The sequence below is a fragment of the Denitratimonas organivorans genome (assembly GCF_037478135.1).
Classification (GTDB): Bacteria; Pseudomonadota; Gammaproteobacteria; order Xanthomonadales; family Xanthomonadaceae; genus Denitratimonas.
The window spans coordinates 229,804-287,474 of sequence record NZ_JBBHDV010000001.1 but is presented as its reverse complement, the minus strand read 5'-3'; the positions used below and the strand labels follow the sequence as shown (position 1 = coordinate 287,474).

Genomic DNA, 57,671 nt, shown 5'->3' with positions numbered 1-57,671 from the left:
GAAACTCTCGTTGTTAGCAATCACCGCCCTGCCGGCGAAGAGCGCCTGTGGTCGCTCAATGGCGCGCAATCTGTTCGCCCCACCACGTGCACGCCGCAACAGACGGGAGCGAGCAACCATTCCCAACAATTCCACCTGCTCAAAATGCAGTGCATCGTTCCATTGCGCAGCGAACCACTGTTGATAAACCTGAGCCCTTGGCGGCGCGTCGCTACCCAGCCGGTCGAGTGCACGCAAGTAGATATCCTTTTCCTCGTCGCCCTTACGCGACACCGGACAGGTGAGTACCTCCACACGCAGTCGTTGACCCGTTCTCCAGACAGACGGCATAGGTTTACTAGCTATGCCTGCGACGTCCATTACTGCCCAAGCCTGGGGGGATGCAAGTGCCTGAGCGTGGTCCAGCAATGTGACAGCGTCGGACTCGGCGTAGGCCAGCACCTCATTGCGCCGGCTCATGTGACGGAACGGTTTGGGTGCCATGTCACCGAACAATGCGGCGAACCAGGCGTGCAGGGTGTAGCCCAGAGTTTCGTCTTCTTGGGTGATGCCGTGCTCTGCGGCAAAGCGCAGCAAGCGCGGGGCATGGATGGGAATACGCAGCATGTGCAAGCCACTCATGCCGTGATCTCCAGCAGTCCAACGGCATAGTGCCGTGCTCCGCGATGGATGTTGTTGTACCAGTCACGCTGATCGAAGCGCTCCTCCGTGCTTATGCCGGCGCCTTCATCCAGAGGCCACAAGGCTTCGATCCGCGTCGGACGCTTTCGTACTCCGATGTTGGCCAAGGGTTCGGCTGACAAGGCATCCCGGACGCCATCAGCGCTGCGGCGACCTATGAAAATAGGGCTGGCAGGCAGGGCTTACGACCAAGGAAGAGCGGCCTGGCCGGACGGGTCAATGCCGTTTCCAGATCATCGAGACTTGGCGTGCCTTCACCATCGAGCGCCAATGCAACGGTCACCACGCCATTGGCCCAGTGATCACGCCAGCGCTGGTGTGTGCCAGTTGCAGCGGATCCGCCCTTGCGATCCTCACGTTTGCCACGAGTAGTCCAGCCGGTATGCACCATGGATGGTTGCCCAAGATCGACTGTCTGGTACTCGGTCAGAGGCTCCGGCTCGGAATCCCAGCGTGCAGCAAAACGCACCCGCTCCTGCAAGCTTTGAAGACAGTCCGTGTCGCGATGATCCCAACCCATAGCGTTGGCGATCAGTCCCGTAAGCATGGCCGCGCCAGGGAAACGCCATATGGGATTTTTCTGGTCAACAACAACGGCGCCGAAGCTCATCAAGGGCGCATCGAAACGCAACATGAGTACGTTCATGTCCCAACCCTCAGGCTTTCAGGCCAAACAGGCTGTCGAGTGCTGCTGCAATAGTCTGTGGGACCGGCTGCCTGGAGGGCAGGTGCTGGGGCTGCTCCAACGTGGTGGAAAGGAAGCGGTTCTCACCATTGCCGGGTGTACCGTACATGGCATCAATCTGTTGGACATAGTTGTCCAGTCGAGTAAGGGCAGCCACACGTAGATCGGTTTTTCCATCGGGTCGCAACGCGTCCAGAAAAGCGTTTGACAGTGCGCGAGGCTGGCTACTCCCCGTTTCAACGAAAAGCACATCAGACCACGCGTACGGAGCCGTGCTGCCCTTTTTAGCGCCAGGGCTTTGACGCAGGATGCTGTCGATCAGGGCCTCCAGCACACGCCGAGCGGTGGTGTGGTCCTGGGTGCGCCAGTCCTTCGCGTCCGAGCTGGTGAGGTTGGAGACCAACAGCGGCACGTCCACCACGACGTAGCCATAGTAGAGGCCAGCGCCAAGTTCGGTCTGGTTGGCATGAGCTGCGCCCGTCTCGTCATCGCGATTCAAGTCGTCGACGACGGTGAAGTAGTCCATCTCGGTATGGGCGGCATGCACGGTGAGTGAGTGCGCTACATGCACGGGGGCATCCACGCGAGCCAACAGATCCGATGTAACCATTCGACCGAAAATGGATGCCGTCAGTCCAGCAGCGGACTTGCTCAACGCCTTGAAGTTGTCTTTCTCCGCTTTCGATTTCAGCCGCTCGGCGAGAGCTTTGACAGGATCGGGGCCCTGACTGACGGCTTGGAGAATCTGCGCAAAATAATCAGCCTCCCGCAGTCCGAACAGCACGGGCTGACTGAGATCACCGTCTTCTTTAACGCCGCCGTCGATCAACGCTTTGGCCAGCGGCTCGATCAGCTGGGACGCCACGCTCTCGGGTACGCCGGCAGCAATGGCCTTGGGCAGCACCGTACGTGTGAAAAAAGAGCGGGTACGCTGCCCATCGGGAAGTTCAGGGAGGCGCGGCGTGAAATCCTCCCGCCAGTGGCGCTTTAGGCATTGGGAAGATACACGCAAGCGCACCGCGTTGCCGAAGGGAATACGTTTGGCGAGTCCAGCATCGTCACGATTCAAAAGGCTGGCCGGATAAGCGGTAAGAGTGTGGATCTGCAGGAACATGGACGTACTCCTTGAGTGAATCAGTCTTTATTGGGCAGGTGGCGATAGAAGGTTTCGGCGACACGTCGATTGATGCCGTCGCGCTGGGCTCCATCCGTCGTGAGGAGGAATCGGGCGGCTTCCACAAGGTCGAAACGTTCCCCTTTGGCAGCGAGAAAGCGCACGGCACTCATGAACAGCTCTGGGCGTACGGCGTCAGGCGCAGACAGCAGTCTTTCCAGTCGACCCTCGGAGAAACCGCTTTCAGCCAGAGCCTGGCCAATGCGGCGCGTCGGCGTGTGGGTGTCATGGCCCAAGGTCGCCATGCACCACGTAAGAAGCAGCCAGGCCTCGGTGCGGCTTTCTGGTGGCAGTTCTTCGTTGGCGTGGCGCAGCCACAGCCGATAAAAAGCCAGAGGAGCAGGCTGATTCATCGACCAGCGGCGCAATGCGGCACGATCTCCGGCTGGATAGTGGGGGTTCCCAATGACGGCGGCCAAGCGCGCGACGGTGGAGGCCAAGGTGGAGTCCTGTGATGGAACGAAGGGTTGTGCGCTCATACAACTTTCTCCAGAGGTTCAACACGTCCGGCGGCCACTCGGCCCGGTAGTGGCAGTGGCAGGCCGCCCTTGCGCAACATGCCGCGCCAGGCGCTCTGCGATTGGGTAAGTGCCCGCCAGCGACGATTCGTAGGCAGCGGCAGGTGCGTGCTGCCCTCGTCCAGCAGGGCCTGGCCTGCATCAACGAGACGTTGCTGCCAGTCCACTCGAACAGTGTCATGTGACTCCTCGACACCGCGCCAAAGCGTGGAGAAGTAGAGCAGATCCCATTGCTTGCCAAATTGACTCCGCACGGCCTTGACCCAGCTTGCAACGCGCTTGAAATCCAGCCTATCCGGGGCTGCTTCCGTCAGCACCGTCAGCGCGATTCCCAAGGCACCCTGCACGTCCTTCGCATCGCTCAGGAGCTTCTGGGCCAAGTGCGCCAGCGTGTCGCGCTTCTCGCGATTAAACAGGGCCATGCGGGCTTGCGGAGGAACAGGGAGTTCGACACGATGGAACCCGTCGGTCTTGCAGTTCCCCCCGGACAAGACGCTAGCCACCAACCAGCCATAGGAGTCGGAGGATCCCGGATCAAGAAGCCCTGTGGATCGTTGAATGCCTTGCTTGAATATCAACTTGCAAAGGCGTTCGGGCGTGAAGCCAGGGCTCGTAATCGTTAATGCCGTCCCTTCCGTGGTGATCGGTATCCATGGGTCGCCAACATCGCCTTTATGAGACTCCTTGGGACCGATTTGCCGGGCCTTGGTCCCCGCTTGTAGAGCCACGATTCCGTCTGTCAGCTCCTCATACCGCAAGCGAACCAGCCGAGGGGCTTCGACAAACCATGGATCAAGATCACTCAAGAAGAATTGGTGCTTGCGATGATCCCACGGACGGAGCCATGTCAAGACAACGCCTGTCGCGTTGTAGCCATAACGTGCTTCAAGAATACTTCCACGTATCCGCCGAAGCTCACTGACCTCATCGAGAAACCGCTGAGAAGGATGCAGGTCCCGAACCCAAGAGACGATTGGCCGACTGCCGGATCCGCTATTCATCCTTGCAATTCCGTTCAGCGTGCCACCACCGCCTCCATAGGGGGAAATGGTTTGGCGAGTCGTTATTGCATAGATCCAAGCCTCTGGTTCGTCAGCTCTAATCCTTGCTGATTTGACGTCGTGGTTCTTAGATGTGAAGAGCACGTCGAACTCGTCAGGAGCATCGGCGCAGGGTTTGAAGTTCGCTCCGTGGCAGTCCGGGTGCTGCAAAAATGCTGGTTTGGTGACGTCCTCCACCACCAAGTGCCATGCCTCGGCCACACCCTCGGCGAGATCCAGCAAGCCATCACGCCAGTAAGCTGCATCCGTAGGGAGCGCCTCGGTCGGTCGGCGCGCTTGGATGCTGGCCGCTAGTTGCACCAGGAACACATGCCAAGGATCGGCCTGATGGGCACGAAGGCCTGTGTAGTTCTCAACCTGGCCCGCACTCAAGGAAGCCAAGAGTTCGGGCAGGCTCACGTGCCGCACGCCTTGTGCTGTGCGTACGCCGATCAGAGGGTCTTTCAATAGGTCATGCATCATCTTTCTCCAGACCGATACGGGTATATCTGAAGCTCGTCTCACCAGCTGAGAATCGAAAACCTTCGTTGATCTCATCGGCGTGGATGGAGTCGGGCAGATCTTTGTCGTGCAGCCAACGTGCGGGAATGGAGACGCGTTCGATCAACGCACCGAATGGTGAACGTATGGCTCTCGCCAGAGGCAAGTCATAGGTGGGGCTGCCCAGCCGGGTGAGGATGCGTTCGCTCTTGTCCGCGTAGTGCAGTTCACCAAAGGGCTGATCATCAAGGACCGAACGAAGGGCTTGTCGCACTTCGCCAAGTTCCTTCCCTTCGATGAAATGGCCATGGCTGAGCCAAGGCTCCGGTAATTCTGCGAAACACTCGGGGTGTGTCGTGCGCTCGATCAGATCGCGGGCCTGCTGGGGTAGGTGAAGGTCCGAGTTCTTACGGAGAGCCTGCCAAGTCAAGGCCAACACGCGCCCATCGGCGTACACACTGCCCAGTCCAGCAGGCCCACGGAGCGTGCCGTCCTTCATGAGATAGGCAGTGAGCTCTTGCTCCGGGGTGCGAATCAGCACGCGTGGTATTTCGAAGCCGAAGGGGCGTTGCGAGCGCTCGTGGCGATGCAGTCGACCAAGGCGCTGGATCAGCACATCCATGGGGACCAAGTCTGTCACCAGCCAATCGGCATCGATGTCCAGACTTTGCTCCAGCGTCTGCGTGCCGATGAGCATGCAGGGCCCGTCGGGCGACCCTTTGCCTAATCGTTTGGTAACCGCCACGTCCATCAGTTCACGATCCTCCCGCGCAAAACGGCCATGGTGAGGACATCGCGCGCCATCGAGCGCAAATAGCGCCGGAAGCAGTTCTGGATGGCCTTGATTCAGGACGTGTTCAATGCCCTGAAACAGCGTATTGGCGCGCGCCACGGTGTTGCACACCACGAGGATTCGCGCACTTTTCTGTAGTGCATCGATCAAACGAGGTATCAGTGCCTCGTCGCTTGTGAGTGTGGGGGATAACTCCACTTCGATGCTGCGGTTCCGCATCGAGGGCATCGGCCAAGCATGCTTGCTTGCCGACAACAGCGGGTAAGGACGCTGCAAGGCTTGATGCAGCGGCACGACAGGCCGCTCAAAGTAAGTAGAGGCTGCTGACTCACCCAAGGTCGCGGACAACAGCAACGCCCAGCCACCACGCGCGAGGTGCCCACGCAGCAGCGCCTGCAACACCTCGCGCATGTATGGGTCGGACGCGTGCACTTCGTCCACTACGAGCAGGTGGCGATCCAGACATACTGATCGCAAGAGACTGTGCTTGACCTGCAGGACCGACAGCAGCGCTTGGTCGATGGTCCCCACCGCGACTGGTGCAGCCAGAAAGCGTTTTGGACGCTCGGCAGACCACAGCCGCTCGCGACGTCGATCTCGCGCGTTGTCGTCCCAAAGCGTACCCGTCGGGTTGGCGAGTAAAGGAGCAGCAACGTGACCGTCGACTTTCACGTAACCTGGGGCGGCAAGCAGCACTGGCCCCGGCCGATGGTCGGCCTCGAAGGCTGTCGCAATGGCACGCAACACCCGGTCGTAAATCTCGCGTGCAGCAACACGGGTGGGCAAAGCGAAGTAGAGCCCGTCTACGCAGCAATCGGCATAGAGTCGAAAGAACCAGGCCAGCGCTGCCTCTGTTTTCCCCGAACCCGTATCGGACTCCGCGAGCAGCAGCCGGTTGTCTGCGTCTGGAGCGATTCGCTCGGCCAAAGCGGACTGAAGCGGGGTAGGAGTGAACGGGAAAACAAGCTCGAACGACTTTGAATGACGCGATTCGGGCATCGAAAGACCGATGGCACGCAAGGCCCTTAAAGCTTCATTGGCGGCGAATGCGAAACGGTCTTCCGAGATGGCTTGGCGATAGGGAAAAAACTGCGTGTCCGAACCGACCCAGTCAGCCAACATCACGAGCCCAGCAAATCGTTGCTGCAGCGCAGGTGTGGCGTCAATCACGGGGCCGCCCACCTCGAAGGCGCCGGGGAAGTACCGGCGTGCCGCCTCCGCCAGTTCGTCGAGGGCCTCCATCGGATCGTAGCCATTGGCGGCCGCCCACCACTTCGCAGAAGAGCGTTCAACGCTGGATGCATGATAATCATCCAACGATACTGGACGACCATGATGCGAGATGCTCGCCACCAGCATTTGGAATGCCTGCTCCTCAGTCGCAAACCAACCGCAGACGTCTTTCATCAAATCGGCCCATGCCGGACGCCAGCGATCTTGCTGGTCCATAAGCACAGCCAGCGCCTCCAAGACGTGGCCAGCGGTATCTCTTGCATGCGGCTCGGACTTCGCTTGAAACCCCCGGTTGCACTTGCCGAAGTCGTGAAGAAAGGCGATCACGGCCAGACGCCTTAGCAACCGTGGCTCCTTTGGCATCAATCCCAGATCAGTGCGCGAGGCCTCTATCAATGCTTGGAAAACTATGGCGACATCGACACAGTGATCCACAAGCGGATGCTTTTGTCCCGCAGAAGAGCATTTCCCCCATGGTGCTGAGCCTGACATTCCGTGCCTCCCTTTTGGCCTGAAGGTCACCTTCTACAGTACCCGGATCTCAAATCCTGAGACACGAGCTAACGGAATCCATCGACTGAAAGTATGGGCGCGACAAAACAGAGGGGGAGCCACCCTCCGGACTCCCAAGCAGTGTGCCGCCCGAGATTCACCAAACTTTGACAAGTAGCTTATCCATGGACACTGGCGCAACCCGCACCCATGGCCAGCCGTTGAATCAAACCATGCAGATCGGTCGAAACATCAGCGTCTTATGGGGCATGGCGTGTGAGTGTGGCTCCGATGATGGACTCAACTTGTTGCAATTGTTTTCCTTTGGAAACAGGAAGATAGCCATTGGGAGCCGCCCAGTGGAGCACTACTGGACCAGGCCGAAGCAGCATCAACCCGGCTGGCGCAAAAGGAGAGTGGCCAAACGTTGGCGCAATCCAGGTGCGGTGGCCCGGAGGTCTGGCTTGCTGCAACGGCAGGCGGGGCTTGCGCGGGAGCGCGCGGATGAGTCTTCTGCTTCACTTGAGACGCGTGCTTCAGGTTGACGCAATGCAGGCTGGCTGCCGCAAAACGCGGCAACCGGCTGGCTCATCTTCGGCCAGCCGGCTGCCCTGCTACCGCGATCAATCATCGATTGCGGGCTTGCTCGCGGTAACTGCCGACATAGTGCGAAACCACATCCTCCCGGCTGTGGCCCAGAAGCTCGGCCACTTCCAGCCTGGCGAAGCGCAGCTTCTCCGGGTCCGCCGGAAGTTTTCCACCGCGCACGGGTGATGGCGTCTGGGCGAGCTTTTCGAATACATCATTCGCAAGCTCGTGTCGCAGACCATGGGGCGTGATGCCGTGGGCACGGGTGATCCCTGCTTTCCTCATAACCCGGTAAAAGTGCGCCCGTGCCTCTTCCAGACCGCGCGCAGGATCGAACAGCGATTCGTTGAGGCCGACGCGCAGCTTGGCCCGCTCCAGCACTTCTCGCTTGGCCTCACTGTCAATGGGAAGATTGCGAAGACGGCCATTCTTGGCACCGCGCTCCACCTCGAGCCAGAGCTTCTTGTCATCGTGATGCGGTCGCATCATGCCCGCCTCGTTCACTCGCAAACCAAAGCGCCAGGCCAGCTCCAGGATCAGCGCCACACGATCATCGATCCTGTGCACTTCCTCCAGCTTGGCCGCGATGTCTACGCCCTTCGCCGTCCAGCTTTTGTCCTGCTTATTGATCGTCGTTCGCCGAACCGACTCCTCGGATTTCACGTACTTGGAGCTGGTTTCGATCATTCCAGGCTTGGCGATCCAGCCGCAAAAAATCCGAAAGATCGAGATGCGATTCTGGAGCGTCGCGGGTGCGATTCCCTGCTCTTCCCAGTGCTGCGCCAGAACACTCATATGAGTGCTGCGGAAGCTGCGTACGCTATCCAGGCGGTAGCCCAACTGCCTCAGCTCGGCGAAACCAAGATAGAGGACAGCCTGGCGCTTGCGCTGTGTTGCCAGGCTAGCCTTGGTCCCGATCTGCTTTGCGCGACAGTTCTTCGCGATGATCTCAGCCAATGATGCTTTCCATCCTTTCGACATGATCCTCTCCTCAGTCCTGGGTTCGTATTTGTCGTGGTGCGCGGTCCGGGCCAAAGCCCTGGCAATACCTCAGCGATGATGTGCAACCGTCACCGTGATTTCTCACAAGTGCCGGCTCCTCCATTGGTCGGAGGCTCCGTCAGGAGGCGGGGTTTCGGCTGCCCCAATTTCGTCACGAATCCGACTGGCCGTAGCGCTGTCCACCTGCCATCAGTGGATACGGCCATCGTGTCCCGACGGTGCGGCGACTGTCTTTCTCAGCCCACCGCACCGGGCCTTGCGGCATGACACAGGTGTCGGTTCGTGGCCGGCTCAGCTGTAGAAGTCGTGCCCGTATTCCTTCGCGAATACGTCGATTTCCGGAATCCTGCTTGCCGCAATCAGCATGGCGCTGGCGACAATCATCAGTTCCGGCCTGCCCTTGGTGATTTCCGCAACCTGCTTGCGGACTGCCTTGAGCGAATCAAACGCCTCGGTCGTCACCGGCACTTTCGCCACGTCGCTCGGTTCAACGGGCACCAACTCCCTTCCGTTGTATTGGTACAACTGGCCGCGCTGCAGGCGAGATTTGGGCCTGCTTCCGTCCATTTCCTGGTCACTTGCCTGGATCGGTTCGTTGCTCATTTCGTTCTCCTTTCGCGGTGGTTTTTCGTTGCATGTGATGTGGTTCGCTTGCGTTTTCGTTTACCCACGTTCGCCTGCAAATACGGCAGGCACGGCGTTGGTTGCCGCTGGCAAGACACGACTTGAGAGCGATGACCGGGACGGCCACCGAATGGAGACAAGAGCGCGGGCAATCAGCGCGCGATGGCGCAAAATGCCTGGCTTTGGGGCGGGAATGACAACGCATCGCGGCCGAACAGCGTTCGACACAGGAGTTGTCCAAGGGAAGAAAAGCCTATTGCGGCATGGCCGCTTCAGCTTCGTCGGCATGACTGCCGTGGGGAGAGTGCCACCACCTTGCGGTGTCGTCCGGGGAGGGGTGTGGCGTGCCCGGACTGGAGCCGCATTCGCGGCGAAAACTTTTTGCGTCACTCCATGATTCTGTGCGCACGGGAATCTGGAGCCGGTTTGGACCCTACCTCATCCGCGCGCTCCCGCGCAAGCCCCGCCTGCCGTTGCAGCAAGCCAGACCTCCGGGCCACCGCACCTGGATTGCGCCAACTTTTGGCCACTCTCCTTTTGCGCCAGCCGGGTTGATGCTGCTTCGGCCTGGTCCAGTAGTGCTCCACTGGGCGGCTCCCAATGGCTATCTTCCTGTTTCCAAAGGAAAACAATTGCAACAAGTTGAGTCCATCATCGGAGCCACACTCACACGCCATGCCCCATAAGACGCTGATGTTTCGACCTTTTCTTCTTTCATTGCGACAGGAATCATGGTGCTACGGGAAAACAATGGAGTTCATGAATATCAATCATTTGTGATCCGCACCGGCTAGCCGGTGCGACAAAAGTGCTACGCGACCGCGTGCCGCACCACAAGCATGACAGCGCCCGCCGGGACCGCAGCATAACGGACGAAGCGGCAACCCGACCCGTTTCATCACGACCGCTGACAGCGAAAAAATCCGATCCGGCACAGGTGCGCGCAGGTCGGTGCGGTGCGCGAATCCGGGCGAGCAGCGTCTGTACCGAATTTGCATCGACGTCCTGCATGCACTTTCATGGGCGCGGGGAAGCTACGGGGAACGAAGATGAAACTCTTGCCATCGGTGCGCCTGCACCTCGCGTGTATTGCCGTGTTTCTGGTGTTGGCGCTGCCTGCACCAGCCGCTGCGGAGCAGTTGCTGCGCGCCAATAATGCCGGCCTGCATTGGGTCGACAACGTCCGCACTGCGGATCGGGAAGCCTCAACCGTGCTGCGACTGAACACGCCTGATGGCCGGGCGCTGGACATGTCGCTGGAAGTGCAACTGCGGCTGACGCGTGATGCAACGCCCCATGTGGCGGCGGTGCGTGATGGCAGGACGCAGGTTTTCACCGGGGAAGTCGCCGGACGGCCCGGCAGTTGGGTGCGGCTGACGCGCATCGGCGCGGCGTGGCTGGGCGCGGTGCACGATGGCGAACAGGTCTGGTTCCTCGATCCGGCCAGCCACCATCCAGGGCTGGCCTCGCGCCTCGGTGTGGATGACGCCGCCACGCTGGTCTACACCTTGGCCGATCTGGCGCAGCCGCTGGATTTCCATGGAGACACGGCGCCCGAAGATTTCCACGACGATACGGTGGCCGGGCATTCGGCGCACCTCGCGGTTCCAAACACATGGATGCCATCGGTGCCGCAGGGCAGCACTGGTCGGGAACTGCGCATCACGCTGGTGCTGGATACCGAGTTCCAGCAGCTTTACCCCGACGCCGCCAGCGTGGCGGTGGCCGCGCTCAATGTCGCGGACGGGTTCTACGCCGAGCCGGGGCCGCATGCCCACCCGAATACGCGCTTGCGCCTGCATCATCTGGTGGCGCTGGCCGACAACGGGCCGCTGACGATGACGGCGTACTCTCAACTGCTTGATGCCTTCACAGCTTTTGTCCCGGACCAGAACATCCCGTTCCACGGCGTCGCGCACCTGTTCAGTGGCAAGAATTTCGATGGCAGCGTGGCGGGTTTTGCATGGCTCAACGCGCTATGCAGTGCGACACATGGCTACGCGATCAACCAGATGACCTTTGCCGGCGGCGGCAGGGCCACCCTTTTTGCACACGAGCTGGGGCACAACTTCGGCGTCAGGCACGACAATGAGATCAACCTCTCCATCGGCATTACGTCGGCGTACGTCAACCAATACTGCAACTTCCCGCAATTCATCATGTATCCCAGTATTTCCGGGAGCAATCCGGCCACGGAGTTCTCCCCGTGCAGCGATATCTGGTTCGACCACTTCATCCCGCAAGGCCAAAACCAGCAATGCCTGACGCCGCTGGGTCTGCCGTTTGGCGACGGGTTTGAATTGAACGTGCTGATGCCGCAGTGAGGCGGGTGCGCGAACGCGGTGCGGCCCACCGCGTCGTATCCCGCCTGCGGTCATGCTTCCTCCGCCGGATGCCATGTGTCGGGGTTCGCATGCGCTCACCGCCGACCTATGTGGCAAATGACGGCTTGTCCGGGGGTTTCCTAGGTGCCGGTGAAGTGGTCGCCTTCCTGCTGGGCACGGCCGAGGGCGACGAGCATGTCGAGCAGTGTCGGCAGGCGCTTTTTCCAGGCGCCGCGTGCGGTGAAGCGGGCGGCGATGTCATCCAGCGACAGCGGCACGGGGCTGGCGCTCAGCAGGTCGGCGACGGCGCGCACCTGATCCACGGTGTCCCTGGGCCAGGGTTGCGCCTTGACTGCGGCGGGTGCCGCCGGTGTGTCCTGCGCATCGGCTGATTCCTCGTCCCCGCCCACCGCGATGCCCTGTTGTTCGGGCGCGGGCGAATCCGGGTTCTGGAATGCCGGGCGCAGCCAACGCACCACGCCGCGCGCTTCCTCGGCGGCGCGTTCGGCGTTGAGCGCGACGAGGCGTTCGAGCACGGCTTCGTCGAAGGCGCGCTTGGCGTCTTCGCGGGACTGGCCTTCGAGTGGTGCATCGTTGCCGTGGGCCACGCGCAGCAGCGGCAGCAGGTCGCCCCAGCCGTAGGCGTGGAGCACGGCTTCGTCGAGTTCGTCGTGCAGTTGGCGCAGAACGGAGACCAGGCCCTGTTCGTGGAGGGTGCGCTCCTTGGCGGTCAGCACCTCGCCGCTGCGCAGCTTGTCGAGCACGTTGTACATGCCGGTCAGGGTCAGGCCGGGATGCGCGGCCTGCTGGCGCTTGCGGTGGGCGTCGAGCTGTTCGGCGAGGTTGCAGATGCGGTCGGAGGGGTATTCGCCGATCGTGCTGTATTCACCGGGGCGGCCGTTCTCGTCTTCCAGCGCGTAGGTGATCGGGCCGCCGAATTTGTCGGCGGAATGAAGATCCGGAAAGGGAAACGCATCGAAGCACGCGGACTTGTTGTAAACGGGGTCGTTGCCAACGCCCAGCCGCGCGCCCGCCGCAAGGGCCCACACCGTATGAGGCGATGAGGAAAGGACGCCAAGCGTCGCTGCGTCATCCGACGCAATGGCGATCAACTTGTCGTCGGGAAGTATTTCTTCGTCGAGAAAAGTAAACGTGCGGTGCTTGCTCGTTTGAACCGTCGCGATGTAACGACGCAGTCCGGCAATTGCTTCCCGCATCTTGGGCTGGTTCTCACCGAACAGCCACCAATTCTCTCGGCGGCTCGCTCGCGGGTTGTGGTCGCGCTCTGGCTTCACACGTTCAAGCAGCCATTGATAGACGGCTGGAAACTGATTTCGAACCTGTTCCGCAGTAAGCCCGTACATGTCGATGACACGCACTCCCCGCGGGTTCTGCATGAGATCGCGACCGTTACGGTACGGGCGAAGACGTCGATCCAAGCTTGGAACCGAATTCAGCCCCAATGCGATCGCCTGATTCTCATCCACCGTCATTCCTTCGCCGTGCGGAATCACGCCACGATTGCTGATACCGAGATTTGCTCGCAACTGAATAGCAGCCGCCACATTTGCGCCCACCTTGAGGTCCGCATACATGCGGCCACGCCTGGCATGCAGGACCACGGCAACTTCGCCATCCCCCTGCTCGCGTTCGGATACCACTTCTTTCAGCAGGGCCTCGGCAGTTCCACCCTTAGCCACCGTCATCGCAATCCGCACCGCCGCCCCATCCGCCGTATCCACCCACGGATGGTCTGGAATCGCGAACACCAGCGACAGCGGCTGTTTCTTGTCGGCCAGGTGCGGCTCGATCACGCGGCGGTTGAACGACTGCCGGATCGAGTTGGTGGTGATGAATCCGAACCGCTCCGCTGCACCGCGACGGGTGAGTTGCGCCGCGTGGTGCCACCAGAACATCACGAAATCCGCCGATTCCGGAACCTCCGGCCATGCGCCGCGCAACGCTTCCACGTATCCATCGCCGAGCGCGGTGCGCATTCGCTTGTTGCCAATAAATGGCGGATTGCCGACGATGAAATCCGCCTCCGGCCACGCCGCCTTGCGCGGGTTCAGATACTTCTCCACGGGCTTGCGCGCCGCTTCGTCCGGCACCTTCTCCCTGGTCACCGGCGAGACCTTCATCGTCTCCCCGTCCCAGCGCGTCACCGGCACGCCGCGTTCGTCGGTGACGTATTCCACGCCGTCATGCGCCAGCACCGCGTCGCGGTTCTCGATATTGCGGAAATCGCGGATCACCGGCTGCGGCGGGTGCACGTCGCCACGGGTGCGGAAGTGCCATTGCAGGTAGCCGATCCACAGCACCACTTCGGCAATGGCGGCGGCGCGCGGGTTGAGTTCGATGCCCAGCAGGTTGTGCGGGTCCACGGTCTCGCCGGCCATGGCGTCGGCGCGTTCGCCGTCCAGGGCCAGGCCGGTCTGGCGGTATCCGAGTTCGTCCAGCGCGTTGAGCACTTCGCCTTCCAGGCGCTTGAGGTGTTCCAGCGTGACGTACAGGAAGTTGCCCGAGCCGCAGGCGGGGTCGAGCACGCGCACGGTGCACAGGCGGTGGTGGAAGCGCTTGAGTTCGGCGATGGCGGCGTCCGCCTTGCCCTCGTCGGCCAGGGTGCCGGCGGCGGCCTGGGCGTCGCTCCATTCGCGCCGCAGCGGTTCGATCACGGTCGGCAGCACCAGGCGTTCGACGTAGGCGCGCGGGGTGTAGTGGGCGCCGAGCTTGTGGCGATCCTTCGAACTCAGCGCACGCTCCAGCAGGGTGCCGAAGATGGCCGGCTCCACGTGCTGCCAGTCGGCGCGGGCGGCGTCGAGCAGCAGCGCGATCTGGGCGGCGTCCAGCGGCAGGGTCTCGGGCTGCTTGAACAGCTTGCCGTTGAAGCGCAGCACGTCGCCGGCCAGCACGGCGGAGAAGCCGCCTTCGTCCATGTCGCGCCAGAGCTGGGCGAGCATGCGCATGGCCACGTCGGGCTGTTCGGCGTGGCGCGCCAGCAGGTCGCGGAAGCTGTGCGCCGGCAGCAGCTTCACGTCCTCGGCAAACATGGTGAACAGGCAGCGCATCAGGAACTGCGCGACCAATTCGGGCGCGTGGTCGGCCTGTTCGAGGCTCTTGGCGAGCTTCGCGAGGCGGTCGGCGATCTCGCGAGTGACGCGGGCGGATTCGCGGCTGGGGTCCAGGCCCAGCGGGTCGGTCCAGACCCGGCGCAGGCGCTCGCGCAGTTCGGGGCGGCGCAGCTCGGCCAGCGCGATGCGATGGCTGCGCGGGTCCGGGAACGGCACGTAGGTGCCGCCGGAGCGGCTGAATTCGGAATACAGCTCGATCCGCTGGCCCACGTCCACCACCACCACGAACGGCGGCCGGCCTTCTTCGGCGGGCAGCGCGCGGGCATAGGCCTCGGCCTGGCTGCGGGCGCGCAGCAGGGCGTCGTCGAAACCCTTGGTATGCGCGCCCAGGCGCAGCTTCTTCGACTCCAGCACGAAGGCGCCGCGGCGGTACAGGTCGATGCGGCCGGCGCTGGTGCTGCCATCGCCGTGGCGGAAGGTGATCGGGCGCTCGAACATGTAGTCCTGTTCGGGCGTGGGGTGCGGCACGTCCACGCCGAGCAGGCGGCACAGGTCGATCAGGAAGCTCTGCGAGGTCGAGAGTTCCGAGGCCGCAACACCCTGCCAGCGGGCGATGAATTCCTCGGCGCGTTGCTGCCCGCTGTCGGGCGCGGCTGCGGCGATGTCTGCTTGCTCCACGTAGGCCCCCTGCCCGCGAATGCCAATGCTCGGGAAAGGATACGCCAAGCGCCGGCTGAACCGCTGGCCGCCAGCGCTGATCCACACCGCCCCTCCGCCTTGCCGTCACGGCACCGCAGCGGGAACAATCCCTGCACATTGCGTGAAAGGAGCGGTGGATGGATCGGATCGAGTGCATGCGGGCGTTCATCGAGGCGGTGCGGGCCGAGAGCTTCGCCGGAGCGGCGCGCACGCTGGATGTGCCGCGTTCCAAGATCAGCAAGCTGGTGAAGGATCTGGAGCAGTCGCTCGGGGTGAAGTTGCTGATGCGCACGACGCGCAGCCTGCACCTGACCGAGGCCGGCACCGCGTTCTACGAGGACGCGCAGGAAGTGCTGGCCGCGCTGGAAGAGGCCGAGGAACGCGCGCGCGGCACCCTGGGCATCCGTGGCATCGTGCGCTGCAATGTGCCGGTGTCCTTCGGCATGCGGGTGCTGGCCGGGCTGGTGCCGCGCTTCCTGGAACGCTACCCGGATATCGAATTGCAGGTGTCGCTGACCGATCATCTGATCGATCCGGTGCGCGGCGGTTTCGATGTGACGATCCGCATCGCCGACCTGGCCGATTCCTCGTTCGCCGCGCGCCGCATCATGCCGGCGCCGCGCAGCCTGGTGGCCTCCCCCGCCTATCTGGCACAGCGCGGAACACCGCAGGCGCCGGACGATCTGGCCGATCACGCCTTCATCAACTATGGCTGCCTGCAAAGCGGCATCACGATCCAGCTCACGCGCGGCAAGGAGGTGCGGCGGGTGCGCACTCGCGGCCCGGTGATGGCCGACAACGGCGATTTCCTTGTCCAGATGGCCGACGCCGGGCTCGGCATCGCGCTGGTGCCGGACTTCATCGCCGCCGATGCGATCACGGCCGGAACACTGGTGCGGGTGCTGGAGGACTGGAGCGCGCCGCCGATCGCGGTGCATGCGCTGTTCCAGCAGACCCGCAGCATGTCCTTGCGGCTGCGGCGTTTCATCGATTTTCTGGTCGAAGAGCTGGGCGAGGAACTGGGCGAGGACTGCGACGACCCCGCGATTTCGTCCTGATTGGTGTCATTCTGGAAACAATGAATGAAGGATTTGCCGGTATTTGTAAAAAATCCGGCCACATAGACTGCCGGGCAACTTCTTCATTGCAGGCAGGAAACGCCATGATCGAACACCGCTCTTTTGCAGACCTTGGTGGAGCCAACCACGGCTGGCTCGATGCCAAACACCATTTTTCCTTCGCCGGATACCACGATCCCGAACGTATGCACTGGGGTGCGCTGCGGGTCTGGAATGACGACACCATCCAGCCCGGCACCGGCTTCCCGCCGCATCCGCATGCCGACATGGAAATCATCACCTATGTGCGCGAAGGCGCGATCACGCACCAGGACAGCCTGGGCAACACCGGCCGCACCGGGGCCGGTGATGTGCAGGTGATGAGCGCCGGCAGCGGCGTGCGCCATTCCGAATACAACCAGGAGCCGGGCGTCACCCGGATCTTCCAGATCTGGATCTTCCCCGACCAGAAGGGCGGCGCGCCCTCGTGGGGCGCCAGGCCCTTCCCCAAGGGCGAGCGATCGGGCCGCTTCGTCACCCTGGCCAGCGGTATCGCAGGCGATGAGGACGCGCTGCCGATCCGCACCGACGCGCGCGTGCTGGGTGCCACACTGAAAGCCGGCGAAAGCACCGAATACCGTTTCGCCGGCCCCGGCCGCTACGGCTACCTGGTGCCGGCCAAGGGCAAGGTGGAGGTTGACGGCGTGACGCTGGAAGCGCGCGATGGCGCCGCGATCAGCCAGCTCGACAGCTTCCGTATCACCGCGCTGGAGGATGCCGAACTGGTGCTGGTGGATACGGCGGGTTGAGGCCGCGGCCATTCACGTCGTATTGCACGCGTTATCCCGTTGGCGGGTTCCTGTTCACACAAAAAGCGCGTGAACCACTCACCCCCGCTCGCCTCCTGTTTCTTGATTGTTGCTGAACCGGAAACACTGAGTATCGCGGGACTGCCTTTGTACCGCTATATTCGGCCCCATCTTTCTCGCGAGCGATATCTGCTTTGTTCAAAGGATAAGGAAACCATGAAAAATAACACCCCACTGACCGCTTTCCTCCTCGCTGCCGCCCTGGGCACGCTTTCCATCGGCGCGCACGCCGCCAATCCGACCGGTTTCTATGCCGGCGCCGGCGTGGGCCAGTCCATGGTCGATGAATATTTCATCGATGACGAGGACACCGCGTTCCAGGTCTTCGGTGGCTACCAGTTCAACCCGCACTTCGGGCTGGAAGCGGCGTACAGCGATTTCGGCGATATCGATCTGCGTGGCGCTTCCGGCCGTATGAAAGCCGACACCCTGTCACTGGTTGCGGTCGGCACGCTGCCCTTCACCGACAACTTTTCCGGCTATGCCAAGGCCGGCGTGCACAGCTGGGATGCCGACTACCGCAACCACAGCATCGTGAGGCCCGCCAGCGCGGATGGCACCGATCCCACCTACGGCCTGGGCCTGCAATACCGCTTCAGTGACACCATCGCGCTGCGTGGCGAGTACAGCCGTTTCGAGATGGATGACCTGGACATGGATCTGGCACAGATCCAGATCCGCTTCGATTTCTGAGCTGCGCGAGCATTGATCCAAACAGGGCCGGCCCGGCATGGGTCGGCCCTTTGCGTTGGGCGCAGCGAAATTCGTGTCGATCCGCAATCACACCCGCGGCTGTGGATCGCAATACACGTCTTGAACAGAAAAACCGTCCGCCCGTACCGCGTCAGGCTTCCTGCTCAAAGCAGCCATTCGATCGGCAGCAGCGCGAAGAACGCGACCATCGCGCGGCGCCAGCGCGTGGTGCCCGGTTCGGTCTCGTGCACGGTTTCGGTGCCGTCGCCATGGCGTTCGATCCAGCGCAGTTTCCCTGCGTCGGAAAGGCGCAGCTCGTAGGCGATCAGCGGCGTGGCGGCATCCAACCGCGCCGCCATGCGTTGCGCCAGTTCCGGGCTGTCGATGACGAAACCCAGCTCGGTGTTCAGATGTGCCGAGCGCGGATCGAAATTGAACGAGCCGATGAACACGCGCCGCCCGTCGGCGGTGAAGGTCTTGGCATGCAACGACGCGCCAGAGCTGCCGATCACCGAGCCGGCGCGCTCGTCGCCGCTGGCCTCGCGCCAGGACAGGCTGCCGGACTGATGGCGCAGTTCCCACAGCCGGATGCCAGCGCGCAGCATCGGCTTGCGGTGATCGGCGTAGCCGGCGTGCACGATCGGCACATCGGTGGCCTCCAGCGCATTGGTGATGATGTCCAGTTCCACGCCGCGCTGCGCCATCGCGATGAAACCATCCACGCCCTTGCTGGTCGGCACGAAGTAGCCGGACACCAGATGCAGGCTGTGCTGCGGGTGCTGCAGCAGCCGGTCGATGCGGCTGATCAGCAGTCCTTCGCGCGGCGCCTTGCCCAGCGCCTTGGCCGGATCGTCGCTGACCATGCGCACCGGCGCCCAGTGGAACGGCAATTGTGCGCGCGCCAGTTGGGTCACAAATGGCAGGCGCTGCAAGGCCTGCACATAGCGCTGTGCCTCGGCGCGCTGCTGCAATGCCAGCGCTTCGGCTCGCAACGTATCCAGCCGTTCCGCGGGGACCGGCGCCAGGATTCGTTCGGCCGGATACGACGACGCACTCTCCCAGTAGCGGTCGAAATCGCGTGACACCTCGTCCACCACGTCACCGACCGCAAGCACGTCCAGATCGAAGAACAGGCTGCCATCACCGGCACCGAAATATTCGTCACCTATATTGCGCCCGCCGATGATCGTGGCCTGATTGTCAACCGTGAACGATTTGTTGTGCATGCGCCGGTTGAGGCGGAAGAAGTCGGTGACATAGCCGACCCAGCGCGGCCAGCGCAGCACGAATGGATTGAACAGGCGCACCTCGATATTCGGGTGTGCATCCAATGCCGCCAGGGTGTCATCCAGCCCGAGCGTGGTGTTGTCATCCTGCAGCAGCCGCACCCGCACCCCGCGATCGGCGGCCGTGCGCAGTTCGTTGAAGAGCAGTGTCCCGGTGATGTCGCCGTGCCAGATGTAGTACTGCGCGTCGATGCTGCGCTCGGCGCCGCGTGCCAGCAGCACACGCGCGGCGAAGGCGTCCTGACCGTCATCGAGCAGATGCAGTCCGGACAACTCCGGATGCCGGGCTCGGCTGTCGGCCAGCGCCCGCCCAATCGCGGTATCGGCGGTATCCGGCAACGCCTGTGACACCGTTCGCCCCTCCAGCGAGGGCAACGGCGCCCACAGACGCAGCGCGAGAACCAGAGCCAGCAGCACCAGCAACAGGACAACAAAGATCTTCAGCCACCTCACCCCGCCACCTCGTTACCGTCCTGAGCACGCCGGACCGATGATCAAAGGTTACCGCCGCAAGGTGGCATCGTCGCGGCATAGTCCACCCAGACACCGGCAATCGCGCAGGAGCACACCCGCAGAGGGCGCGAAACGATGCGCAATCGTCAGCCCCCATCACGCCCCCTGCGAACGCGCATCTGCAACCACAACGCGAAGCCACAACGCGGCGAAGAACGCGCCCTGGCTCAGCGCCCGAAGCGGACAGCCAGATTGAGCGAGGTCACACCGACATCGAAACGGCCATTGGTGTCTTCGGCATCGAACCCGAAGCGCTTGCCGATGCCCTGATAGCGATCATGATCCAGGCGCAGATCAACCGATGGCGTGACCCGCCAGTTCAGGCCCAAGCCGAACCCCGGAACGGTATCGTCACTGCTGTGGGAGAAATCCGGGTACTCGTAGATCGTGGTGTTGAGCTGGAAATAATCCTGACTCGCGTTGAACATCCCGGCACGCACGCTGGCGGAAAATGTCGGCGAAAACTCCCACTCGTAGAACGCAGAAATCCCCCAGGCCTCAAGGTCGTAATGACCATCGACCAGGAAATCCGGCGAAGGCTGCATGATGGAAATCACCCTCATGTGGTACCGGCTCACCACCGAACCCAGATCCACGTATGAGGCCTCCAGCCCGAAACCGTTGCCGAAACGGTAACCGGCAAACAGCTTCCAGGCCGTATCCGAATCATCCACCAGGTCGGCTGAAAGCAGCTCATACCCGGTGCTGCGCGCCAGAGCGTTCTCGATCTGGCCGACGAGCCCACCGGAATGGCGGGCATGGCCGCCACCGCCACCCACGTAGAATCCCGGATCAGCGGCGAATGCGCCCGATGAGAATCCGAGGGTCACTATCAACATCGCTTGCTTCATGTTCATTTCGACCTCCATCCATCCGTGGATACAGCGCTGGACTGGAATCATTCCTGCCAGCAGCCTGCATCAGTGCGGCGAACCTACCCCACCGCGCCGCCCCCCCCCGCAACCCTGAGGGACGCGCGCTGTTTTTCCGGCAATTTTAATAACTTCCTGACCTGTGACTCGGCTACAAGAACCCTTCTCCCGCCGGGAGAGGGAAAAGTCAGCTGAGCGATGGGGCCAATCAGGAGAACCTTTGCCACCACAGACTTTTCTGCAACCCCAACCCGCCATCGCGGCAATGCCCAGCCGTCAAGCGGAAATCAGGAACACAGCTGGAAAATGACCACCAGCGACATTTTGCGGATTGCTGGAAGCGTGTTTGACGGCAATCAATCCGGATCAGGCCCCGGCCAGCCACCAGGCGCTGGCCTGCACGCAGATCAGCGCGTAGATTCCGGCCAGGGCATCGTCGAGCATCGTGCCGAAGCCGCCGCCGACACGGCGGTCGGCCCAGCCCACCGGCCAGGGTTTGAGGATGTCAAACAGGCGGAACAGCACGAAGGCCGCCAGCAACCAGACCCAGCCGGCCGGCACCGCGATCAGCGCGATCCACAGGCCGATGAATTCATCCCAGACGATCAGGCCGGGGTCGTGCACGCCCAGACGCCGGATCGTCCAGTTCGCCGCCCAGGTGCCGAGCGCGAAGGCCAGCAACAGTGCCAGTAGATACGCCGGCAACGGCAGTTCGCGCAGCACCAGCCACGGCACGAAAGCCGCCAGCGTGCCGAACGTGCCCGGCGCGACCGGCACCAGCCCCGAGCCAAAACCGGTGGCGATCCAGCCGGCCGGATGCGACAGCACGCGGCGCGCGGCGCAGGGAATCTTCGAGCTCATGCAGTCGGCTCCACGAAATGCTGCCAGCCGGCGCCACCCAGTTCGATGACACCGCCATCCGCATCATGCAGGCGGACGCCACCGTTTTCGACCACACGACCGATGCGGGTCAGTGTCACGTCGCTGCCTGCCAGCGCGGTGCGCACTGCGTCGATACGGGATTCCGGCAGCGTGAAGGCCAGTTCGTAGTCGTCGCCGCCACTGGCCTGGCAGCGCAATCGGAAGGCGGGATCGGCGACTGAACGCAGCGCTTCGGAAGCCGGCAGCGCGGCCGCATCCAGCACGATGCCGACGCCACTGGCGTGGGCGACATGGCCCAGATCGGCCAGCAAACCATCCGAAACATCGATCACCGCATGCGCCTGTCCGCACAACGCCAGACCCAGCGCGGTACGCGGCACGGGCCGGTGCAGTCGTTGTTGCATCCTTTGCAGCTGCGCTGGGGCGGTGTCTCCCGAACCTAGACGCAGGGCCGCAGCGGCATCGCCCAGCGTGCCACTGACGAATACCGCATCGCCGACCTGCGCGCCGCTACGTGTCAACGCTCGGCCCACCGGCACGAAACCCAGCGCGGTGATGCCGACCGCAAGCGGGCCACGTGTCGTATCGCCGCCGACCAAGGCGATGCCGCTGGCCGCTGCCAACTGGCCAAATCCCTGCATCAATCCCGCGACGAAATCCGCATCGGCCTGCGGCAGCGACAGCGACATCAGCGCCCAGGCCGGCGTCGCGCCCATCGCGGCCAGATCGGACAGGTTCACCGCCAGCGCCTTCCAGCCGATATCTGCCGCATCGGCATCGGCCGCAAAATGCACCCCGACATTGAGCGTGTCGCAGACCGCGACCAGTTGCTGCCCGGCCGGCACGTCGAGCACCGCGCCATCGTCGCCGATGCCCAACGCGACATCGGCGCGACGGCCACTTTGCGCTGCGATGCGGGCGATCAGATCGAATTCGGCCATGAGCATCCGGAACCGGAAAACAGGATGGGCGGCGTTCGCGTCAGCCAGCACGCGCGTGTACGTGAATCACACCCTTCGCGCCGCCGCACGGCACTCAACGCCGCGCGGCGCTGACTTCCGGCTCGCGCCACTGCGCCGCAGCGCGATCCAGCACGCCGTTGACGTAGCTGTGGCCGTGATCGGCGCCGAAACGTTTGGTGGTTTCAATCGCCTCATTCAGCACCACGCGGTACGGCACATCAATGCGGAACAGCAGTTCATAGGCGGCCAGACGCAGCACTCCGCGCTCGATCGGATCGATCTGGGCGATATCGCGGTCGACGAAGCGGCGCAGTTCCTCGTCGATCTTCGCCAGATTCCCATCGACCCCGCGCAGCAGATCCTCGAAATACTCCAGATCGGCGATTTCCATGTCCTGCTCGGTGCGGAACTGGGCGATGACCTCCGCGATGTTCTGGCCCGACAACTGCCAGGCGTAGATCGCCTGCAAGGCACGCCGCCGCGCGCGCGAACGGGCGGCGGGATCGACACCATCAGGTCGGACCGAACGCGAACCGTGCCCGCTCATGCCAGCTGCTCCAGCAGATCCACCATCTCGATCGCGGCCAATGCCGCCTCCTCGCCCTTGTTGCCGTGCACACCACCGGCACGCGCCTGCGCATCCTCGTGCCGTTCCACCGCCAGCACGCCGTTCAACACCGGCAGCCGGTGCCGCAGCGACACCTGCATCAGACCTTCGGCACAGCCATCGGCAACCTGTTCGTAATGGCGGGTTTCACCGCGCACCACGCAGCCCAGCGCAATCAGCGCCGCATAGCGGCCATCGGCCGCGACGCAACCGGCCGCCTGCGGGATTTCCCAGGCGCCGGGCACGCGGATCACGTCGATGGTCTCGGCGTCGACGCCGTGATCCTGCAGCGTGGTGCGCGCCGCTTCGACCAGCGCATCGACGATGCGGGGATTCCAGCGGCTGGCAAGGATGGCGAAACGCGCGCCGGCGCGGGCACGGATCTGCCCTTCGTAGTGGCTCATGGACGGACCGGAAGTACTAAAACACGCAGTTTACCCGCCACGCGACACCTCCGCGTAGCCCACGACCTCCAGACCGAAGCCGCCCAGCGCCACCTGGCGGCGTGGCGTGCCGAGCACGCGCAGCCGGCGCGCACCCAGATCAGCCAGGATCTGGGCGCCGACGCCGTTGCGGCGCCATTCGGCCGGGCCGTCAGGCGTGGTGCTTGCGGTGCTCTGGCCCTGAAGCCGCGACAACAGGTTTTCCGCCGGTGCCGCACCGCACAAGATCACCACGATGCCGCACTCGGCGGCGGCCGCTTCGGCCAGCGCGCGCGACAGCGAGATGCCCAGATCCTCGCGTTCGATGTGAAGAAGATCGGTCAGCACGTTCTCCACATGCACCCGCACCAGCACTTCATCGCTGGCTGCCGGATCACCACGCAGCAGCGCGAAATGCAGCGCGCCATCGACCAGATCGCGGTAGCTGACCAGACGGAACGGGCCGGCATCGGTCTGCACCTCGCGTTCATCGACACGCTCGATGCCGCGTTCGGTGCGCAGCCGGTACTGGATCAGATCGGCGATGGAACCGATCTTCAGGCCGTGCTCTCGCGCGAACACTTCAAGCTGCGGGCGACGTGCCATGGTGCCGTCCGGATTCAGGATTTCCACAATCACGCCAGCCGGTTCCAGCCCCGCCAGCCGCGCCAGATCGACCGCCGCCTCGGTATGTCCGGCGCGGCGCAGCACACCGCCGGGCTGGGCGATCAACGGGAAGATGTGGCCGGGCTGGTGCAGATCATCGGGCGCTGCATCGGCCTTCACTGCGGTCTGGATGGTATGGGCGCGGTCGGCAGCGGAAATGCCGGTGGTGACGCCCTGCGCGGCCTCGATCGAGACCGTGAACGCGGTGCGGAACTGCGAGCGGTTGTCGCGCGCCATCAGCGGCAGACCGAGGCGTTCGCAGCGCTCGGTGGTCATCGGCAGGCACACCAGTCCGCGCCCATGCGTGACCATGAAATTGATGTCGTCCGGCCGCACCAGGCTGGCGGCCATCACCAGGTCGCCTTCGTTCTCGCGGTCTTCGTCATCGACCACGACGACCATGCGGCCGGCGCGGATGTCTTCGATCAGTTCGGGGATCGTCGCAAAGCTCATGCCTGCGTCTCCTTTTCAAACAGCCGCTCGGCATAGCGCGCCATCAGATCCACTTCGATATTGACCGCATCGCCGACCTGCCGCTGCGAGAACGTCGTGACCTGCTGCGTATGCGGGATCAGGTTGACTTCGAACTCGTCGCCGTCGACCGCGTTCACCGTGAGGCTGACGCCGTCGATGCAGACCGAACCCTTGCGCGCGATGTAGCGCGACAGCCCGGACGGCACCCGGAAGCACCAGCGCTGCGAACGCGCATCGATTTCGATGGCGGTCACTTCGGCCAGACCATCAACGTGGCCGGTGACCAGATGCCCACCGAGGCGGTCGGCCAGACGCAGCGCCTTTTCCAGATTCACCACGTCGCCTTCGGCGGCATCGCCGAGCGTGGTCAGGCCCAGGGTTTCATTCGAGACATCGGCGAAAAAGCCCTGCACGGACGGTTCCAGCGCAGTCAGGCACACGCCGGATACGGCGATGCTGTCGCCGGGCGCGACATCCGAAAGGTCAAGGGAGCCGGTTTCGATATGCAGTCGCACATCGCCGCCGCGTGGCTCGATGCGGATGATGCGGCCGAGGGCCTGGATGATGCCGGTAAACATGGTCGTTCTCCGCGAAAGGGATGCGAAAAACGCCGTCAAGGCTTGTGACCGTGGCGGCATGGCCGCTGCGGATCGTCTTCTTCACTCCGGACTGTGACCGTCGGCTCCGGCATCGGACCGGATCTGCTGACCTTGCGCTGCGCGCAAGCGCTCGCGGGCTTATCGCGGCAAACCGCGACCTACCGCCGGTGGGGACTTGCACCCCGCCCTGAAGACGTTGCCCGCCAGCGCGAGCCTGTCGGGCTCTTGCGGCGGACTGTTGATGATGGGGATCGGCCAAGGCCGGTTCAAGGCGCGCGGAGGGGACTTTTTCTGCTGTGGCCCGCATGGCCGTGAAACCGGATCGGACTCGCTCAGGTCGGCAACGACGCGTACTGCCTCGGCGCTGCCGCCAGCAGCACGTAGCGCATCAGCCATGCGGACAGCGACCGCGCCGCGGGTGGGTCATCGCCCCAGCCATAACAATGCGAACGCCAGCGCCGCCGGCAGCGCCTGGATGAACAGGATCTTGCGTCCCACCGTCAGCGCACCGAACACGCCGGCCACGATCACGCAGCCCAGGAAAAACAGTTTGATCGCGAACCCTTCCGCACCCAGCCACAGGCCCCACGCCAGTCCGGCCACCAGAAAACCGTTGTACAAGCCCTGATTGGCCGCCAGCACCCGGGTCTGCTGCGCGAACTCGGGCGTCAGCTTGAAGGCGCGGCGGCCGGCGGGCCGGGTCCACAGGAACATTTCCAGCACCAGGAACCACAGGTGCAGCAGCGCGACCAGCGCGGTCAGAAGGTTGGCGGCAAGGTTCATGGGCGATGGCCATAGCGGAAACCGGGCTGCCGATCTTCGCATGTCGGCGCTACCGGGTTTGCAGCAGCGCCCCGTCGCCCCCACACTTGCGCGCTTCGCGATCACCCTTGCTCCGATACCACCGCTGCCCAGCCTGATTCCGTCGCCCGTCTGTTTTCGACCTGAAACAACGCCGGTGGATGCTGCCGGGTTCGCGCGCCGGACCTTTTGCCGATGAATCACTCGTTGATGCCCCTGATCCTGCTGGTCCTCGGATTCCTGTGCCAATGGCTGGCCTGGCGGGTGCGCCTGCCGGCGATCCTGTTCCTGCTGCTGACCGGCATCGTGCTGGGCCCGGCCACCGGCCTGCTGGATCCAGATGCGATGTTCGGCGATGTGCTGTTCCCGCTGGTATCGCTGGGGGTGGCGGTGATCCTGTTCGAGGGCAGTCTCGGCCTGCGCTGGTCGGAAATACGCGGCGTGGCGCCGGTGGTGCTGAATCTGGTCACGGTCGGCGCGCTGGTCAGCCTCGTGGTACTGGCGGCGGCGGCGCGCTATCTGGTCGGGTTGTCGTGGGAACTGGCGTTGCTGTTCGGCGCGCTGACCTGCGTCACCGGGCCGACGGTGGTGGCGCCAATGCTGCGCGCGGTGCGGCCGAACGCGAAGATCGCGAACGTGCTGCGCTGGGAGGGCATCATCATCGACCCGATTGGTGCGCTGTTTGCGGTGCTGGTGTTCAACTGGATCTTGCTGGGCATGGCGCGCGACACCTTCAGCGGTGCGCTCGGCGAGTTCCTGCTGACCACGGCGGTGGGCACCGGCTTCGGTGTCGCCGGTGCGATCGGCCTGGGTTTCCTGCTGCGCCGCCACTGGATTCCCGAATACCTGCACAACTACGCCACCCTGGTCGCGGTGCTTTCGGTGTTCTGGCTGTCCAATGCCGGCGCCGCCGAATCAGGCCTGCTGGCGGTGACCATCATGGGCATGTGGCTGGGCAACCACCCGCATCTGCACATGGACGACATCCTCGATTTCAAGGAGCACCTGTCCACGCTGCTGATCTCGCTGCTGTTCATCGTGCTGGCGGCGAGGCTGGACTGGCCCAGCCCCGCAATCGCACTGGGCGGAGCAGCGGTACTCGCCGTGGCGATGCTGGTGGCGCGGCCGCTGTCAGTGCTGGTCTCGACGCTGGGCAGCAGCCTGGACTGGCGCGAGCGCGCGCTGATCGCATGGATCGCGCCGCGCGGCATCGTGGCGGCGGCGGTGTCGGCGCTGTTTGCGCTGAAGCTGGAAAAGGAAGGCGTGGCCGGTGCCGAACAACTGGTGCCGCTGACCTTCCTGCTGATCATCGGCACCGTGGTACTGCAAAGCGCCACTTCTCGCCGGCTGGCACGCCGCCTCGGGGTGTCGGAACCGGACCGGCGCGGCGTGCTGATCGTCGGTGCCAATCCAGTGGCACGCGCCCTGGCGCTGGCGTTGCAGCAGCAGAAGATCCCGGTGCTGCTGGCCGATGACGACTGGATGGCGATCCGTACCGCGCGTATGGCCGGGCTGCGCACCTTCTTCGGCAACCCGGTTTCCGAACATGCCGATGTGCATCTGGACCTGACCGGCATCGGCTCGCTGCTGGCGATATCCACGCGGCGCGAACTCAATTCGCTCTCCTGCGTGCGCTACGCGCCCGAGTTCGGCCGCGAACGCATCTTCCGCCTGCGCATCCTGCCGCCGGGCGAAGCGCCACGGCAGACGCTGTCCGGCGTGCAGTCGGGCACGCCGTTGTTCGGCAACTCGGTCACCCACCGGCAGCTCAATGAAAGCCTTGCCGCCGGCGCCGGCATCCGCAGCACCCGCCTGACCGACACCTTCGGCTGGAAGGAATACCGCGAGCGCCACGGCGAGGATGCGCTGCTGCTGTTCGCCATCGACGAACGCGGCATCCTGCGCCCTACCACCGGCAAACAGGATTGGCAGCCGAAGGCGGGCTGGACAGTGCTGGTGCTGGCCCAACCTTCAAACGGCAACGGGACAACATCCACCGATCCGGCGACGGGCTGAGCGGCGGCTGGCGTCTACTCTGCCGCGCGCAGCAGCAAGCGCCAGTCAGGGCCGAGCTTGCGTTCGTCCACGACATGCAGCTTCCAGCGTTCAGCCATGTCGGTCAGCGCCGGCAGCTGCAGCAACGGGCGCGCTTCGGAGCCGAGCAGCAGCGGCGCGATATAGAGCAGCAGCTCATCCGCCAAGCCTTGTGCGAACAGCGCACCGCAAAGCACCGGGCCGGCTTCGACCTGGATTTCGTTGATGCCGCGTTCGCCCAGACGCTGCAAGGCGGCTGGCAGCGAAAGGCCGTTTTCGTCCAGCGGCAATGGCTCGCATTCGACATTGCTGAAACGCGAATCCGGCACTTCGCCCGGCACATGGAAGAACAGCGTCGGGGCACTGCCATCGAGCAGATGCATGCCGGCGGCGGTGCGCAGATGGCGGTCCAGCACCACGCGCAGCACCGGCGCGATATCGGCTTCGGGTACGCGCGCGGTCAGGCGCGGATCGTCGGCCAGCACGGTGCCGCTGCCGGTCAGGATCGCGCCGGCACGCGCGCGCCAGTGCTGCACATCGTCGCGCGCGGCCTCGCCGGTGATCCACTTGGATTCGCCATTGCCCAGCGCGGTGCGCCCGTCCAGGCTCATCGCCAGCTTGATCCGCAGCCACGGCCGGCCGCGCTCGATGCGAGACAGGAAACCGCGATTGATCGCGCGCGCCTGCGTTTCCATCAGCCCCGACTCGACCACGATCCCGGCCTCGCGCAGTCGCTCGAAGCCGGTGCCGGCGACCTGCGGAAACGGATCGCGCAGCGCCGCGACCACGCGCGTGACGCCCGATTCGATCAAGGCGTCCACGCACGGCGGGGTACGGCCGTGATGGGCGCAGGGTTCCAGCGTCACATAGGCGGTGGCACCGCGCGCGCGCTCACCGGCATCGTGCAGCGCCAGCACTTCGGCATGCGCCCCGCCGGCACGCTGGTGCCAGCCTTCGCCGACGACCTCCTCGCCCTGCGCGATGACACAACCGACCATCGGATTGGGCCGCGTGGTGTACGCGCCGCGTTCGGCCAGGCGCAGCGCGCGGGCCATCATGGCGTGATCGGTAGATGAAAATGCGTGCTTCATCGGCGCCCTCTCAAACGGCCAGATCAGGCAGCCGCAGCAGCGGCAGCCATAGCGCGATGACGCTGAAACCATCGACCAGCATCGCGCCGATCGCACTGGCCATGGCTGTCACCGTGCCGCGCCGCGGATACGCCTCCAGCCGCCACCAGATCACACCGACCAGCAGTGGCAACAGCAGTGAAACCGGCCACCAGTGCATCCAGAAACGCGTCAGTTCCGGCAATGGCGCGCCGGCGGATTCGTAGATCGGCGCGATGCGCGTAGTCAGCAGCCAAGGCAGCAACGCCGCCGGCACCGAGCCGAACAGCCCGACACCCGACAGCAGCGACTGCCGTCCTTCCATTACTCAGCGCTTCCGCTCGCGCGCCGTGCTCTTGTCGAAGGGAAGCACCTCACCCACCAGCAGCGGCAGCTGCTCTTCGCCATCAGGCAGGTCGCGTTCCAGCATTTCAATTTCCTCGCGGAAATCGGCCACGTCCTCGAAGCGGCGATAGACCGAGGCGAAGCGCACATAGCCGACATGATCGAGTTTGCGCATCTGCGCCATCACGAAATCACCCAACCGGCGCGAAGCCAGTTCGCGTTCGCCGGTGGTGCGGGCCTGCTGCACCACGGCACGCACCGCGGCTTCGAGTTGTTCTTCCGGCACCGGGCGCTTGTGCAGCGCGCGCTCCATCGAACGGCGCAGCTTGCCGACATCGAAGGCTTCGCGCCGGCCATCGCCTTTCACCAGCATCGGCAGCTTCAGCTCGGCGGTCTCGCTGGTGCTGAAGCGCCCGCCGCACTCGCTGCACTCGCGCCGGCGCCGGATGCTGCTGCCATCCTCGCTCACGCGCGAATCGATGACGCGGGTGTCTTCGTGCTGGCAGAAGGGGCAGTGCATTGGAGGCCGGGATTGGGGATTAGGGATTGGGGATTCGAAAAGCAGGGTTATGGGCGGGGCGGGATTTTCGCTCTTGCAAATCCCGAACCCCCTATCCCGAATCCCTGCTCTCAGTCAGTACACCGGATATTTCCGGCACTGCGCCGTCACCGCATCACGCACGCGGGCGATGACGGTTTCGTCGTTGGGTGCGTCGAGGATGTCGGCGATCCAGTTGGCCAGGTCGACGCAATCCTGTTCGACATAACCGCGTGTGGTGACCGCCGGCGTACCCAGGCGCAGGCCGGAGGTGACGAACGGTGAGCGCGGGTCGTTCGGTACCGAGTTCTTGTTGACGGTGATGTTGGCGCGGCCGAGCGCGGCTTCGGCGTCCTTGCCAGAGACATCCTTGCCGATCATGTCGACCAGCATCAGATGGTTCTGGGTGCCGCCGGACACGATCTTGTAGCCGCGCGCGATCAGCGTGTCCGCCATCGCCTGGGCATTCTTCACCACCTGCTGCTGGTAGCTCTTGAACGACGGGTCCAGCGCTTCCTTGAACGCCACCGCCTTGGCCGCGATCACATGCATCAGCGGGCCGCCCTGGATGCCGGGGAAGACGATGGACTGGAGCTTCTTCTCGATCTCCTCGGCCGCTTCGCCGGCCGCATCGCGGCTGAGCACGATGATGCCGCCACGCGGGCCGCGCAGGGTCTTGTGCGTGGTCGAGGTGACCACGTGCGCATGCGGCAGCGGGCTCGGATAGACACCGGCCGCGATCAGCCCGGCGACGTGCGCCATGTCCACGAACAGCCAGGCGCCGATCTTGTCGGCGATGGCGCGGAAGCGGGCCCAGTCGATCACCTGCGAATAGGCCGAGAAACCGGCCACGACCATCTTCGGCTTGTGCTCAAGCGCCAGACGCTCGACTTCGTCGTAATCGATCAGGCCCTGCTCGTTGACACCGTACTGGACCGCGTTGAACAGCTTGCCCGAGGCATTGACCTTGGCGCCGTGAGTCAGATGGCCGCCATGCGCCAGGCTCATGCCCAGAATCGTGTCGCCAGGTTGCAGCAGCGCGAAATACACCGCCTGGTTGGCCTGCGAACCCGAGTGCGGCTGCACATTGGCGTAGTCGGCGCCGAACAGTTGCTTGACGCGTTCGATCGCCAGCGTTTCCGCCACATCGACATGCTCGCAGCCGCCGTAATAGCGCTTGCCGGGATAGCCCTCGGCGTACTTGTTGGTGAGCTTGCTGCCCTGCGCTTCCATCACCAACGGGCTGGCGTAGTTCTCGCTGGCGATCAGTTCGACGTGGTCTTCCTGCCGCTGCGATTCGGCGGCGATGGCGCGGGCCAGTTCGGGATCGAACGCCGCGAGCGTGCTGGTCTTGTCATACATGCGCTGGTCCTCCTGGGCAAGTTCACCATCATAACCCGGCGCGCGTCGGGTGTTCTGTTCCCGGCCCGCCGATACCACCGCCCGAAGCGCCGGCCATCGCAGGGAAAATCCGACGGCTGAACGACACCGGCCGCCGGCATCGGGCGTGCGCGCACCTGTCCGGTTGGGCAGCAACCCGGGCCGTGGTGGCAAATTCCTGTGGCGCCCCCATATCCCCATTCACACGCTGGATGTCGAGCCAAGTGCCGGCTCTCGCCTCTTGTCCGTCCAGTACCTGAGCCAAACCCGTCAGGTCAAGGCGCGCGGCATGGCGGCCGGCGCGGTGCTGGGCGATAATGGCCAGCTTTCCCGGTTTCCTCCTGGTCCCCCATGCAGCACGGCGTGCCGTCCGGCAGCCGTCCGCATATCCCATTTCCGAGAGTCCCATGTCGCAATACATCTACACCATGAATGGCGTGTCCAAGACGGTCCCGCCCAAGCGCCAGATCATCAAGGATATTTCGCTGTCGTTCTTCCCCGGCGCCAAGATCGGCCTGCTGGGCCTGAACGGCGCCGGCAAGTCCACCGTGCTGCGGATCATGGCCGGCGTGGACAAGGATTTCGAAGGCGAGGCCCGCCCGCAGCCCGGCATCAAGGTAGGCTACCTGGAACAAGAACCCCAGCTTGACCCTGAAATGACCGTGCGCGAAGCGGTCGAGGAAGGCGTCGGCGAAGTGTTGCAGGCGCAATCCGCGCTGGACGCGGTCTACGCCGCCTATGCCGAGGAAGGCGCTGATTTCGATGCGCTGGCCAAGGAGCAGGAGCGCCTCGAAGCGATCCTCGCCGCCGGCGACGCGCATACCCTGGAAAACCAACTCGAAGTGGCCGCCGACGCGCTGCGCCTGCCACCGTGGGACGCCAAGATTGGCAACCTGTCCGGTGGCGAGAAGCGCCGCGTGGCGCTGTGCCGCCTGCTGCTGCAGAAGCCGGACATGCTGCTGCTCGACGAACCCACCAACCACCTCGATGCCGAATCGGTCGAATGGCTGGAGCAGTTCCTGGCGCGCTACACCGGCACCGTGGTGGCGGTCACCCATGACCGTTACTTCCTCGACAACGCCGCCGAATGGATCCTGGAACTGGACCGCGGCCGCGGCATCCCGTGGAAGGGCAACTACACCGAGTGGCTGATGCAGAAGGACGAGCGCCTGAAGCAGGAGGAAAATCAGGAAAAGGCGCGCCAGAAGGCCATCCAGAAGGAACTGGAATGGGCCCGGCAGAACGCCAAAGGTGGCCGTTCCAAGGGCAAGGCGCGTCTGGCGCGGATCGAGGAACTGCAATCGGTCGATTACCAGAAGCGTCAGGAAACCAACGAAATCTTCATCCCGCCCGGCGAGCGCCTCGGCAGCAAGGTGATGGAGTTCAAGAACGTCTCCAAGAGCTTCGGCGACCGCCTGCTGATCGATGACCTGAGCTTCATCGTGCCGCCCGGCGCGATCGTGGGCATCATCGGCCCGAACGGCGCCGGCAAGTCGACGCTGTTCCGCATGATCATCGGTCAGGAAAAGCCGGATTCAGGCAGCATCGAAATGGGCCCCACCGTGCAGCTGGCCTATGTCGACCAGAGCCGCGACGCGCTGGAAGGCAACCACAACGTGTTCCAGGAAGTGTCCGGCGGTTCGGACATCCTCAATATCAACGGCATCGAGATCCAGTCGCGCGCCTACATCGGCCGCTTCAACTTCAAGGGTCAGGACCAGCAGAAGATCGTCAGCACGCTGTCCGGCGGTGAGCGCGGCCGCCTGCATCTGGCCAAGACCCTGCTGCAGGGCGGCAACGTGCTGCTGCTCGACGAACCCTCGAACGACCTGGACGTGGAAACCCTGCGTGCGCTGGAAGACGCGCTGCTGGAATTCCCCGGCAACGCCTTCGTGATCAGCCATGACCGCTGGTTCCTGGACCGCATCGCGACCCACATCCTGGCGTTCGAAGGCGATTCGCACGTCGAGTTCTTCCAGGGCAACTACCGCGAATACGAGGAAGACAAGAGGCGCCGCCTCGGCGACGATGCCGGTCCGAAGCGCCTGCGGTTCAAGGCGCTGAAGTAAGGCAGGCAGGCCGCCTCGGGATTGTGGGTGAGTCCGGCACTGTCGTAGGCCGGATCAAGCAGCGAAGCTGCGGATCCGACAACCTGCTGGTCCGAACAAAAGCACTCGCGCCTGCGGCGCTCGCCGCCCCACCCAACCCTCTCCCCCGCTGGCGACGGAAGAGCAGGGCTTTCGAGCAGCTAAGCTGCGAGCCTGCGAGCGCCAGCCGACATGCAAGTCGGCTGGCGGGACGCGAAGCGGGGTGCAGCCCCGGCGCTGGAGATGTCATGAGCTTCATCAACCAACTGCGGAATCGCTGGCAGCACGCCAACACCCTGCTCTGCGTCGGGCTGGACCCGGAGCCGGCCAGGTTTCCGCACCATCTGGCCGATGATCCGGATGCGGTGTTCGCGTTCTGCCGCGCCATCGCCGATGCCACCGCGCCTTACGTATGTGCGTTCAAGCCGCAGATCGCGCATTTTTCCGCACTCGGCGCGGAGGCTGCTCTGCAACGGCTGATCGCGTACATCCATGCCGAGCACCCCGGCATCCCGGTGATTCTGGACTCCAAGCGCGGCGACATCGGCAGTACCGCCCAGCACTACGCCAGTGAAGCCTTCGTACGCTTCGGTGCCGATGCGGTCACGGTGAATCCGTATCTGGGACGCGATTCGGTACAGCCGTTCCTAGACCATGCCGACAAGGGCGTGATCGTGCTGTGCCGCACCTCCAACCCCGGTTCGGGCGAATTCCAGGATCTGCCGGTCGATGGCCTGCCGCTGTACCGCCATGTCGCGCGACGCGTGGCGAATGAATGGAATGAACACGGCAACTGCGCGCTGGTGATCGGCGCCACCTGGCCCGATGAACTGGCCCAGGTGCGTGCCGATGTCGGCGAGTTGCCCTTCCTGGTGCCGGGCATCGGCGCCCAGGGCGGCGATGTGCAGGCGGTGATGCGGGCCGGTGCCTGTGCCGATGGCGGCGGGCTGGTGATCAGTTCCTCGCGTGCGATCCTGTACGCCGGCGCGGGCGAAGATTTCGCCGAAGCCGCTGCCATCGCGGCACAGCAACAGCGCGACGCGATCAACGCCTTCCGGCCGCAACCCTGATCCCGATCAAACGCCGGGAACCCCGGCTCAGCCGGCGAACGCCTGCGCCTTGATCCGGCCGATCTCGTCGCGCACCCGCGCCGCATCCTCGAATTCCAGATCCTTGGCGTGCTTGTACATCTGCTGCTCCAGCACGCGGATTTTCGCGGCCGCCTGCTCCGGCGTCAGCGCGCGGTAGTCGGCGGTCGGTTCGGCCACCTTGCGCGCCGCACCGCGGCCACGCCCGACAGCGCTGCGGCCTTCGGAGACTTCTTCGCGGGCGCCTTCCAGAATGTCGGTGATCGGCTTGACGATGGTGCGCGGCACGATGCCGTGTTCGGTGTTGTGTTCGACCTGGCGCGCGCGGCGGCGGTCGGTTTCGTCAATCGCGGCCTGCATCGAACGGGTGATGCGGTCGGCGTACAGAATCGCCTTGCCACGCACGTTGCGGGCGGCGCGGCCGATGGTCTGGATCAGCGAGCCTTCCGAACGCAGGAAGCCTTCCTTGTCGGCATCCAGGATCGCCACCAGCGAGACTTCCGGCATGTCCAGACCTTCGCGCAGCAGGTTGATGCCGACCAGCACATCGAACACGCCCAGGCGCAGATCGCGCAGGATTTCCACGCGCTCCACGGTGTCGATGTCCGAATGCAGATAGCGCACCTTGATGCCGTGCTCGCCGAGGTATTCGGTCAGGTTTTCGGCCATGCGCTTGGTCAGCGTGGTGACCAGCACGCGGTCACCCAGGGCGATGCGCGCTCGCGCCTCGCTCATCAGATCATCCACCTGGGTGGCGACCGGGCGGATTTCCACTTCCGGATCGATCAGACCGGTCGGGCGCACCACCAGTTCGACGATGCTGTTCTCGGTCTTGCCCAGTTCGTAGCGCCCCGGCGTGGCCGAGACGAAGACCATGCGCGGCGCGCGTGCCTCCCATTCCTCGAAACGCAGCGGGCGGTTGTCCAGCGCCGACGGCAGGCGGAAGCCGAATTCGACCAGGTTTTCCTTGCGCGAACGGTCACCCTTGTACATCGCGCCGAGCTGCGGAATGGTGACGTGCGATTCGTCGATCACCAGCAGCGCGTCGGCTGGCAGGTAGTCGAACAGCGTCGGCGGCGGTTCGCCCGGCGCCTTGCCGGTGAGATGACGGCTGTAGTTCTCGATGCCGGAGCAGTAGCCGACCTCGGCCATCATTTCCAGATCGAAGGTGGTGCGCTGTTGCAGGCGCTGGGCTTCGACCAGCTTGTTCTGGGCGTAAAGCTGCTCGAGCCGCTGCGCCAGCTCTTCCTTGATCGTGTCGATCGCGCTGAGCACGCGCTCGCGCGTGGTGGCGTAGTGGGTTTTCGGGTAGATCGTGTAGCGCTGCACCCGGCGCAGGGTTTCGCCGGTGAGCGGATCGAAGATCGCCAGGCTCTCGATTTCGCCATCGAAGATCTCGATGCGCACCGCTTCGGTTTCGTTCTCGGCCGGGAACACATCGATGCTCTCGCCGCGCACGCGGAAGGTGCCGCGCTGCAACTCGAACTCGTTGCGGGTGAACTGGAGATCGGCCAGATGCCGGATCAGCCGCCGCGCATCGACCCGTTCGCCACGCGCCAGGATCAGCCGCAGTGACAGGTAATCCTCCGGCGCACCAAGCCCGTAGATCGCCGACACCGTGCCCACGATCAGCGCATCGCGCCGCGACAGCAACGCCTTGGTCGCGGCGAGCCGCATCTGCTCGATGTGCTCGTTGATCGAGCTGTCTTTCTCGATATAGGTGTCCGAGGCCGCGATGTAGGCCTCGGGCTGGTAGTAGTCGTAGTAGCTGACGAAATACTCGACCGCGTTGTTCGGGAAGAAGGCCTTGAACTCGCCGTAGAGCTGCGCCGCCAGGGTCTTGTTCGGCGCCAGCACCAGCGTCGGCCGCTGCACCTGCTGCACCACATTGGCAACGGTGAAGGTCTTGCCCGAACCGGTCACGCCCAGCACCGTCTGGTGCGCCAGCCCAGCCTCGAACCCGGCCACAAGCTGCGCGATCGCCTGCGGCTGGTCGCCAGCCGGCGCGAACGGGGAAACAAGCTCGAAGCGGGGAGAATCCTCGGTCATCAGGACGGGAAGTATAGGAGCTGTTCCACCCGCCGTTGACCGAGGGCAGAAAAAAGCCCGCCGGTGAAGGCGGGCTTTGTAAAGATGGCTGGCCCGATGGGTGGGCCAGCCGAGGTTGCTGCAAAGATCAGTCTTCGAAACCGTCGCTGAAGATACCCACATCGGCGAAATGCACGATCACGGTGCAGTCGGCCGTCACCGGGGCCGTGATGAACGTGTCGTCCGCCAGGCTGCCGCCGCAGCTACCCGCCACGCTGTGGATCACCTGCCCTGTCGCCGGCGTCAGGATGAAGCTGATGGCGTTGCCATCCTCCACCTGCTGCGCGGTATCGGGAGAGATCGTTCCGCTTCCGGCAGCTACCGACGGGGTGACGGTATGGATGCTGCGCGTAAACGTCGCCGTCACCGAGCGCGGACCATCCACATCCGCCAGTTCACAGCTTGCGCCGGAGCAGTCACCGGACCAGCCGGCGACGCTGTAGCCCGCTGCCGGTGTCGCACCGCAAGTAGCATCACCACCATGCGGCACCGGATTCGGGGTGCACGTCGCGTTGCCACCTTCAGCAGGCAACACATTGACCGTGATCGCATGGGTGTCGATCGCGAAGTTCGCCACCACATCGCAGGGCGCGGTGATCGGGGCGGTGGTGTAGACATGGGTACCGGCATCGAACGAGCCGCCGCAACCGGTGATCTCGTCGACATGCCAGCCAGCCGCCGCTGTCACGGTGAACAGTGCAGTCTGGCCATCGATCACGAGCTGGGTGCCAAGCGGGTCAATGTCACCAAGCCCGGCACCAACGCTGGATGTGACCTCGTGCTTCACCACCGCTTCCGGCGCGAAGGCCACGCCGCGATATGCGGTGCGGGTGGTGGCCGTCGTCAGCACCGCCGGGGTGCCATTGTTGGCCGCGTTGTAACCCGCCGTATCGACCAGCTTGACCAGTTCGCCACCGCCGTTGCCACCGGTACCGCCCCTGCGCGTGGCGAACAGCGTGACCACGCCATCCTCCACACGCCCGGTCAGGCCACGGTATGCATCGGCGGCAACGCCGATCGCAGGCATGTTCTGGGTCCACACGCCGTCCACCTTCGAGAACTTGCCCAGCGCGTTGCCGTTGTCCTGTGCCACGTAGAGCGTATCCAGGCCCGGCTCGTCCTCGGACAGGTCGGCGAAGAAGTAGCCATAGATGCCACCGCCGCTGATGCTCAGCACAGCCGACGCCGCCTGCGCTCCACTGGTAGGCAGGCCGCTGCCGATCGCGTTGATGGCGCTGGCGCCAGAGACGTACAACTGGCCGTCGAAAATCTGCGCCACGCGCCCGTTGACGCTGCCGTTGAGCTCCGTACTGGTGCTGTCGCCATGATTGGCATAGCGGGTGAAGCTGTTGCCCGCCACCCACAGCGCATCACCATCAGTGCTGGCGACCGTGCGCGGTGCACCCGAAGTCTGGTCGGTCAGCGTGGTACGCGTATCCACGCCGGCATCGGCGCCGACCCGGAACACCACACGCGCGCCTCCCGGCGCAGAACCGCCGAGCGTCTGGTCATAGCAGCCGCCGACCAGATAGGCGCGATCGGTACTGCGGGTGAACATGCCTTCCGCCGAGGAGGTGCCGTTCGCCACGCAACGCATGTTGTCGCCATCGGCAACGGTAGGCAGCGGGATGCTCTGCACCACGGCCCCGCTGTTCGCATCGATTTCATCGAGGAAGACGCGGGTGGCGTTGCCGGCCAGGGTTCCCGAGCCGTCGCCCACGCGGTACACCACGATGTTGCCGGGCGTGAAGCCGGAGACCGGCAGCGGCGCGAATTCAGCGCTGACGCTGATGTCCGCAGCCACCCCGGTATCGGTGCGCGGATTGGCCAAGCTGCTGTCGCTCCACTGGACGAAGCTGTAGCCGGCATCCGGCAGCGCCGTGACCGGCGTGCTATTGCCGCCATGGTTGACGCTCTGCGGGCTGTTGCCGGAAACCGATCCGCCCACACCTGCCGTGTAGGTCAGGGTGTAGGTCTGGATGGCGGCCGAGCAACTGGCATCGGCACCACCGGCGAAACCGGCGCAGGTCCAGCTCCACGGGCCGTCACCGGATACGGCACCGGCATTGCCGACCGAACACAGATCCGTGACCGGTGCCGAGGTGAAGGTGCCACCGTGCGCGGGGCCGCAGACGCCATCGACCGGATCCTGAACGAAGCTGGCGGTGATGGCGCAGGCGCCGGTGATTCCGGCGGCGGCCCAGGTGCCGTTGCCGTTGTCGAGTGGTGAACAGGTGCTGCCGGAAAGACTGCCCAGCGACCAGCCCGCATCCGCCGCATAGGTACCGCTGGCGGTGCCGCCATGAACCACGAGCTGGCTGCCCGGGCCGATCGAGCCACCACTACCGGCTACGGAAGCGGTCACCGGATGGCTGATGTGCACGAAGTTCGCCGTGACCGTGCGCGGGCCGTCCACATTGGCCAGCTCACAGCTGCCGCCAGAGCAGTCACCCGTCCAGCCGGAGAGACTGTAACCCGCCGCCGCGGTTGCGATGCAACTGGCATTGCCGCCGTCCGGCACCGGATTCGGCACGCAGGACGCACTGCCGCTGCCAGCCGGGTCCGTATTCACGGTGATCGTATGGGTCACCGGCGCGGCGTTGACCGTCAGTTCCACCGGCACCGCCAGCAGCGGATTCAGCGGGTCGTCACTGGCGATACACAGATTGGCCGCATAGGTGCCGGGCGACATGCCGGAGGAATCGAAGCCAACCGTGACACCCGTGCTCTCTGATGCCGGAGTCATTCCCGAATCCGGATCGATATCGAGCCACGGCACATCGGCCAGCGCGGTACAGCCGTCGACGAAGGTCTCGCCGCTGCCACGTACCATCCAGTTTCCAGCAAGGTCAGGACCAGCCGCGTCTATCAGAGTCCAGGTGGTTGGAGGCAATGTCGGCGGCGTGGGTGCCGTCGGGGTGCTCCACCAGCCCACCCAGGAACGCTGCTGTGTGGTCGTCTGGTCCATTGCTGCCGGGAAATACGGAACTCCCGGAGCCTTCTGCGCCACCACCCCGATCAACACATCACCCGGCCCGTGCAATTCGATCGGGTTCGGCAAGGCGTAGGTATTCCACGCTCCGAGCGCGCCAACCGTCACCGGCACCGTGCCCAGCAGGTTGGCACCGATTGCAGGGTTGCTGTTGCCGCTGGTGTTCTCGTAGATGGCCAGAAGCAGGCTGTCACCGACGGTCGCACCCTGTGCGTTGCCGTCGAAATACACCTGGATCTCATTCAACGTGAACGGATAATCGCCGGCAGCCGGAGTAAAGCGGTTGAGATAGATGAACTGGGAGGCGCCACCAATACCGATGTTGGTTTCGACCAAACCGTCATCCAGGATCAGCGGAACCGTCGCCATTGGCGCATCGACACCCGCAAGGCCCAGCGCGATGGGGCGGCTGGTGGGGGCTTCTTCGATGCTCCAGTTCAGATCCGCAGTGCCAGTGTTGGCGATGGTCAGGGTCTGGCTGGTGGTGGTGTCGGCGTCCTGGCTGGCAGCAAGGCTGGCCGGGGTCACGTCGATTTCAGGCGTGCCGAGTCCGGGAACCACCACCGCACTGCCCGTCTTGTTCCAACAGAAATCCACCAGGGTTGCAGGGAAGCCGGTAGGCGCCGTGGTCAGCAAGTGGGCATAGCCGTAGCAGATGCCCGATACCGGCGCATCCGGAATCGACGCACAGTTGAAGCGGAAACCAAGATAGCCGTCGGCACCTGCCGCCCATGCGGTCGGGCCGGGGTTGTTGTTGGTGGACCAGATCGATGCCGGGCCAACCACATCACCGGCTTGCAACACCCGGAATTCCGATGACGTGGGCCCGGTCGACACACCGGCCACATCCGGTGCACCCGTATTCCACCAGAATGTCAGCTGCACACCGTTGTTATAGGGATTGAAGTGGTAACCCGCGACGTCCGCGTTCTGGATATCGCCGGTGATCCAGTTGACCGAGGTACCGTCGATGCTGTTGCTGATCGAATGGTTGATCGGACCGGAACACACCAGGTCACCGCCCGCACTGCTTTCCACGAAATTGGCCACGACCGTGCAATCGGCGGTGACCGGAGCAGTCTGGAAGCTGTTGCCGCTCAGCGTGCCACCGCAGCTGCCGCCCACCGTGCCGATCGCATAGCCCAGGGCCGGGGTCAGGGTGAAACCGACCGTGTTGTTCTCGAGCACCGATTGTGGCGTCGCCGGCGAAATCACGCCGCTGCCGCTGCCGATGGAAGGCGTGACGGTATGGCTGGTGCTGCCGGTCAGGGCGCTGACTGCCGCGTCAAGCTGGATGCGCGGCTTGGTCACAGTGCCGCCGGAGCGCTGATCCGTGATCGAGACTCCGGTGGTGATGAATGCGTTGAGGATTTCGGCCACCGATGCCGATGGCTTGGCCTGCTTCATCACCGCCCAGGCGCCGGCCACATGGGGCGTCGCCATCGAAGTACCGCCGTACGAGGCATAGCTGCCGCCGGGGATGGAGGAGGAAATGCTCGAACCCGGCGCGAACAGGTCCATGATCGAAGCTACATCGGAGAAGCTCGACACCGCATCGGTCTTGGTCGTGGAAGAGACCGCCACCGAGGTGGAGATGCAGGCCGGCGAACCGATCTGGGTTCTGCTGCTGCCGTTGCCGGTGGCGATGACGGTGGCGATGCCGTTGCTGCGCAAATTGTCGATCGCAGCTTTGGTGCCGCTGTTGCTACCGTCGCAATAAGTGCTGTAACCGCCCCCACCCAGACTCATATTGGCCGAGGCAATCTGGTGCTGGGCACGCAAGGTGCTGTTGAGGTAATCCAGCGCCGCGATCTGGTCCGAGGTGTAGCTCATCACGCAGGGTGGCGAGTAGGGGCTGCAATCCGATGCGCCGTTGAAGCGGGTGAACACCTGCATGCCGATGATGCCGGCATTGGGCGCCACGCCCTTGCGGGTAGCGCTATAGCCGGCGGAAATGCCGGCCACATGGGTGCCGTGGTCACACAACTGGCTGCCACCGGAGAGGCAGGCGCTGGTGTTGGCATTGGCAGCACCGGCACCGAACTGGCTGCTGCTTCCATTCGGGCACAGGCTGACCTTGCCACCGGCACCGCCGGCGTTGGAGAAGCAGACTTCCGCCACGATGCGCGAGTTGTTGGCTGCATCGTGGAAGAACGCATGATTGATGTCGATGCCGGTATCCAGGATTGCCACAGCCCAGCCGCTGCCATCGAAGCCTGCCGTCCAGGCATTGTTGCCACCGATCAGCGGCACGCTCTGCTGCAGCGATGGGAACGCCAGCGCATCTTCGCTGATGTGCGCCACCTGGGCCGATCGGCTCAACAGCTTCAGCCCCGCCTCATCCACACGCAGTGCCACGGCCGGAACGGTCTCGTACTCACGATTGACGCGGGCATCGGTGCCGGCCAGGCCAGCAATGACCTGGCTCCGTGCTTGGGCGATGGCAGTGCGCTGCTGCTGCGCATCGGCAAGGGAAACACTCCCTTCCGCGCGGAAACTGGTGCCCAGGTTCAGGGTCACGATGACATTGACCTGACCTTCCTGCCGGGCGCGGCTGAGCAAGGCGTCGAGCCCGGCACGCTCCAAAACTGCCGCGCCGGTTTTCTGAGCTGCTACGGCTTCACCGGCAGGAATCACATGGAGTTTCTGGGGCTGCGCCGACGCAGCCAGACCGCACAGCAACAACAACCCCGTGGCCAAAGACCACGATCGGAAAAATCGCATGGTGCCCCCTCAACAATGCATTGGAATGGCGCGCGGGCCTGTAGCACCCCTGGCCCGGCTGGAATCGCCTGGACGCACCGCTCCCTGATGCTCCCAGACCGCCGGATTCTATACGAATCTACGCCACCACCCCTCGCGTGGACGGACCGACAGCGCATGCCCCGGTTTGCCCGATGATGCCGTCCTGGGAATTTTCCTAGCGCGAAATGGTGAAACCTGCCCAGGCCATGTCCCGTCGCACTCCGATGGGCCGCCCCCGACGCCAGCGCCACGATGGCAGCACCTTCCCACCGGAGTCGCCGTCATGTCCCGCCGCACCCTCGGATTCACCCTGATCGAACTGCTGATGACCCTGGCCGTGCTGGCCATCCTGCTGGCCGTGGCCGCGCCGTCGATGGCCGCGCTGAAGGCCCGGAATGCAGCCACCGGCACCCACAACCTGCTGATGTCCAGTTTCGCCACTGCGCGCGTGCATGCGGTGAGCCAGCGCCGGCTGACCACGATCTGCCCCGGCACCGAGGCCGGCGGTTGCCGCAGTGACGGCGTCTGGGACGAAGGCTGGATCATCTTCGTGGACCGCAACGACAATGGTCGGCTGGATGCCGGGGATACGCTGGTCCGTGCAGAAAACCCGATCCCGCCTGGTCTTCAGGCGCACAGCGGCAGCGGCCGACCGCGCGCCACGTTCCGCCCCACCGGCCTTGCCGGCGGCACCAACCTGACCCTGCGCATCTGTGCCGATGGCAGCGTGCAATCGGCGCTGATCCTGAGCAATACAGGGCGCGCGCGCAGCGCCACCTCGCGCGAACTGGCCACGATGAACGCCTGCATCTGACACCTGCTTGACCTGCCCCCGCGAGTGGTTAAAATAGGCGGCTCGCCCGAATAGCTCAGCCGGTTAGAGCACTTGACTGTTAATCAGGGGGTCGTTGGTTCGAGTCCAACTTCGGGCGCCACATTCGGAAAGGGCCGGCAGCAATGCCGGCCCTTTTTCGTTGCCTCGCATCCATGCAGCGCCCCACCCGGCCGGCGCAGCCGCCAGCGCAACGTGATGGCGAAAACCTGCTTCAGGGCGTTTTTTGTCCACCAATCCGGCCGGTGTCGGCTATCGTCCCACGCATGAATCCTTCATCCGCCTACCGTTTCCCGAGCCCCTCCGGCTGGCAAACCGCCCGCATCCAGACCGCAACCGATGGCCGCATCGGCGTGCTGCTGCCGGATCCGGATGCCCGCGGCTTTGCGCTGCCCGGCATCCCGAACACCCATTCACATGCCTTCCAGCGCGCAATGGCCGGCCTGGCCGAACACCAGACCGATCCGGCCGACAGCTTCTGGACCTGGCGCGAGCTGATGTACCGCTTCGCCCGCCGGCTGGATCCCGATGCGCTGTACGCCGTGGCGATGCAGCTCTACGCGGAAATGCTGGAAACCGGCTACACCGCCGTCTGCGAGTTCCACTACCTGCACCACCAGCCCAACGGCCACCCATACGACGACCCGGCCGCGATGTCGCGCGCCCTGATCGCGGCCGCCGCCGATACCGGCATCCGTCTGACCCTGCTGCCGGTGCTGTACATGAGCGCCGGTTTCGACGGGCGCGAACTGGAACCGCGCCAGCGCCGCTTCGGCCATACGCTGGACGCCTTCCTGTCACTGCTTTCCACGCTGCGGCAGGAGGAAAGCCCGATGCTGCGCGTCGGCATCGCGCTGCACAGCCTGCGCGCCGTGCCCGAAGCCGCCCTGTCCGAGCTGATGCAGGCCATCGGCGACGACCCGGCGCCGATCCACATCCACATCGCCGAGCAGACCGCCGAAGTCGAGCAATGCCTGGCCGCACGCGGCGCGCGACCGGTGCAGTGGCTGCTCGACCATGCACCGGTCGATGCGCGCTGGAGTCTGGTGCACGCCACCCATCTGGATGAACGCGAAATCGCCGGCATCGCCGCCCGTGGCGCCACCGTCGCACTGTGCCCGACCACCGAAGCCAACCTCGGCGACGGCCTGTTCCCGCTGCGCGAGTTTCTTGATGCCGGCGGCGCCATCTCGATCGGCAGCGACTCGCACATCTCGGTATCGCCGGTGGAAGAACTGCGCTGGCTCGAATACGGCCAGCGCCTGCGCGCGCAACGCCGCAACATCAGCGCCAGTCCGGCCCAGCCTTCCACCGGCGCCGCCCTGTTGCACGCCGTCTGGCACGGCGGCGCACGCAGTGCCGGCATGGCGCTGGGTGCCCTGGCCGAACAGCACGCCGCCGACTGGATCACGCTCGACCGCCACGCCCCGGCGCTGGCCGCCGCCAGCGATGCCGACCTCATGGACCGTTTCGTGTTCGCCGGCAACCGCAACCTGATCGACGAAGTCCACGTTGGCGGCAACCGTGTGGTGGAAGGGGGCCAACACCCCCACGCCGACGCGATCGCACGGCGTTATGCCGCAGTGCTGGCGGAGCTACTTGCGGATTGAAGCCCTCAAAACGGCCGATCTTGTCCTCGCCGGCCGTGATATCCCCCACTAGTAGGCCGCCCCAGCCGTAAGCGCCACACTCCGCCAAACGGTGGCGCCAACCCACCGTGGGCACACGAAAGCGTCACATGATGGTGTTAGGCTCAGCGCCGCTGTTGACTGCGGCAAGCGATACCAGCCACGCCGCCAGATCAAGCAAGGCTCACATCCATGTCGGGGTACATTCCATGCGAATTTCAAGAACGGCGCGGCTCAGGGCTGCGATGACGGGGCTGTTGATGCTTTCCGCGCTTGGCGCGGGCACAGCATCGGCGCAGGTGGTAATCAGCCAGGTGTATGGCGGCGGCGGCAACAGTGGCGCCACCTACAAGCAGAAGTACATCGAGCTTTACAACCAGGGCGATGCGGCGATCGACCTCGACGGTACGTCGCTGCAGTACGCATCGGCCACAGGCACCAACTGGTCCGGACGCGCCAATCTCAGTGGTTCGATCCCGGCCAACAGCTATTTTCTGGTGCAGGTGGGTGCCGGCACCAACGGTATCGATATCCCGGTCAGCGCCGACCTCACCGTGAACCTCTCCCCCGGTGCCACCAACGGCAATATCGCGTTGGTCGACGGCACCACCAGCCTGACCTGCCAGACCACCGCTTGCCAGCACGATCCGATGGTGCTCGATCTGGTCGGCTTCGGTACCGGCGCCGCGCATGAAGGCACCGGCCCGGCGCCAGCGCCGGCCGCCAGCGCATCCATCTACCGCGCCGATGACGGCTGCACCGACACCGACGACAACGCTGCGGACTTCACCCGCGTGGATGCGCCGGACTTTGCCCCGCGCAACGCCAGCTCGCCGGCACCCGACTGCGGCACCGGCACGGAGCCTGTGGGTGCGAAGGTGGTGATCAGCCAGTCCTACGGTGGCGGTGGCAACTCCGGTGCCACCTACACCCATGACTTCGTCGAAATCTTCAACAGCGGCGATGCCCCAGCCGACCTCACCAACTGGACGGTGCAGTATGCCAGCGCAGCCGGCGGCACCTGGCAGACGACAGAGTTGTCCGGCACCTTGCAACCCGGTCAGTACTACCTGATCCAACAGGCGGCGGGTAACGGCGGCACCACCCCACTGCCGACGCCGGATGCGACCGGCAGCATCGCCATGGCCGGGAGCAATGGCAAGGTGGCCCTGGTCAGCGCCACCACGACACTGACCGGGACCTGTCCGACCGATCCTTCGATCCAGGATCTGCTCGGAATCAGTTCCACTGCAAGTTGTTATGAGGGCGCCGGCCCCGCTCCCGCCATCTCCAATACGACAGCCGCCCTGCGCGCCGATGCCGGCTGCACCGACACCGACGACAACGCCGCCGATTTCACCGCAGAAGCACCGGCGCCGCGCAACAGCGCCAGCCCGCTGAACCCGTGTGCCGGCGCACCCGAGCCGACCGCGCCGGTGGTGTCGTTCGACAGCGCCGAGGTCACGGTGGCCGAAGGCAATGATCCGGACGCACCCAACACGCTGACCTTCACCGTCAACTACGCGCCGGCCATCGCCAGCGGCGAGGAAATCTCGTTCCAGGTTGCTTACAGCGGTGACACGGGCCGTTACACCTGTGGTGGCAGCGCCTGCACCACGACGACGGTGACGCTGGACGACGGCGACGCCAGCCCGTACCTGATCGAAGTCCAGACCATGCCGGATACCACGGCCAACGGCGATGCCACCGTCACCGTCACGCTGAGCGGCTTCACCGGCACCGACAGCAGCCAACCGGCGGAGATCTCCAAGTCCGGCAGCATCATCGACGATGACCATGCGATTTACGAGATCCACGAGATCCAGGGCACCGGCCTGCGTTCGCCGTTTGCGCCGGCCAGTGGCGACGGCTTGGGCGATCTGGTCAGCACGCAGAACAACGTGGTGACCGCGATCGCCAGCAACGGCTTCTTCATCCAGACCCCGGACGAGCGTGCCGGCGCGGCACCGGCCGAGGCTTCGACCGGCGTGTTCGTGTTCACCGGTACGGCTCCGAGCGGCGTTGCCATCGGCGACCTGGTGGATGTCAGCGGCCAGGTGCAGGAGTTTTACGACTGGACCCAGATCACCAACTCCAGCTTCACCGTGACCGGCACCGGCACCCTGCCAACCCCGGTCACGCTGGATGAAACCCGCCCCTCGCCGGACCCGGACAACCTGAGCTGTCCGCTCACGCAAACCAATTTCGAGTGTTTCGAGAACATGCGCGTCAGCGTGGCCGCCGGTGTTACCGTCACCGGCAACCAGACCTTCGGCAGCGATCACTTCGGCGAGGCTTACGTCACCGCCAGTGGTCTGCGTGCACGACGCGAGAAGGGCCTGCTGCCGTCGGTGGTGTCGCCGGTCACCGGCCTGCCGGTGTGGGACGGCAACCCGGAAGTGTTCGAGCTGGATGCCGATGGCGCCGGTGCGATGCCGGTTGACACCGAGATCTTCGGCGGCGACATGTTCGAAGCCGTCGGCGTGATCGCCTACCAGTTCGGCAACTACGCGCTGCGCCCGACCAGCATCACCCTGGTCAGCTCCGACCAGCCGCGCCCGGTGCCGGCTGCGGAAAACAGCGACGAGTTGCGCATCGGCTCGCTCAACGTACTGAACCTGTGCGCGCCGAATTGCAGCCCGCGCATGGCACGTGTCACCGAGTACATCGGCGTGGTGCTGGACCTGCCGGACGTGATCGCGATCCAGGAATTCGGCGATGTGGGCAGCGACCTGGCCGATCTGCTGAATGCCGAATACAACACCAGCTACGTCACCCATGAAGGCATCGCCAACACCGTGCCGCCGGCAACGCCTTCGCCCACCGCGATCCGCAATGCCTTCCTGGTGAACACCGCACGGGTCAGCGTGGATGCAGTACGCGATCTGGACGTGACCCTGACCCTGGACGATTGCAGCGGCACCCCGCCCTGCGTGCTGCACGATCGGCCGCCGCAGTTGCTGGAAGCCACGTTCAACGGTGAGAAGTTCGCGGTGCTCAACAACCACACCCGCTCGTTGATCGGCATCAGTGACGGCCCGCGTGTGCCCTCCAAGCGTTTCGCCCAGGCGCAGTCCATCGCGCAGCTGGTGCAGCGTTTCCAGCAGGGTCTGGAGCTGGAAGGCGCCAACCCGGCCCCCACCGACACCGCTGGCGTGCCGCTGATCCTGGTCGGCGACTACAACGCCTTCGAAGTCACCGACGGCTATGCCGACGTGGTCGGCCTGATCGCCGGCACCTACGACAACGCCGAGAACCAGTACACCCTGCCGGACGACGGCAACGGCGGCACCGCCAACATCACGGTTCCGCCGCTGCGCAATCTGGTGCTGGATGTGGATGAACAGGACCGCTACTCGTACACCTTCGCCGAGAACCTGGGCGAGATCCTGGGCGAAGCCCCGCGCACCGTCGGCTCGGTGCAGGTGCTCGACCATGGCCTGGTCAACGATGCCGCACAGATCTGGTGTCCGGAACTGGTCTACGGCCGTGGCAACGCCGACGCACCGGCGCGCCACCGCAACAACGGCACCGGCCTGATCGGCAGCTCCGACCACGATGGTTTCATCGTGCGTCTGTACACTGACCGCGACGGCCAGTGTGCACCTGATCCGCACATCTTCTCGGATGGATTCGAGGACTGATCCAAAGATCGAACCGGGCCAACCCATCGGCCCATGAAACGAAAAACCCCCGCTTCGGCGGGGGTTTTTTGTGGCTGGCGTGCAGCTCATCCGTGAGGTGCAGACTGACGATGACCTCCCGGCGTCGTCACAAGGAAGCAACGCATGTAGGTCGGCTCAAGCCGCCAAGCGGCGGAGCCGACATCGCCACCGTGAAACGGACAATGACCTCCGGACACTGCCCTTGCTGCGCTCGCACCATGCCTTACATGCAGAGCGCAACCAGCTGCGCTCGCAGCATCACATTCGACAACACCCCAGGCTACGCTCTTGCAGATGATGGCCGGCACCCATCACACGGAAAGCCCCATCGCGCCCATCTGCGATGTGCGCCCCTACACTGCGGCGGGTTGGGAGGTTGGACAGTAATCAGGTCGCACCATCACCACGCGCAATCGCGACCACGCCGGTGCGGCTCATTTCGACCATCCCCAGCGGGATCATCAGGTCCACGAAGGCGTCGATCTTGACCGGCGTGCCGGTCAACTCGAAGGTGAAGCTGGTGTGGGTGATGTCGATGACGCGGGCGCGGAACACGTCGGACAGGCGCAGCATTTCTGCACGCTGCTCACCCGTGCCCGACACCTTCACCAGCGCCATCTCGCGCTCCACGCCGGACTTGTCGGCGCTCAGGTCAACGACACGGTGCACCGGCACCAGACGCCCGAGCTGGGCCTTGATCTGCTCGATGATGCGCGGTGTGCCGGAAGTGACGATGGTGATGCGCGAGGTGTGCTTCTGGTGGTCGGTCTCGCCCACGGTCAGCGATTCGATGTTGTAGCCGCGCCCGGAAAACAGCCCCACCACGCGCGCCAGCGCGCCGGCTTCGTTGTCGACCACCACCGACAGCGTGGTGCGCACCGCCTGCGGCACGTCATCGGTGAGGAAATAGGCGGAAGCGGGTTGGTTGCTCATGGGGCATCCCCTGTGTGGCAGGTTGTGGCGATAAAAAAGAAACCCGCTCTCCCCCACGCGTGGGGAGAGGGAGAAAAAGCGTCACACCATCATCCTGCCCGCCTCGGTCACTTCGGCCTCGGCTGCATCGGGCAGGATCATTTCGAAATGCGCCGCGCCCGACGGAATCATCGGCAGGCAGTTTTCGGCCTTGTCGACCCGGCAATCCACGATCACCGGACCGTCGTATTCGATCATTTCGCGGATCGCCTCATCCAGTTCCGCCGGTGACGACACCCGGATGCCCCTGCCGCCGTAGGCTTCGGCCAGCTTGACGAAATCCGGCAGCGCTTCGGAATACGAATGCGCGTAGCGCCCGCCGTGCAGCAGCTGCTGCCACTGGCGCACCATGCCCATGTACTCGTTGTTGAGGATGAAAATCTTGATCGGCAGCCGGTACTGCACTGCGGTGGACAGCTCCTGCAGCGTCATCTGCGCACTGGCCTCGCCGGCGATGTCGATGACCAGCGCATCCGGATGCGCCACCTGCACGCCAACCGCAGCCGGGATGCCGTAACCCATCGTGCCCAGACCGCCGGAGGTCATCCAGTGGTTGGGTTCGTCGAAATGGAAATGTTGAGCCGCCCACATCTGGTGCTGGCCGACTTCGGTGGTGATAAAGGTGTCCCGCCCGCGCGTGAGTGCGTAAAGCCGTTCGATCGCGTACTGTGGCTTGATGACATCATCGGAATGCGCATACGCGAGGCATCGACGCGCACGCCAGACATCGATCTGCGCCCACCAGCCATCGCGCGCACTGCGATCAATTTCCCCGGCCCGCGCCGCAACGCCGGCCAGCAAGGCTTCCAGCACCACCGCGCAGTCGCCCACGATCGGCACCTCAACCGGCACCACCTTGTTGATCGAAGACGGATCGATATCGACATGGATCTTGCGCGAGCCGGGCGAGAACGCATCCAGCCGGCCGGTGCAGCGGTCATCGAAACGCGCGCCCAGGTTGATCATCACATCGCAGCGGTTCATTGCCAGATTGGCCTGATACGTGCCGTGCATGCCGAGCATGCCCAGCCACTGCGGATCGCTGGCCGGGAACGCACCCAGCCCCATCAGCGTGGAGGTCACCGGAAAACCGGTCAGCGCCGCCAGTTCACGCAATAGTTCCGTGGCGCGCGGGCCGGCGTTGATGATGCCGCCGCCGGTATAGAACACCGGGCGCTTGGCCGAAACGATCAGTTCCACCGCCTGCGCGATGCGCGCCGGGTCGCCTTCGGTCTGCGGCTGGTAGGTCGGGTGCACCAGATCGGCCTGCGGGCCGGTGTAGACACCACGCTTGAACTGCACATCCTTGGGAATATCCACCACCACCGGCCCGGGGCGGCCACTGGTGGCGATATGGAAAGCGTCGTGCAGCACACCAGCCAACTCATCCACGTTGCGCACGAGGAAATTGTGTTTGGTGCAGGCGCGGGTGATGCCGACGGTATCGCATTCCTGAAAGGCATCGGTACCGATCAGATGCGTCGGCACCTGCCCGGTGATGCACACCAGCGGGATCGAATCCATCATCGCGTCGGCCAGCCCGGTGACGGCATTGGTCGCGCCGGGACCGGAGGTGACCAGCAGCACGCCGACCTTGCCGGTGGAGCGCGCATAGCCTTCAGCGGCGTGCGCCGCGCCCTGCTCGTGCCGCACAAGAATGTGCTGGATGACGTCCTGCTGGAACAGCGCATCGTAGATCGGCAATACCGCCCCGCCGGGGTAGCCGAAAATGTGCTGCACGCCTTGATCCTGCAAGGCGCGAACGACGATTTCGGCACCGGTCGGTTGTTGCTCGGACATCGTGGATTCCCCCGGAACTGGCAGCGGCAGAATGATTGCCGCACTGCACAAAACGGTTTGGATAATACATCGCCACAGCTGCGTCAACCCTGGCGCTGTGCGCAGCGCAGGCAGATCACCCAAGTCCCTGTGAAATCAGGCTACTGGCGACGCCGCCCGGAAGCCGTGACCACCCCGGCCATCCGGGTTTCCGCCTCCGCAGCGGCGCTGCGCGGGAGCCAATGCGTGTACCGGTCGACGAACGCCTACTTCCGACAGACCAGCGGCGGAGCAATTGCATCCGGGCCGACATAGATCAAATGAACGGGAGCTGAGCCTGCCTATGCTGAAGCCACTTGTCGCTTTCCGGAGATGCAGCCATGGCCACATCCACCCCGCCGCGCGGCCGCCTGATCGACCACATCATGCTGGTGGTGCGCGATCTTGCCGCCAGCCGCAATTTCTACGAAGCCGTGCTCGGCTCGCTCGGCATTCCGCTGGGCGGCGAGGGCGACGACTGCTTCTGGGCCGAGGAATTGTTCGTCTGCCGCGAAGGCTCGACCGCCGCGCTCGGCCATCCGGGCGGGCCGCACCATCTGGCTTTCCGCGCCGGCCAGCGCGAACAGGTCGACAACGTGCATGCCATCGCGCTGGTGCACGGTGGTCGCGACATCGGTGCGCCGGGCGAACATCCGCAGCACGCCGAGCATTACGCCGGCTTCGTGCTGGACCCGGACGGCAACCACATCGAAATCGTCTGCCACGGCCCCACGCTGAGGCGACTGCTGGCCCGCGGCATCGGCGCACAGGACATGCGCGGGATTCACTCGATGCCGACGCGGCCCTGACCGTCGATCTGCTCGAACACGAAGCGGTAGATCAGGCTCACCGGCTGCGGCACTTCCAGGGTGCCGTCAAAACCGCAGGCGCTGTCTGGCGGCGTGCCTTCCGGGAAGATGCAGCGGAACGCCGGCTCGAAGCGCCAGCCCATCGCGGCCTGTGCAGCAGCGGCGTGGAAGGCGCTTTCGATGTCCATGCCGACGGCACAGTCCGGGCCCTGGTCGACCGGTTCGGTGTCTCTCACCGCACCATGTTCGTCGATCGACAACCGCAGACAGACGCTGCGCGGCGCCAGGCGCAAGGCCAGCAGATCGGCCGGATAATCAGGCAAAGCGTTGTCGAAATCCGGCAAGGGCGGCTGGAAGCTCTCGTTGTCGGCCAGCACCAGACGCATCTCCGCCGGCACCGCCGCATCCACTTCCGTAACACCGACACGTCCGGCGCGCGGGTCTTCCGGCGATGGCCGCGTGGGCGCGCACGCGGCCAGCAACAAAGCGGCCGACACCGCCAGCGTAACGATGCGCGACTTCATGCCTGGACTTCCTCCGCCTCATCGATGCCCACGCTGTGCGGCGCGTTGTAGGCGTCGCGGTCGAGCAGGCCTTCACTGCGCGCTACCAGCACCGGCACCAGCATCTGGCCGGTGACATTGGTCATGGTGCGCATCATGTCCAGCACCCGGTCGATCGCGACCAGATAACCCAGCCCTTCCAGCGGCAGGCCGGCCGCGCCCAGCACCACGGTCGCCATCACGATGGCGGTGCCCGGCACCCCAGCGGTGCCGAAACTGCCCAGCACCGAAGCCAGAAGGATCGCGAAATACTGCGCCAGGCTCAGCTCGATGCCGAAATACTGCGCGATGAACACCGAGGCGATGGCCGGGTAGATCGCGCCGCAGCCATCCATTTTCACGCTGGCGCCCAGCGGCACCGCGAAGGCCGCATAGTCGCGGTCCACGCCCATATTGCCGACACAACGCAGCGCCACCGGCATCGATGCGAAGCTCGATGAACTGACGAACGCCACCTGCATGCCCGGCGCCGCGCCACGGAAAAAGCGCAGCGGATTCAGCCCGTGCGCCAGCAGCAAGCCGCCGTAGACCAGCACGATGTGCAGCGCACAGGCCAGATACAGCGCGATGACGAAATTGCCCAGCGGCAGCAGCCGCTCAAAACCGTAGCTGCCCACCAGCGCGGCGATCAGGCCGAAGGTGCCCAGCGGTGTCATTTCCAGCACCCAGCGCGTGATCTGTATCATCACCCCGCTGGCCTCGCCGGCCAGCGCGCGCAGCCGCTCCGCCTTGTGCCCGATCTTCACCAGTGCCGCACCGATCAGCGCGGCGAAAAACAGCACCTGCAGGATGCGCCCTTCGGCCAGTGCGCCGAAGGGATTGGCCGGCACCACGTCCAGCAGCACCTGTACCGGGCCGGGCACCTGACGCGGCGCGTAGCTTTCCGACGCGACTAGGTTTTCCACACCTTCGCCCGGATCCAGCAGCAGCGCCACGCCCAGCCCAATGCCGACCGCACACACCGCCGTCAGCGCGAACCACAGGAAAGTCTTGCCGCCGAGCGTGGCGATGCTCTTCTGCCCGTGCAGGCGGCCAACCGCATCGATCACCGCGAAGAACACCAGCGGCACCGCGATCATCCGGATCAGCGTGATGTAGAGCGTGCCCAGCGGCTGGAACCAGCGCGCCGCCGGTTCGCCCATCAGCCAGCCCACCAGCGCACCGAGCACGAACGCGCCCATCACGCGCTGCCAGAACGGAATCCGGAACCACCACGCCACCGACCGCCCCATGGCTGCCTGTCCTACAAGAAAAGGAAACGAACGATACCGCATCGACGCGGCCCATCGCAGGCAAGCCAGCCCCACAAATCCCTTCCGTCCGCGCAACAAAAAGGCCGGCGATTGCGCGCCGGCCTTTTCGGTATTGCCGCGTGTGCAGGCTTACTGCTTGACGATTTCCAGCAGCTCCACCTCGAACTTCAGCGTCGAGTTCGGGCCGATCGGGCCGGGGGTGCCGCGGTCGCCGTAGGCCAGTTCGGACGGAATCCACAGGGTGTACTTGCTGCCCACCGGCATCAGCTGCAGGGCTTCGGTCCAGCCCGGGATCACCGCGTTCAGCGCGAACGTGGCCGGCTGGCCGCGATCCACCGAGCTGTCGAACTTGGTGCCGTCCAGCAGGGTGCCAGTGTAATGCACGCTGACGGTGTCAGTGGCGGCGGGCTTGGCGCCCTTGCCTTCGGTGACGACCTGGTACTGCAGGCCCGAGGCCGTGGTCTTCACCCCGGACTTGTTCTTGTTGGCAGCCAGGAATGCTTCGCCTTCCTGCTTGTTCTTCGTGGCTGCCGCCTGCTGCTCGGCCGCATGCTTGGCCTGCAGGCGCTCGGCGAAGGCCTGCTGCACGGCGCCGGCCTCTTCCTGCGAGAGCAGCGGCTCATCGCCCTTGAGCGAGGTTTCGATGGCCTGGAACACGGTCGACAGGTCGATTTCGTCCTTGATCTGCTGCAGCGATCCACCGATCTGCATGCCGACCAGGTAGCTGGCCTTGTCGCGTTCGGTTTCGAGCTTGTCCTTGGAAATGGCGGCGCCGGACACGCCCATGGCGGCGATTGCGGCGGCGGCAAGCAGCGTGTGACGCAGGGAAAGATTCATCTAAGACTCCAGAAGGGAAGCAGAAAAAACGCCCGGCACCCGGACGCCCGGTAAGACGCGACATTTTGCGGCGCATGGCCGGGCCATGCAACGCCGGCAGCTCAGACCAGCGTCCGGGCCTCAGGTTCCGTCGGCCGATGGCGACGATTCAGCCGGCGCCGCCAGCAGTTCCTCGATCTTCGCCAGCAGCGCCGGATCATCGGGTTTGGTACGGCTGCCGAAACTGGCCACAACCTGGCCATCGCGATCCAGCAGGTACTTGTGGAAATTCCAGCCCGGCGCTTCACCGGTGGCGGCCAGCAGTTCACGATACAGCGGTGACGCCTCCGCGCCCTTGACGCTGACCTTCTCGTACATCGGGAAGGTGACGCCATAGGTCAGCGTGCAGAACTCCTGGATCTGTTCCTCGCTGCCCGGCTCCTGTCCGAGGAAATCGTTGGACGGAAACCCCAGCACCGCGAAACCCTGCGGCTCCAGCCGCGCATGCAGTGCTTCCAGCCCTTCGTACTGCGGCGTCAGCCCGCACTTGCTGGCGGTGTTGACGATCAGCAGCACCTTGCCCTGGTGCTGGCACAGGCTTTCCGGCGTCTTGCCGGCCAGCGGGCGCAGCTCCCGGTCCAGCAGCGAGCTGCACGCCGGCTGCGCGGCCGGCATCGCGCCGCTCAATGCGATGGCCAGCAGCCATCCACGCCCATTCATGTTCATCACGAAGCTCCCGCCAAGTCAGCTTCAAACGATACGCCAAGCCGGCCCCGGCCGCAGCCAAACGGCAGCCAAACAGCCACTACAAATGATCTGTTGCATCGGGAATTATGGTGTTGTAGTCTACCAGCACACCAACTCATCACCGCACCCAAGGAAACCGCCATGCAGCACAAACTGAAAAACGTCCTGGCCGGCCTGGCGCTGGCCTTCATGGCCCTGACCCTGGGCATCGTGCTTGGCGAACCCGTGATGCCGCTGCTGCCGCAAGGCATGGCCGCGGTACCGGCCACGCAGCTCGAAGCCCCGGCAACCGCGCTGTTCCAGTTCCGCAGCCCCAAGGTGCAACTGGTGGCCAGCGACCGTTCGCTGCTGATCGAAGTCCGCGAAGAAGCCGACGACCGCCCGGTGCAGGACAAAAGCCACTCCCGTTCCGGCACGCGTGGAGTGACACTCCAGATGCCCTATTTCTCGTTCGGATCGCTGTTGCCGCGTCCACCTTCGGAGTCCTGAGCATGAGCGTGACCTGGAGCGACACCACCCCGATCTACCTGCAACTGAAGGAACGCATCGTCGCGATGATCCTGGACGGGCTGCTCAAGCCCGGCGATGCAGCCCCTTCGGTCCGCCAGGTGGCCGCCGACTATCAACTCAATCCCATCACCGTCTCGCGCGCCTACCAGGAGCTGGCGGACGAAAACATCGTGGAAAAACGCAGAGGACTTGGCATGTTCGTCACCGAAGGCGCCCCGCAACAGTTGCTGGCTTCCGAGCGCCAGCAGTTCCTGACCCAGGAATGGCCGGCCATCGTCGAGCGCATCAACCGGCTCGGCCTGGCCTGGGACACGCTGCGCGCGCAGATCGAAACCGCTTCCGCAGGAGACACCCCATGAGCGCCATCGTCGCCCGCAATCTGACCAAGAAATACAACGGCAAGCCGGCGCTGGACGATGTCAGCTTCTCCATCGCGCCGGGCCGCATCGTCGGCCTGATCGGCCCCAACGGCGCCGGCAAGACCACCGCGTTGAAGGCGATCCTGGGCCTGACCTCGTTCGAGGGCGAGCTGTCGGTGCTGGGCCAGGACCCGCGCGTATCACGCGACAAGCTGATGAACGATGTCTGCTTCATCGCCGATGTCGCAATCCTGCCGCGCTGGATCCGCGTATCGCAGGCGATTGATTTCGTCGAAGGTGTGCATCCGCGCTTCTCGCGCGCCAAGTGCGAAGCCTTCCTCGCCCGCACCAAGCTCCAGCCCAAACAGCGCGTGCGCGAGATGAGCAAGGGCATGATCGTGCAGCTGCATCTGGCGCTGGTGATGGCCATCGACGCCAAGGTGCTGGTACTGGACGAACCCACGCTCGGGCTGGACATCCTCTACCGCAAGCAGTTCTACCAGAGCCTGCTGAACGACTATTTCGACGAGGAAAAAACCATCGTCGTCACCACCCACCAGGTCGAAGAGATCGAGCACATCCTGACCGACATCCTGTTCGTGCGCGCCGGCCAGATCGCGCTGGCCGCCACGATGGACGAAGTCGCCGAGCGCTTCACCGAAGTGATGGTCGGGCCAGAACACGCCGAGGCCGCACGCGCACTCGGCCCATTGGACGAACGCACCGTGTTCGGCAAATCCATCTTCCTGTTCGACGGCATCGCCCGCCCGCGCCTGGCGCAACTGGGCGAGCTGCGCACGCCCAATGTCGCCGATCTGTTCGTGGCCACGATGAAAGGAACCTACGCATGAACGCCTCCACCTCCTCCCTCTCGCCGGCACGCAAGTTCGGCTGGCTGCTGCGGCGCGAATTCTGGGAAAACCGCGGCGGCTTCTTCTGGGCACCGGTGATCGCCGGCATTGTGATCTGCGCATTGAGCCTGCTCGGCGCACTGGCCGGCAGCCTGCACCTTTCCGGCATCGACAAGCCGGAGAACCTCAATGCCGCGATGAGCAGCGACGAGTTCGCCCGCCAGATGGGTTTCATCGGCGACGGCGGCCTGCTGGCCGGCGTCGGCATCGTCGTGCTGGTGCTGGGCTTCGTGGTGTTCTTCTACTGCCTCGG

Annotated in this window: 45 protein-coding genes, 1 tRNA gene and 1 riboswitch (2 of these 47 only partly in view); of the genes, 16 read left to right on the top strand and 30 right to left on the bottom strand. The window is 64.5% G+C overall.

Features of this window, described 5'->3' with window-relative positions; all coding sequences use genetic code 11:
• The 8 genes from WDB66_RS01225 to WDB66_RS01190 form a co-directional block, all read right to left on the bottom strand.
• On the bottom strand, positions 1 to 621 hold the 5' portion of the coding sequence (locus tag WDB66_RS01225) for a type I-E CRISPR-associated protein Cas6/Cse3/CasE (RefSeq protein ID WP_339396603.1). 78 nt of this gene lie to the left of the window's left edge; 621 of the gene's 699 nt are visible here — the first part of the coding sequence; the start codon lies at positions 619 to 621; its stop codon lies beyond the left edge, outside the window.
• Positions 622 to 835: 214 nt separating this feature from the next.
• The gene (gene cas5e / locus WDB66_RS01220; RefSeq protein WP_339396602.1) at positions 836 to 1,327 is read right to left on the bottom strand and encodes a type I-E CRISPR-associated protein Cas5/CasD; all 492 of its coding nucleotides are present in this window, start codon (positions 1,325 to 1,327) and stop codon (positions 836 to 838) included.
• 10 nt (positions 1,328 to 1,337) lie between these two features.
• Positions 1,338 to 2,480 carry a type I-E CRISPR-associated protein Cas7/Cse4/CasC gene (gene cas7e / locus WDB66_RS01215; protein ID WP_339396601.1) on the bottom strand — a complete coding sequence of 381 codons (1,143 nt, stop codon included), beginning with the start codon at positions 2,478 to 2,480 and terminating at the stop codon, positions 1,338 to 1,340.
• A gap of 20 nt (positions 2,481 to 2,500) precedes the next feature.
• The gene (gene casB, locus WDB66_RS01210; RefSeq protein WP_339396600.1) at positions 2,501 to 3,019 is read right to left on the bottom strand and encodes a type I-E CRISPR-associated protein Cse2/CasB; all 519 of its coding nucleotides are present in this window, start codon (positions 3,017 to 3,019) and stop codon (positions 2,501 to 2,503) included.
• Positions 3,016 to 4,578 (bottom strand): hypothetical protein, encoded by a 1,563-nt coding sequence (locus WDB66_RS01205; RefSeq protein WP_339396599.1) that lies wholly within the window; start codon positions 4,576 to 4,578, stop codon positions 3,016 to 3,018. The genes casB and WDB66_RS01205 overlap by 4 nt, the downstream gene beginning before the upstream one ends.
• Positions 4,571 to 7,117 carry a CRISPR-associated helicase Cas3' gene (cas3, locus tag WDB66_RS01200; protein WP_339396598.1) on the bottom strand — a complete coding sequence of 849 codons (2,547 nt, stop codon included), beginning with the start codon at positions 7,115 to 7,117 and terminating at the stop codon, positions 4,571 to 4,573. Before cas3 ends, WDB66_RS01205 begins: the two co-directional genes overlap by 8 nt.
• A gap of 627 nt (positions 7,118 to 7,744) precedes the next feature.
• Positions 7,745 to 8,686, bottom strand: a complete 942-nt coding sequence (locus WDB66_RS01195) for a tyrosine-type recombinase/integrase (RefSeq protein ID WP_339396597.1) — start codon at positions 8,684 to 8,686, stop codon at positions 7,745 to 7,747.
• Positions 8,687 to 8,998: 312 nt separating this feature from the next.
• Positions 8,999 to 9,310: a hypothetical protein gene (locus WDB66_RS01190; protein WP_339396596.1), complete on the bottom strand. Its 312-nt coding sequence runs from the start codon at positions 9,308 to 9,310 to the stop codon at positions 8,999 to 9,001.
• Positions 9,311 to 10,380: 1,070 nt separating this feature from the next.
• On the opposite strand from WDB66_RS01190, the gene WDB66_RS01185 reads away from it, so the two are divergent.
• Positions 10,381 to 11,655, top strand: coding sequence for a M12 family metallo-peptidase (locus tag WDB66_RS01185; RefSeq protein WP_339396595.1), 1,275 nt, complete (start codon positions 10,381 to 10,383; stop codon positions 11,653 to 11,655).
• Positions 11,656 to 11,795: 140 nt separating this feature from the next.
• Here the strand turns inward: WDB66_RS01185 and WDB66_RS01180 are convergent, their stop codons facing one another.
• A complete protein-coding gene (locus WDB66_RS01180) occupies positions 11,796 to 15,404 on the bottom strand; it encodes a class I SAM-dependent DNA methyltransferase (protein ID WP_339396594.1) in 3,609 nt (1,202 codons plus the stop codon).
• Positions 15,405 to 15,562: 158 nt separating this feature from the next.
• Here WDB66_RS01180 and WDB66_RS01175 point away from each other — a divergent pair, with 158 nt between their 5' ends.
• From WDB66_RS01175 to WDB66_RS01165, 3 genes are all read left to right on the top strand, one after another.
• On the top strand, positions 15,563 to 16,483 hold the full coding sequence (locus tag WDB66_RS01175; RefSeq protein ID WP_339396593.1) for a LysR family transcriptional regulator: 921 nt from the start codon (positions 15,563 to 15,565) through the stop codon (positions 16,481 to 16,483).
• 104 nt (positions 16,484 to 16,587) lie between these two features.
• On the top strand, positions 16,588 to 17,292 hold the full coding sequence (locus WDB66_RS01170; RefSeq protein ID WP_339396592.1) for a pirin family protein: 705 nt from the start codon (positions 16,588 to 16,590) through the stop codon (positions 17,290 to 17,292).
• A 216-nt stretch (positions 17,293 to 17,508) separates the two neighbouring features.
• A complete protein-coding gene (locus tag WDB66_RS01165; RefSeq protein WP_339396591.1) occupies positions 17,509 to 18,045 on the top strand; it encodes an outer membrane beta-barrel protein in 537 nt (178 codons plus the stop codon).
• A 164-nt stretch (positions 18,046 to 18,209) separates the two neighbouring features.
• Here WDB66_RS01165 and WDB66_RS01160 read toward each other — a convergent pair whose 3' ends face one another.
• From WDB66_RS01160 to WDB66_RS01120, 9 genes are all read right to left on the bottom strand, one after another.
• Complete coding sequence (locus tag WDB66_RS01160) at positions 18,210 to 19,784, bottom strand: phospholipase D family protein (RefSeq protein ID WP_339396590.1); 1,575 nt, start codon at positions 19,782 to 19,784, stop codon at positions 18,210 to 18,212.
• A gap of 227 nt (positions 19,785 to 20,011) precedes the next feature.
• Complete coding sequence (locus WDB66_RS01155; RefSeq protein ID WP_339396589.1) at positions 20,012 to 20,701, bottom strand: outer membrane beta-barrel protein; 690 nt, start codon at positions 20,699 to 20,701, stop codon at positions 20,012 to 20,014.
• A 381-nt stretch (positions 20,702 to 21,082) separates the two neighbouring features.
• Positions 21,083 to 21,577 carry a phosphatidylglycerophosphatase A family protein gene (locus WDB66_RS01150; RefSeq protein ID WP_339396588.1) on the bottom strand — a complete coding sequence of 165 codons (495 nt, stop codon included), beginning with the start codon at positions 21,575 to 21,577 and terminating at the stop codon, positions 21,083 to 21,085.
• A complete protein-coding gene (gene thiL / locus WDB66_RS01145) occupies positions 21,574 to 22,539 on the bottom strand; it encodes a thiamine-phosphate kinase (RefSeq protein ID WP_339396587.1) in 966 nt (321 codons plus the stop codon). Before thiL ends, WDB66_RS01150 begins: the two co-directional genes overlap by 4 nt.
• Before the next feature lie 94 nt (positions 22,540 to 22,633).
• Entirely contained in the window at positions 22,634 to 23,107 is a 474-nt protein-coding gene (gene nusB, locus WDB66_RS01140) for a transcription antitermination factor NusB (RefSeq protein WP_339396586.1), read from the bottom strand.
• On the bottom strand, positions 23,104 to 23,571 hold the full coding sequence (gene ribH, locus WDB66_RS01135) for a 6,7-dimethyl-8-ribityllumazine synthase (RefSeq protein WP_339396585.1): 468 nt from the start codon (positions 23,569 to 23,571) through the stop codon (positions 23,104 to 23,106). Before ribH ends, nusB begins: the two co-directional genes overlap by 4 nt.
• A 30-nt stretch (positions 23,572 to 23,601) precedes the next feature.
• On the bottom strand, positions 23,602 to 24,708 hold the full coding sequence (ribBA, locus tag WDB66_RS01130) for a bifunctional 3,4-dihydroxy-2-butanone-4-phosphate synthase/GTP cyclohydrolase II (RefSeq protein ID WP_339396584.1): 1,107 nt from the start codon (positions 24,706 to 24,708) through the stop codon (positions 23,602 to 23,604).
• Positions 24,705 to 25,307 carry a riboflavin synthase gene (locus WDB66_RS01125; protein ID WP_339396583.1) on the bottom strand — a complete coding sequence of 201 codons (603 nt, stop codon included), beginning with the start codon at positions 25,305 to 25,307 and terminating at the stop codon, positions 24,705 to 24,707. Before WDB66_RS01125 ends, ribBA begins: the two co-directional genes overlap by 4 nt.
• A gap of 70 nt (positions 25,308 to 25,377) precedes the next feature.
• A riboswitch (FMN riboswitch) is annotated at positions 25,378 to 25,527 on the bottom strand.
• Positions 25,528 to 25,751: 224 nt separating this feature from the next.
• A complete protein-coding gene (locus tag WDB66_RS01120) occupies positions 25,752 to 26,111 on the bottom strand; it encodes a DUF1304 domain-containing protein (protein ID WP_339396582.1) in 360 nt (119 codons plus the stop codon).
• A 228-nt stretch (positions 26,112 to 26,339) separates the two neighbouring features.
• Here WDB66_RS01120 and WDB66_RS01115 point away from each other — a divergent pair, with 228 nt between their 5' ends.
• Positions 26,340 to 28,145, top strand: a complete 1,806-nt coding sequence (locus WDB66_RS01115) for a cation:proton antiporter (protein WP_339396581.1) — start codon at positions 26,340 to 26,342, stop codon at positions 28,143 to 28,145.
• A gap of 14 nt (positions 28,146 to 28,159) precedes the next feature.
• Here WDB66_RS01115 and ribD read toward each other — a convergent pair whose 3' ends face one another.
• From ribD to glyA, 4 genes are all read right to left on the bottom strand, one after another.
• Positions 28,160 to 29,254 (bottom strand): bifunctional diaminohydroxyphosphoribosylaminopyrimidine deaminase/5-amino-6-(5-phosphoribosylamino)uracil reductase RibD, encoded by a 1,095-nt coding sequence (ribD, locus tag WDB66_RS01110; RefSeq protein ID WP_339396580.1) that lies wholly within the window; start codon positions 29,252 to 29,254, stop codon positions 28,160 to 28,162.
• A gap of 10 nt (positions 29,255 to 29,264) precedes the next feature.
• Positions 29,265 to 29,597: a hypothetical protein gene (locus WDB66_RS01105; protein WP_339396579.1), complete on the bottom strand. Its 333-nt coding sequence runs from the start codon at positions 29,595 to 29,597 to the stop codon at positions 29,265 to 29,267.
• 3 nt (positions 29,598 to 29,600) lie between these two features.
• Positions 29,601 to 30,137, bottom strand: coding sequence for a transcriptional regulator NrdR (gene nrdR / locus WDB66_RS01100; RefSeq protein ID WP_339396578.1), 537 nt, complete (start codon positions 30,135 to 30,137; stop codon positions 29,601 to 29,603).
• Positions 30,138 to 30,251: 114 nt separating this feature from the next.
• Positions 30,252 to 31,517 carry a serine hydroxymethyltransferase gene (gene glyA / locus WDB66_RS01095; RefSeq protein ID WP_339396577.1) on the bottom strand — a complete coding sequence of 422 codons (1,266 nt, stop codon included), beginning with the start codon at positions 31,515 to 31,517 and terminating at the stop codon, positions 30,252 to 30,254.
• Between the two features lie 425 nt (positions 31,518 to 31,942).
• Between glyA and ettA the strand changes: the two genes are divergently transcribed.
• Together ettA and pyrF are read left to right on the top strand one after the other, a co-directional pair.
• Positions 31,943 to 33,604 carry an energy-dependent translational throttle protein EttA gene (gene ettA / locus WDB66_RS01090; protein ID WP_339396576.1) on the top strand — a complete coding sequence of 554 codons (1,662 nt, stop codon included), beginning with the start codon at positions 31,943 to 31,945 and terminating at the stop codon, positions 33,602 to 33,604.
• A gap of 266 nt (positions 33,605 to 33,870) precedes the next feature.
• A complete protein-coding gene (gene pyrF, locus WDB66_RS01085; RefSeq protein ID WP_339396575.1) occupies positions 33,871 to 34,692 on the top strand; it encodes an orotidine-5'-phosphate decarboxylase in 822 nt (273 codons plus the stop codon).
• 27 nt (positions 34,693 to 34,719) lie between these two features.
• On the opposite strand, the gene uvrB is transcribed toward pyrF, so the two are convergent.
• Together uvrB and WDB66_RS01075 are read right to left on the bottom strand one after the other, a co-directional pair.
• On the bottom strand, positions 34,720 to 36,759 hold the full coding sequence (gene uvrB / locus WDB66_RS01080; RefSeq protein WP_339396574.1) for an excinuclease ABC subunit UvrB: 2,040 nt from the start codon (positions 36,757 to 36,759) through the stop codon (positions 34,720 to 34,722).
• Positions 36,760 to 36,886: 127 nt separating this feature from the next.
• Positions 36,887 to 42,514 carry an InlB B-repeat-containing protein gene (locus WDB66_RS01075; protein ID WP_339396573.1) on the bottom strand — a complete coding sequence of 1,876 codons (5,628 nt, stop codon included), beginning with the start codon at positions 42,512 to 42,514 and terminating at the stop codon, positions 36,887 to 36,889.
• A gap of 304 nt (positions 42,515 to 42,818) precedes the next feature.
• Here WDB66_RS01075 and WDB66_RS01070 point away from each other — a divergent pair, with 304 nt between their 5' ends.
• The 4 genes from WDB66_RS01070 to WDB66_RS01055 all read left to right on the top strand — a co-directional run bounded on the left by WDB66_RS01070 (position 42,819) and on the right by WDB66_RS01055 (position 48,639).
• Complete coding sequence (locus WDB66_RS01070) at positions 42,819 to 43,349, top strand: GspH/FimT family pseudopilin (protein ID WP_339396572.1); 531 nt, start codon at positions 42,819 to 42,821, stop codon at positions 43,347 to 43,349.
• 44 nt (positions 43,350 to 43,393) lie between these two features.
• Positions 43,394 to 43,470, top strand: a tRNA-Asn gene (locus WDB66_RS01065).
• Between the two features lie 163 nt (positions 43,471 to 43,633).
• Entirely contained in the window at positions 43,634 to 44,977 is a 1,344-nt protein-coding gene (locus tag WDB66_RS01060; RefSeq protein ID WP_339396571.1) for a formimidoylglutamate deiminase, read from the top strand.
• Between the two features lie 278 nt (positions 44,978 to 45,255).
• Positions 45,256 to 48,639 carry a lamin tail domain-containing protein gene (locus WDB66_RS01055; RefSeq protein ID WP_339396570.1) on the top strand — a complete coding sequence of 1,128 codons (3,384 nt, stop codon included), beginning with the start codon at positions 45,256 to 45,258 and terminating at the stop codon, positions 48,637 to 48,639.
• 408 nt (positions 48,640 to 49,047) lie between these two features.
• Here WDB66_RS01055 and ilvN read toward each other — a convergent pair whose 3' ends face one another.
• Together ilvN and WDB66_RS01045 are read right to left on the bottom strand one after the other, a co-directional pair.
• A complete protein-coding gene (gene ilvN / locus WDB66_RS01050) occupies positions 49,048 to 49,593 on the bottom strand; it encodes an acetolactate synthase small subunit (RefSeq protein WP_339396569.1) in 546 nt (181 codons plus the stop codon).
• 81 nt (positions 49,594 to 49,674) lie between these two features.
• Positions 49,675 to 51,432: an acetolactate synthase 3 large subunit gene (locus WDB66_RS01045; protein ID WP_339396568.1), complete on the bottom strand. Its 1,758-nt coding sequence runs from the start codon at positions 51,430 to 51,432 to the stop codon at positions 49,675 to 49,677.
• Between the two features lie 359 nt (positions 51,433 to 51,791).
• Here WDB66_RS01045 and WDB66_RS01040 point away from each other — a divergent pair, with 359 nt between their 5' ends.
• Complete coding sequence (locus WDB66_RS01040) at positions 51,792 to 52,259, top strand: VOC family protein (protein ID WP_339396567.1); 468 nt, start codon at positions 51,792 to 51,794, stop codon at positions 52,257 to 52,259.
• Here WDB66_RS01040 and WDB66_RS01035 read toward each other — a convergent pair.
• From WDB66_RS01035 to WDB66_RS01020, 4 genes are all read right to left on the bottom strand, one after another.
• Positions 52,235 to 52,783, bottom strand: a complete 549-nt coding sequence (locus WDB66_RS01035) for a hypothetical protein (RefSeq protein ID WP_339396566.1) — start codon at positions 52,781 to 52,783, stop codon at positions 52,235 to 52,237. The two genes, WDB66_RS01040 and WDB66_RS01035, sit on opposite strands and share 25 nt — an antisense overlap.
• Positions 52,780 to 54,054, bottom strand: a complete 1,275-nt coding sequence (locus WDB66_RS01030; protein WP_339396565.1) for a dicarboxylate/amino acid:cation symporter — start codon at positions 54,052 to 54,054, stop codon at positions 52,780 to 52,782. The genes WDB66_RS01035 and WDB66_RS01030 overlap by 4 nt, the downstream gene beginning before the upstream one ends.
• A 150-nt stretch (positions 54,055 to 54,204) precedes the next feature.
• A complete protein-coding gene (bamJ, locus tag WDB66_RS01025; RefSeq protein ID WP_339396564.1) occupies positions 54,205 to 54,912 on the bottom strand; it encodes a BamJ family beta-barrel-assembly machinery protein in 708 nt (235 codons plus the stop codon).
• 120 nt (positions 54,913 to 55,032) lie between these two features.
• Positions 55,033 to 55,611 carry a glutathione peroxidase gene (locus tag WDB66_RS01020; protein ID WP_489670806.1) on the bottom strand — a complete coding sequence of 193 codons (579 nt, stop codon included), beginning with the start codon at positions 55,609 to 55,611 and terminating at the stop codon, positions 55,033 to 55,035.
• 168 nt (positions 55,612 to 55,779) lie between these two features.
• Here WDB66_RS01020 and WDB66_RS01015 point away from each other — a divergent pair, with 168 nt between their 5' ends.
• The 4 genes in view from WDB66_RS01015 to WDB66_RS01000 are tightly spaced (at most 2 nt apart) and all read left to right on the top strand, a layout consistent with a single transcriptional unit that may run on beyond the window.
• On the top strand, positions 55,780 to 56,127 hold the full coding sequence (locus WDB66_RS01015) for a hypothetical protein (RefSeq protein WP_339396562.1): 348 nt from the start codon (positions 55,780 to 55,782) through the stop codon (positions 56,125 to 56,127).
• Between the two features lie 2 nt (positions 56,128 to 56,129).
• The gene (locus WDB66_RS01010) at positions 56,130 to 56,507 is read left to right on the top strand and encodes a GntR family transcriptional regulator (RefSeq protein WP_339396561.1); all 378 of its coding nucleotides are present in this window, start codon (positions 56,130 to 56,132) and stop codon (positions 56,505 to 56,507) included.
• Positions 56,504 to 57,358 carry an ABC transporter ATP-binding protein gene (locus tag WDB66_RS01005; RefSeq protein ID WP_339396560.1) on the top strand — a complete coding sequence of 285 codons (855 nt, stop codon included), beginning with the start codon at positions 56,504 to 56,506 and terminating at the stop codon, positions 57,356 to 57,358. The genes WDB66_RS01010 and WDB66_RS01005 overlap by 4 nt, the downstream gene beginning before the upstream one ends.
• On the top strand, positions 57,355 to 57,671 hold the 5' portion of the coding sequence (locus tag WDB66_RS01000) for an ABC transporter permease (protein ID WP_339396559.1). Its footprint extends 679 nt past the window's final position; only the first 317 of its 996 coding nucleotides appear in the window; its start codon is at positions 57,355 to 57,357; its stop codon lies beyond the right edge, outside the window. The genes WDB66_RS01005 and WDB66_RS01000 overlap by 4 nt, the downstream gene beginning before the upstream one ends.

What these genes read in the sequence shown, in the direction of transcription:
- glyA (WP_339396577.1), bottom strand. Translation starts at nt 31,517, where the DNA reads ATGTATGACAAGACCAGCACGCTCGCGGCGTTCGATCCCGAACTGGCC.
- WDB66_RS01045 (WP_339396568.1), bottom strand. Translation starts at nt 51,432, where the DNA reads ATGTCCGAGCAACAACCGACCGGTGCCGAAATCGTCGTTCGCGCCTTG.
- WDB66_RS01105 (WP_339396579.1), bottom strand. Translation starts at nt 29,597, where the DNA reads ATGGAAGGACGGCAGTCGCTGCTGTCGGGTGTCGGGCTGTTCGGCTCG.
- WDB66_RS01010 (WP_339396561.1), top strand. Translation starts at nt 56,130, where the DNA reads ATGAGCGTGACCTGGAGCGACACCACCCCGATCTACCTGCAACTGAAG.
- WDB66_RS01175 (WP_339396593.1), top strand. Translation starts at nt 15,563, where the DNA reads ATGGATCGGATCGAGTGCATGCGGGCGTTCATCGAGGCGGTGCGGGCC.
- ilvN (WP_339396569.1), bottom strand. Translation starts at nt 49,593, where the DNA reads ATGAGCAACCAACCCGCTTCCGCCTATTTCCTCACCGATGACGTGCCG.
- WDB66_RS01070 (WP_339396572.1), top strand. Translation starts at nt 42,819, where the DNA reads ATGTCCCGCCGCACCCTCGGATTCACCCTGATCGAACTGCTGATGACC.
- nrdR (WP_339396578.1), bottom strand. Translation starts at nt 30,137, where the DNA reads ATGCACTGCCCCTTCTGCCAGCACGAAGACACCCGCGTCATCGATTCG.
- ribD (WP_339396580.1), bottom strand. Translation starts at nt 29,254, where the DNA reads ATGAAGCACGCATTTTCATCTACCGATCACGCCATGATGGCCCGCGCG.
- WDB66_RS01120 (WP_339396582.1), bottom strand. Translation starts at nt 26,111, where the DNA reads ATGAACCTTGCCGCCAACCTTCTGACCGCGCTGGTCGCGCTGCTGCAC.
- WDB66_RS01170 (WP_339396592.1), top strand. Translation starts at nt 16,588, where the DNA reads ATGATCGAACACCGCTCTTTTGCAGACCTTGGTGGAGCCAACCACGGC.
- WDB66_RS01075 (WP_339396573.1), bottom strand. Translation starts at nt 42,514, where the DNA reads ATGCGATTTTTCCGATCGTGGTCTTTGGCCACGGGGTTGTTGTTGCTG.
- WDB66_RS01035 (WP_339396566.1), bottom strand. Translation starts at nt 52,783, where the DNA reads ATGAAGTCGCGCATCGTTACGCTGGCGGTGTCGGCCGCTTTGTTGCTG.
- cas7e (WP_339396601.1), bottom strand. Translation starts at nt 2,480, where the DNA reads ATGTTCCTGCAGATCCACACTCTTACCGCTTATCCGGCCAGCCTTTTG.
- WDB66_RS01155 (WP_339396589.1), bottom strand. Translation starts at nt 20,701, where the DNA reads ATGAACATGAAGCAAGCGATGTTGATAGTGACCCTCGGATTCTCATCG.
- uvrB (WP_339396574.1), bottom strand. Translation starts at nt 36,759, where the DNA reads ATGACCGAGGATTCTCCCCGCTTCGAGCTTGTTTCCCCGTTCGCGCCG.
- WDB66_RS01195 (WP_339396597.1), bottom strand. Translation starts at nt 8,686, where the DNA reads ATGTCGAAAGGATGGAAAGCATCATTGGCTGAGATCATCGCGAAGAAC.
- WDB66_RS01150 (WP_339396588.1), bottom strand. Translation starts at nt 21,577, where the DNA reads ATGAGCTCGAAGATTCCCTGCGCCGCGCGCCGCGTGCTGTCGCATCCG.
- casB (WP_339396600.1), bottom strand. Translation starts at nt 3,019, where the DNA reads ATGAGCGCACAACCCTTCGTTCCATCACAGGACTCCACCTTGGCCTCC.
- ettA (WP_339396576.1), top strand. Translation starts at nt 31,943, where the DNA reads ATGTCGCAATACATCTACACCATGAATGGCGTGTCCAAGACGGTCCCG.
- WDB66_RS01190 (WP_339396596.1), bottom strand. Translation starts at nt 9,310, where the DNA reads ATGAGCAACGAACCGATCCAGGCAAGTGACCAGGAAATGGACGGAAGC.
- pyrF (WP_339396575.1), top strand. Translation starts at nt 33,871, where the DNA reads ATGAGCTTCATCAACCAACTGCGGAATCGCTGGCAGCACGCCAACACC.
- WDB66_RS01030 (WP_339396565.1), bottom strand. Translation starts at nt 54,054, where the DNA reads ATGGGGCGGTCGGTGGCGTGGTGGTTCCGGATTCCGTTCTGGCAGCGC.
- cas3 (WP_339396598.1), bottom strand. Translation starts at nt 7,117, where the DNA reads ATGTCAGGCTCAGCACCATGGGGGAAATGCTCTTCTGCGGGACAAAAG.
- WDB66_RS01125 (WP_339396583.1), bottom strand. Translation starts at nt 25,307, where the DNA reads ATGTTTACCGGCATCATCCAGGCCCTCGGCCGCATCATCCGCATCGAG.
- WDB66_RS01205 (WP_339396599.1), bottom strand. Translation starts at nt 4,578, where the DNA reads ATGCATGACCTATTGAAAGACCCTCTGATCGGCGTACGCACAGCACAA.
- WDB66_RS01005 (WP_339396560.1), top strand. Translation starts at nt 56,504, where the DNA reads ATGAGCGCCATCGTCGCCCGCAATCTGACCAAGAAATACAACGGCAAG.
- bamJ (WP_339396564.1), bottom strand. Translation starts at nt 54,912, where the DNA reads ATGAATCTTTCCCTGCGTCACACGCTGCTTGCCGCCGCCGCAATCGCC.
- ribH (WP_339396585.1), bottom strand. Translation starts at nt 23,571, where the DNA reads ATGAGCCACTACGAAGGGCAGATCCGTGCCCGCGCCGGCGCGCGTTTC.
- ribBA (WP_339396584.1), bottom strand. Translation starts at nt 24,708, where the DNA reads ATGAGCTTTGCGACGATCCCCGAACTGATCGAAGACATCCGCGCCGGC.
- WDB66_RS01020 (WP_489670806.1), bottom strand. Translation starts at nt 55,611, where the DNA reads ATGAATGGGCGTGGATGGCTGCTGGCCATCGCATTGAGCGGCGCGATG.
- nusB (WP_339396586.1), bottom strand. Translation starts at nt 23,107, where the DNA reads ATGAGCGGGCACGGTTCGCGTTCGGTCCGACCTGATGGTGTCGATCCC.
- WDB66_RS01015 (WP_339396562.1), top strand. Translation starts at nt 55,780, where the DNA reads ATGCAGCACAAACTGAAAAACGTCCTGGCCGGCCTGGCGCTGGCCTTC.
- WDB66_RS01165 (WP_339396591.1), top strand. Translation starts at nt 17,509, where the DNA reads ATGAAAAATAACACCCCACTGACCGCTTTCCTCCTCGCTGCCGCCCTG.
- thiL (WP_339396587.1), bottom strand. Translation starts at nt 22,539, where the DNA reads ATGGCCGAATTCGATCTGATCGCCCGCATCGCAGCGCAAAGTGGCCGT.
- WDB66_RS01185 (WP_339396595.1), top strand. Translation starts at nt 10,381, where the DNA reads ATGAAACTCTTGCCATCGGTGCGCCTGCACCTCGCGTGTATTGCCGTG.
- cas5e (WP_339396602.1), bottom strand. Translation starts at nt 1,327, where the DNA reads ATGAACGTACTCATGTTGCGTTTCGATGCGCCCTTGATGAGCTTCGGC.
- WDB66_RS01040 (WP_339396567.1), top strand. Translation starts at nt 51,792, where the DNA reads ATGGCCACATCCACCCCGCCGCGCGGCCGCCTGATCGACCACATCATG.
- WDB66_RS01060 (WP_339396571.1), top strand. Translation starts at nt 43,634, where the DNA reads ATGAATCCTTCATCCGCCTACCGTTTCCCGAGCCCCTCCGGCTGGCAA.
- WDB66_RS01115 (WP_339396581.1), top strand. Translation starts at nt 26,340, where the DNA reads ATGCCCCTGATCCTGCTGGTCCTCGGATTCCTGTGCCAATGGCTGGCC.
- WDB66_RS01055 (WP_339396570.1), top strand. Translation starts at nt 45,256, where the DNA reads ATGCTTTCCGCGCTTGGCGCGGGCACAGCATCGGCGCAGGTGGTAATC.